Source organism: Corynebacterium alimapuense, assembly GCF_003716585.1.
GTDB lineage: Bacteria > Actinomycetota > Actinomycetes > Mycobacteriales > Mycobacteriaceae > Corynebacterium > Corynebacterium alimapuense.
On the sequence record NZ_PTJO01000004.1, the window covers coordinates 1 to 57,194 of the forward strand.

Annotated in this window: 56 protein-coding genes, 1 tRNA gene and 1 other RNA gene (1 of these 58 running past the window's edge); 17 read left to right on the forward strand and 41 right to left on the reverse strand. The window is 56.2% G+C overall.

Annotated features, from left to right (window positions below; genetic code table 11):
• Window positions 1-269 precede the first annotated feature (269 nt).
• The 4 genes from C5L39_RS05175 to C5L39_RS05190 are packed head-to-tail and all read right to left on the reverse strand — an operon-like array spanning window position 270 to window position 4,176.
• Window positions 270-1,025, reverse strand: coding sequence for an iron ABC transporter ATP-binding protein (locus C5L39_RS05175; RefSeq protein WP_123047844.1), 756 nt, complete (start codon window positions 1,023-1,025; stop codon window positions 270-272).
• Entirely contained in the window at window positions 1,022-2,170 is a 1,149-nt protein-coding gene (locus C5L39_RS05180) for an iron chelate uptake ABC transporter family permease subunit (protein ID WP_123047845.1), read from the reverse strand. Before C5L39_RS05180 ends, C5L39_RS05175 begins: the two co-directional genes overlap by 4 nt.
• Window positions 2,163-3,152, reverse strand: coding sequence for an ABC transporter permease (locus tag C5L39_RS05185; RefSeq protein ID WP_123047846.1), 990 nt, complete (start codon window positions 3,150-3,152; stop codon window positions 2,163-2,165). Before C5L39_RS05185 ends, C5L39_RS05180 begins: the two co-directional genes overlap by 8 nt.
• A gap of 19 nt (window positions 3,153-3,171) precedes the next feature.
• Window positions 3,172-4,176, reverse strand: a complete 1,005-nt coding sequence (locus C5L39_RS05190) for a siderophore ABC transporter substrate-binding protein (RefSeq protein WP_123047847.1) — start codon at window positions 4,174-4,176, stop codon at window positions 3,172-3,174.
• A gap of 450 nt (window positions 4,177-4,626) precedes the next feature.
• Here C5L39_RS05190 and C5L39_RS10705 point away from each other — a divergent pair, with 450 nt between their 5' ends.
• From C5L39_RS10705 to C5L39_RS05200, 3 genes are all read left to right on the forward strand, one after another.
• Window positions 4,627-4,785, forward strand: coding sequence for a hypothetical protein (locus C5L39_RS10705; protein ID WP_165857986.1), 159 nt, complete (start codon window positions 4,627-4,629; stop codon window positions 4,783-4,785).
• A 289-nt stretch (window positions 4,786-5,074) separates the two neighbouring features.
• Window positions 5,075-5,566, forward strand: coding sequence for a hypothetical protein (locus C5L39_RS05195; RefSeq protein ID WP_123047848.1), 492 nt, complete (start codon window positions 5,075-5,077; stop codon window positions 5,564-5,566).
• A 628-nt stretch (window positions 5,567-6,194) separates the two neighbouring features.
• Window positions 6,195-6,980 (forward strand): Rv1352/Rv1906c domain-containing protein, encoded by a 786-nt coding sequence (locus C5L39_RS05200; RefSeq protein WP_126268730.1) that lies wholly within the window; start codon window positions 6,195-6,197, stop codon window positions 6,978-6,980.
• Window positions 6,981-7,277: 297 nt separating this feature from the next.
• Here C5L39_RS05200 and C5L39_RS10980 read toward each other — a convergent pair whose 3' ends face one another.
• From C5L39_RS10980 to prfB, 8 genes are all read right to left on the reverse strand, one after another.
• Window positions 7,278-7,493: a hypothetical protein gene (locus C5L39_RS10980; RefSeq protein WP_484029217.1), complete on the reverse strand. Its 216-nt coding sequence runs from the start codon at window positions 7,491-7,493 to the stop codon at window positions 7,278-7,280.
• A 78-nt stretch (window positions 7,494-7,571) separates the two neighbouring features.
• Window positions 7,572-7,948, reverse strand: a transfer-messenger RNA (tmRNA) gene (gene ssrA / locus C5L39_RS05205).
• Between the two features lie 118 nt (window positions 7,949-8,066).
• Window positions 8,067-8,756 (reverse strand): SDR family oxidoreductase, encoded by a 690-nt coding sequence (locus C5L39_RS05210; RefSeq protein WP_123047850.1) that lies wholly within the window; start codon window positions 8,754-8,756, stop codon window positions 8,067-8,069.
• Between the two features lie 35 nt (window positions 8,757-8,791).
• On the reverse strand, window positions 8,792-9,280 hold the full coding sequence (gene smpB / locus C5L39_RS05215) for an SsrA-binding protein SmpB (RefSeq protein ID WP_123047851.1): 489 nt from the start codon (window positions 9,278-9,280) through the stop codon (window positions 8,792-8,794).
• A gap of 94 nt (window positions 9,281-9,374) precedes the next feature.
• The gene (locus C5L39_RS05220) at window positions 9,375-10,055 is read right to left on the reverse strand and encodes a hypothetical protein (protein ID WP_123047852.1); all 681 of its coding nucleotides are present in this window, start codon (window positions 10,053-10,055) and stop codon (window positions 9,375-9,377) included.
• A gap of 2 nt (window positions 10,056-10,057) precedes the next feature.
• Window positions 10,058-10,960 carry a permease-like cell division protein FtsX gene (gene ftsX, locus C5L39_RS05225; protein WP_123047853.1) on the reverse strand — a complete coding sequence of 301 codons (903 nt, stop codon included), beginning with the start codon at window positions 10,958-10,960 and terminating at the stop codon, window positions 10,058-10,060.
• Between the two features lie 12 nt (window positions 10,961-10,972).
• A complete protein-coding gene (gene ftsE, locus C5L39_RS05230; protein ID WP_123047854.1) occupies window positions 10,973-11,662 on the reverse strand; it encodes a cell division ATP-binding protein FtsE in 690 nt (229 codons plus the stop codon).
• 99 nt (window positions 11,663-11,761) lie between these two features.
• Entirely contained in the window at window positions 11,762-12,865 is a 1,104-nt protein-coding gene (gene prfB / locus C5L39_RS05235) for a peptide chain release factor 2 (protein ID WP_123047855.1), read from the reverse strand.
• A 94-nt stretch (window positions 12,866-12,959) separates the two neighbouring features.
• On the opposite strand from prfB, the gene C5L39_RS05240 reads away from it, so the two are divergent.
• Window positions 12,960-13,823: an inositol monophosphatase family protein gene (locus C5L39_RS05240; RefSeq protein WP_123047856.1), complete on the forward strand. Its 864-nt coding sequence runs from the start codon at window positions 12,960-12,962 to the stop codon at window positions 13,821-13,823.
• Window positions 13,820-14,608, forward strand: coding sequence for a histidinol-phosphatase (gene hisN, locus C5L39_RS05245; RefSeq protein ID WP_123047857.1), 789 nt, complete (start codon window positions 13,820-13,822; stop codon window positions 14,606-14,608). Before C5L39_RS05240 ends, hisN begins: the two co-directional genes overlap by 4 nt.
• An 8-nt stretch (window positions 14,609-14,616) precedes the next feature.
• Here hisN and C5L39_RS05250 read toward each other — a convergent pair whose 3' ends face one another.
• From C5L39_RS05250 to C5L39_RS05265, 6 genes are all read right to left on the reverse strand, one after another.
• The gene (locus C5L39_RS05250) at window positions 14,617-15,693 is read right to left on the reverse strand and encodes a S1 family peptidase (RefSeq protein ID WP_245974901.1); all 1,077 of its coding nucleotides are present in this window, start codon (window positions 15,691-15,693) and stop codon (window positions 14,617-14,619) included.
• Window positions 15,694-16,354: 661 nt separating this feature from the next.
• Window positions 16,355-16,495, reverse strand: coding sequence for a hypothetical protein (locus C5L39_RS10710; RefSeq protein WP_165857987.1), 141 nt, complete (start codon window positions 16,493-16,495; stop codon window positions 16,355-16,357).
• Window positions 16,496-16,615: 120 nt separating this feature from the next.
• Window positions 16,616-16,795, reverse strand: coding sequence for a hypothetical protein (locus C5L39_RS05255; protein WP_123047858.1), 180 nt, complete (start codon window positions 16,793-16,795; stop codon window positions 16,616-16,618).
• Between the two features lie 358 nt (window positions 16,796-17,153).
• A complete protein-coding gene (locus C5L39_RS10650) occupies window positions 17,154-17,333 on the reverse strand; it encodes a hypothetical protein (protein ID WP_126268731.1) in 180 nt (59 codons plus the stop codon).
• A 171-nt stretch (window positions 17,334-17,504) separates the two neighbouring features.
• A tRNA-Met gene (locus C5L39_RS05260) sits at window positions 17,505-17,578 on the reverse strand.
• A gap of 150 nt (window positions 17,579-17,728) precedes the next feature.
• Window positions 17,729-20,689 (reverse strand): UPF0182 family protein, encoded by a 2,961-nt coding sequence (locus C5L39_RS05265; protein WP_123047859.1) that lies wholly within the window; start codon window positions 20,687-20,689, stop codon window positions 17,729-17,731.
• A 91-nt stretch (window positions 20,690-20,780) separates the two neighbouring features.
• Here C5L39_RS05265 and C5L39_RS05270 point away from each other — a divergent pair, with 91 nt between their 5' ends.
• Together C5L39_RS05270 and C5L39_RS05275 are read left to right on the forward strand one after the other, a co-directional pair.
• Window positions 20,781-21,350, forward strand: a complete 570-nt coding sequence (locus C5L39_RS05270; RefSeq protein WP_123047860.1) for a PPA1309 family protein — start codon at window positions 20,781-20,783, stop codon at window positions 21,348-21,350.
• 17 nt (window positions 21,351-21,367) lie between these two features.
• Window positions 21,368-22,039: a hypothetical protein gene (locus tag C5L39_RS05275; protein WP_425453851.1), complete on the forward strand. Its 672-nt coding sequence runs from the start codon at window positions 21,368-21,370 to the stop codon at window positions 22,037-22,039.
• Here the strand turns inward: C5L39_RS05275 and C5L39_RS05280 are convergent.
• Window positions 22,036-23,097 carry a YlbL family protein gene (locus C5L39_RS05280; RefSeq protein WP_245974902.1) on the reverse strand — a complete coding sequence of 354 codons (1,062 nt, stop codon included), beginning with the start codon at window positions 23,095-23,097 and terminating at the stop codon, window positions 22,036-22,038. The genes C5L39_RS05275 and C5L39_RS05280 overlap by 4 nt on opposite strands.
• 81 nt (window positions 23,098-23,178) lie before the next feature.
• On the opposite strand from C5L39_RS05280, the gene C5L39_RS05285 reads away from it, so the two are divergent.
• Entirely contained in the window at window positions 23,179-24,588 is a 1,410-nt protein-coding gene (locus tag C5L39_RS05285) for a zinc-dependent metalloprotease (protein ID WP_123047862.1), read from the forward strand.
• A 36-nt stretch (window positions 24,589-24,624) separates the two neighbouring features.
• Here the strand turns inward: C5L39_RS05285 and C5L39_RS05290 are convergent, their stop codons facing one another.
• Window positions 24,625-25,128, reverse strand: a complete 504-nt coding sequence (locus C5L39_RS05290; RefSeq protein WP_123047863.1) for a M48 family metallopeptidase — start codon at window positions 25,126-25,128, stop codon at window positions 24,625-24,627.
• Between the two features lie 55 nt (window positions 25,129-25,183).
• Here C5L39_RS05290 and C5L39_RS05295 point away from each other — a divergent pair, with 55 nt between their 5' ends.
• Entirely contained in the window at window positions 25,184-26,023 is an 840-nt protein-coding gene (locus tag C5L39_RS05295; protein ID WP_126268732.1) for a hypothetical protein, read from the forward strand.
• A 3-nt stretch (window positions 26,024-26,026) separates the two neighbouring features.
• Here the strand turns inward: C5L39_RS05295 and C5L39_RS05300 are convergent, their stop codons facing one another.
• The 8 genes from C5L39_RS05300 to C5L39_RS05335 form a co-directional block, all read right to left on the reverse strand.
• Complete coding sequence (locus tag C5L39_RS05300; RefSeq protein WP_123047865.1) at window positions 26,027-28,072, reverse strand: ATP-dependent DNA helicase UvrD2; 2,046 nt, start codon at window positions 28,070-28,072, stop codon at window positions 26,027-26,029.
• Entirely contained in the window at window positions 28,069-28,677 is a 609-nt protein-coding gene (locus tag C5L39_RS05305; protein ID WP_245974903.1) for an NAD(+) diphosphatase, read from the reverse strand. The genes C5L39_RS05300 and C5L39_RS05305 overlap by 4 nt, the downstream gene beginning before the upstream one ends.
• A gap of 137 nt (window positions 28,678-28,814) precedes the next feature.
• A complete protein-coding gene (locus C5L39_RS05310; RefSeq protein ID WP_123047867.1) occupies window positions 28,815-29,885 on the reverse strand; it encodes a potassium channel family protein in 1,071 nt (356 codons plus the stop codon).
• 49 nt (window positions 29,886-29,934) lie between these two features.
• On the reverse strand, window positions 29,935-33,159 hold the full coding sequence (locus C5L39_RS05315; RefSeq protein WP_123047868.1) for an ATP-dependent helicase: 3,225 nt from the start codon (window positions 33,157-33,159) through the stop codon (window positions 29,935-29,937).
• On the reverse strand, window positions 33,152-36,196 hold the full coding sequence (locus C5L39_RS05320; RefSeq protein ID WP_123047869.1) for an ATP-dependent DNA helicase: 3,045 nt from the start codon (window positions 36,194-36,196) through the stop codon (window positions 33,152-33,154). The genes C5L39_RS05315 and C5L39_RS05320 overlap by 8 nt, the downstream gene beginning before the upstream one ends.
• A gap of 3 nt (window positions 36,197-36,199) precedes the next feature.
• Window positions 36,200-36,964, reverse strand: coding sequence for a TIGR02569 family protein (locus C5L39_RS05325; protein WP_123048174.1), 765 nt, complete (start codon window positions 36,962-36,964; stop codon window positions 36,200-36,202).
• Window positions 36,961-37,857, reverse strand: coding sequence for a DUF3152 domain-containing protein (locus C5L39_RS05330; RefSeq protein ID WP_123047870.1), 897 nt, complete (start codon window positions 37,855-37,857; stop codon window positions 36,961-36,963). The genes C5L39_RS05325 and C5L39_RS05330 overlap by 4 nt, the downstream gene beginning before the upstream one ends.
• A gap of 5 nt (window positions 37,858-37,862) precedes the next feature.
• The gene (locus C5L39_RS05335) at window positions 37,863-38,090 is read right to left on the reverse strand and encodes a DUF3107 domain-containing protein (RefSeq protein ID WP_123048175.1); all 228 of its coding nucleotides are present in this window, start codon (window positions 38,088-38,090) and stop codon (window positions 37,863-37,865) included.
• Between the two features lie 38 nt (window positions 38,091-38,128).
• On the opposite strand from C5L39_RS05335, the gene C5L39_RS05340 reads away from it, so the two are divergent.
• Window positions 38,129-39,418, forward strand: a complete 1,290-nt coding sequence (locus C5L39_RS05340; protein ID WP_123047871.1) for a DEAD/DEAH box helicase — start codon at window positions 38,129-38,131, stop codon at window positions 39,416-39,418.
• On the forward strand, window positions 39,415-40,644 hold the full coding sequence (locus tag C5L39_RS05345; RefSeq protein WP_123047872.1) for an Rv3212 family protein: 1,230 nt from the start codon (window positions 39,415-39,417) through the stop codon (window positions 40,642-40,644). The genes C5L39_RS05340 and C5L39_RS05345 overlap by 4 nt, the downstream gene beginning before the upstream one ends.
• Here the strand turns inward: C5L39_RS05345 and C5L39_RS05350 are convergent.
• Complete coding sequence (locus C5L39_RS05350; RefSeq protein WP_123047873.1) at window positions 40,641-41,072, reverse strand: hypothetical protein; 432 nt, start codon at window positions 41,070-41,072, stop codon at window positions 40,641-40,643. The two genes, C5L39_RS05345 and C5L39_RS05350, sit on opposite strands and share 4 nt — an antisense overlap.
• Before the next feature lie 452 nt (window positions 41,073-41,524).
• Between C5L39_RS05350 and C5L39_RS05355 the strand changes: the two genes are divergently transcribed.
• Complete coding sequence (locus C5L39_RS05355) at window positions 41,525-41,785, forward strand: WhiB family transcriptional regulator (protein WP_123047874.1); 261 nt, start codon at window positions 41,525-41,527, stop codon at window positions 41,783-41,785.
• A gap of 100 nt (window positions 41,786-41,885) precedes the next feature.
• A complete protein-coding gene (locus tag C5L39_RS10955) occupies window positions 41,886-41,960 on the forward strand; it encodes a 50S ribosomal protein bL37 (protein ID WP_100227335.1) in 75 nt (24 codons plus the stop codon).
• Between the two features lie 93 nt (window positions 41,961-42,053).
• On the opposite strand, the gene rsrA is transcribed toward C5L39_RS10955, so the two are convergent.
• Both rsrA and C5L39_RS05365 read right to left on the reverse strand, forming a co-directional pair.
• Window positions 42,054-42,326, reverse strand: coding sequence for a mycothiol system anti-sigma-R factor (rsrA, locus tag C5L39_RS05360; protein WP_123047875.1), 273 nt, complete (start codon window positions 42,324-42,326; stop codon window positions 42,054-42,056).
• Complete coding sequence (locus C5L39_RS05365; protein WP_123047876.1) at window positions 42,323-42,952, reverse strand: sigma-70 family RNA polymerase sigma factor; 630 nt, start codon at window positions 42,950-42,952, stop codon at window positions 42,323-42,325. Before C5L39_RS05365 ends, rsrA begins: the two co-directional genes overlap by 4 nt.
• 68 nt (window positions 42,953-43,020) lie before the next feature.
• Between C5L39_RS05365 and ybaK the strand changes: the two genes are divergently transcribed.
• The gene (gene ybaK / locus C5L39_RS05370) at window positions 43,021-43,506 is read left to right on the forward strand and encodes a Cys-tRNA(Pro) deacylase (protein WP_123048176.1); all 486 of its coding nucleotides are present in this window, start codon (window positions 43,021-43,023) and stop codon (window positions 43,504-43,506) included.
• Here ybaK and C5L39_RS05375 read toward each other — a convergent pair.
• Window positions 43,495-44,157, reverse strand: a complete 663-nt coding sequence (locus C5L39_RS05375; protein ID WP_123047877.1) for an SOS response-associated peptidase — start codon at window positions 44,155-44,157, stop codon at window positions 43,495-43,497. The genes ybaK and C5L39_RS05375 overlap by 12 nt on opposite strands.
• Before the next feature lie 9 nt (window positions 44,158-44,166).
• On the opposite strand from C5L39_RS05375, the gene aroA reads away from it, so the two are divergent.
• Both aroA and rsgA read left to right on the forward strand, forming a co-directional pair.
• Window positions 44,167-45,453 carry a 3-phosphoshikimate 1-carboxyvinyltransferase gene (gene aroA / locus C5L39_RS05380; RefSeq protein ID WP_197714723.1) on the forward strand — a complete coding sequence of 429 codons (1,287 nt, stop codon included), beginning with the start codon at window positions 44,167-44,169 and terminating at the stop codon, window positions 45,451-45,453.
• Window positions 45,446-46,444, forward strand: coding sequence for a ribosome small subunit-dependent GTPase A (rsgA, locus tag C5L39_RS05385; protein WP_123047878.1), 999 nt, complete (start codon window positions 45,446-45,448; stop codon window positions 46,442-46,444). The genes aroA and rsgA overlap by 8 nt, the downstream gene beginning before the upstream one ends.
• A 30-nt stretch (window positions 46,445-46,474) precedes the next feature.
• Here rsgA and C5L39_RS05390 read toward each other — a convergent pair whose 3' ends face one another.
• The 4 genes from C5L39_RS05390 to C5L39_RS05405 all read right to left on the reverse strand — a co-directional run bounded on the left by C5L39_RS05390 (window position 46,475) and on the right by C5L39_RS05405 (window position 49,842).
• Window positions 46,475-47,785: a fatty acid desaturase family protein gene (locus C5L39_RS05390; RefSeq protein ID WP_123047879.1), complete on the reverse strand. Its 1,311-nt coding sequence runs from the start codon at window positions 47,783-47,785 to the stop codon at window positions 46,475-46,477.
• 15 nt (window positions 47,786-47,800) lie between these two features.
• Entirely contained in the window at window positions 47,801-48,844 is a 1,044-nt protein-coding gene (locus tag C5L39_RS05395) for a ferredoxin reductase (protein WP_123047880.1), read from the reverse strand.
• Between the two features lie 80 nt (window positions 48,845-48,924).
• Window positions 48,925-49,431: a DUF6912 family protein gene (locus tag C5L39_RS05400; protein WP_123047881.1), complete on the reverse strand. Its 507-nt coding sequence runs from the start codon at window positions 49,429-49,431 to the stop codon at window positions 48,925-48,927.
• Window positions 49,432-49,842 (reverse strand): HAD family hydrolase, encoded by a 411-nt coding sequence (locus C5L39_RS05405; RefSeq protein WP_123047882.1) that lies wholly within the window; start codon window positions 49,840-49,842, stop codon window positions 49,432-49,434.
• A gap of 302 nt (window positions 49,843-50,144) precedes the next feature.
• On the opposite strand from C5L39_RS05405, the gene C5L39_RS05410 reads away from it, so the two are divergent.
• Window positions 50,145-50,336 (forward strand): hypothetical protein, encoded by a 192-nt coding sequence (locus tag C5L39_RS05410; RefSeq protein WP_123047883.1) that lies wholly within the window; start codon window positions 50,145-50,147, stop codon window positions 50,334-50,336.
• Here the strand turns inward: C5L39_RS05410 and secA are convergent.
• The 5 genes from secA to mtrB all read right to left on the reverse strand — a co-directional run.
• Entirely contained in the window at window positions 50,333-52,876 is a 2,544-nt protein-coding gene (gene secA, locus C5L39_RS05415) for a preprotein translocase subunit SecA (protein ID WP_123047884.1), read from the reverse strand. The two genes, C5L39_RS05410 and secA, sit on opposite strands and share 4 nt — an antisense overlap.
• Before the next feature lie 131 nt (window positions 52,877-53,007).
• On the reverse strand, window positions 53,008-53,679 hold the full coding sequence (gene hpf / locus C5L39_RS05420; RefSeq protein WP_123047885.1) for a ribosome hibernation-promoting factor, HPF/YfiA family: 672 nt from the start codon (window positions 53,677-53,679) through the stop codon (window positions 53,008-53,010).
• Window positions 53,680-53,762: 83 nt separating this feature from the next.
• Window positions 53,763-54,194 carry a ComF family protein gene (locus C5L39_RS05425; protein WP_245974904.1) on the reverse strand — a complete coding sequence of 144 codons (432 nt, stop codon included), beginning with the start codon at window positions 54,192-54,194 and terminating at the stop codon, window positions 53,763-53,765.
• Between the two features lie 181 nt (window positions 54,195-54,375).
• Window positions 54,376-56,079, reverse strand: a complete 1,704-nt coding sequence (lpqB, locus tag C5L39_RS05430) for an MtrAB system accessory lipoprotein LpqB (protein ID WP_245974905.1) — start codon at window positions 56,077-56,079, stop codon at window positions 54,376-54,378.
• On the reverse strand, window positions 56,076-57,194 hold the 3' portion of the coding sequence (mtrB, locus tag C5L39_RS05435) for an MtrAB system histidine kinase MtrB (protein WP_123047887.1). Its footprint extends 390 nt past the window's final position; the window shows 1,119 of its 1,509 coding nt (coding positions 391-1,509); its start codon lies beyond the right edge, outside the window; it ends in the stop codon at window positions 56,076-56,078. The genes lpqB and mtrB overlap by 4 nt, the downstream gene beginning before the upstream one ends.

A 57,194-nucleotide genomic window follows, 5' to 3' on the forward strand; every position in this document is an offset into this window, starting at 1 on the left:
CTCAAACAACATTCGCACACCTCTTAGCAGCTGATCTTGGAGAAGATCTTGCCTCAAAGCGACTTTATTGAACTTACCTTAGCGACTTGATCGAGTCAAATCGTGGCTGTGAAGTTCTTATTTCGTTCCCTGCCTGGCAACCTTGCGGTAACCGTCTTGGCAACGCTGATTACTATACGAACACCACGACCTAAAAGACAAATCCGCCGGTCACGACCCATAAAACGGGACGGCCGACGGACGTCGATAAGCAAAGATGAACCGCAGGATCAGTGATAAGCAGCGATCAGGCCATTAGGCCCCTGGATCACTTGCACCGGAGTATTGAAAATATCGGTGAGAATCTCATCGCGCATGATTTCTTCTGGAGTGCCAAATTCAACGATCTTGCCGGCCTTAACCGCACAGATATAGTCCGAGTACTGAGCCGCAAAGTTGATGTCATGGAGAACGATGATGATGGTCCGGCCAAATTCTTTGGCTGCCGAGCTCAGATGTTTCATCATCTGCACCGAATGAGCGATGTCCAAGTTATTGAGCGGCTCATCGAGTAGGACGTAGTCCGTCTCCTGACATAGGACCATCGCTACATAGGCACGCTGGCGCTGCCCACCCGAAAGCTGATCGAGATAGCGTTCTTCGAGCTCTGTTAGATGCAAGAAGTCGATGTAGCGAGAAACAATCTGCTCATCCTCTTCAGTCAACCGACCATGGGAGTAAGGGAAACGACCAAAACCGACTAGCTGTCGGACAGTGAGCTTGGTGATGAAGTGATTTTCCTGGCGCAGAATCGATAGCACCTTGGCCAAATCCTTGGACTTGGTTGTCGAAATATCATATTGAGCGACTTGGATGTCTCCGGAGTCCATGCCCAAGAGCCGGCCAATCATGGTTAGCAAGGTCGACTTACCAGCACCATTGGGACCTACCAATGCGGTAATGCCGCCGGCTGGAATCTCTAGATTGACCGGGCCGATGGCGACCTCGCTGTTGTATTCCTTGCGGACGTTGTTCAGCGTAATCACAGTCGACCCTTTCGGAGAATGACGAAGAGGAACACAGAGCCACCGACGAGCTCGATGATGATGGAGACGACACCCTGTGCGTAGAAGATATGGTTCATCACGAAATATGCGCCGGTGAGCACGAAAAACGCGATGGCCATCGACATCGGGATGAGATATCGATGATCATAAGTGTCTGCAAATTGGTAGGCCAAAGTGGCAACGAGGAAGCCGAGGAAGGTCATCGGACCGACCAATGCGGTAGAGACGGCCATCAGAACTGAGACCAGTACCAAAGAAAGAATAGCTAGTTTCTTATGGTGCAGACCAAGGTTGGTAGAGGTGTCTCTTCCTAATGCAAGAACATTAAGTCGCCGGGAATTGGCATAAAGCAGAGCAGCCGCGCCCAAGGCCAACGGAATAGCTATTGGATAGTAATCAGGGTCCGCATTATTAACGGATCCGAAAAGTCGGGCGGTAAGCAGATCAAACTCCGAAGGAGTCAACATACGCTGCATGAAGGTCGATACCGATCCCAAGCCACCACCAATAACGATGCCGACTAGGAGCATGGCGTGCATGTTCGAGTGCTTACCGGTCAACAGCCACGAATAAAGAATCAACGACAAGCCGACCATCAGCAATAGCTGAATCACGAAGGTTTCCAGCGTTCGGGCAGCCAGGAGACCGGCTGCGCCAAAGAAATAGACCGTCGACGTATGGATCGCCACATAGAGCGACTCAAAACCCATGATCGATGGAGTAATGATCCGGTTATTGGTCACTGTCTGGAAAGACAAAGTCGCTACCGACTGGCACAGAGCGACCACCGCCATGGCGATAATCGCATCTCCACGACGCTCAGCGATCAACCAAAATTGCTCTGAGCCCACCGGCATTGGGTTATCCCAGGCCAGCAAACCAAATGCGAAAAGCAATCCGAAGCCGACCATGACGCCCAACAAGATCCAGTACTTGCGAGCAGCTTTAGCGGTCTGGAACGCCCCAGCACTCCTAGTGGACGGTGGCTTGGTGGCATGTTCCGGCCACGTCTGCTCTACATCTGCAAAAGGATCCTGTTCTGTTGGATCCTCGCGGAGGTAGTTTTCCACTCCGTCTGCTGTCGATTCATCGACCATGTTCTCAACGTAGCGGTTTTTATCCATTGCTCTGTCTCACAATCAGCACGACAAACACGATGGCTCCGACGATGCCCAGGATGACAGACACCGGGATTTCGAAGGGAGCGATGATAGTGCGGCCGATGAGGTCACAGACCGTAACGATGCCAATGCCCAGCAACGCCACCCAAGGCAGATTAGAGCGAAGGTCATCGCCTCGGAACATGGAAACAATATTGGGCACGATTAGTCCGAGGAACGGAAGATTTCCAACGACTACCGTCACCACACCTGTCGCCACGGCGATGAGGCCGGTTCCGATCAGGAGCATGCGGTTGTAATTGAGCCCGATATTGGTAGCGATTTCCTCGCCCATGCCGGCCACTGTGAGCCGGTCAGCAAAAATAAACACCGCCACGACGACCAAAGCCACTACCCAGAGAACTTCATATTGTCCGCGGTAGATACTGGTAAAAGATCCAGCGAACCAGACGCCCAGGTTTTGCAGCATGTCGGTTTGAAGCGCAAAGAAGGTGGTAATGGAGCTAACGACGGCACCCAGCATGATGCCGATGATCGGCACGATCAGGCTCGAGCGCAGGGAAACTCGCCGAAGGAAGAGGAAGAACACCATTGTTCCGATAAATGCGAACACGACTGCGCCGAGCATCCGCTCGAGGACCGAGGCGGCTGGGATGAAGTACAAGACAGCCAGCAGACCCAAGGCTGCCCATTCGGTAGTTCCCGTGGTCGTCGGTTCAACGAACCTGTTCTGTGTGAGCAGCTGCATGACCAAGCCGGAGACCGCCATCGCAGCACCAGAAAGTACTAGTGCAATAGTGCGGGGAACGCGGGTGGTAGCAAAAATCTTCCACCCGTCTTCACCGTTGATGACGTCGTACTGGCCAACGAATAACGACACCACCAGTAATCCGAGAACGATCAGGAAACCCAGAAGTAGCTTCCAATCGAAGAGCTTCTTTCTGGTCCGGGCTTCCCGGCGCGCAGCTGCTGTTGATGTCGTCATTTGAGGGCTACCTTACCTGCTACTGCTGAGCAGCTTCAAAGGCGTCTGCCATCTCGTTGAGGATCTCAGTGTAAGTCAGGATGGACTCATTGAGGTAGGTGTCTTCCGGAGCGTAAACGATCTGGCCGTCAACCACTGCGGTCACGTTATCCAGCGCGTCTGCGCCTTCGAGGACGCCAGCGGCAGGCTGGAACTCATCGGCTTCGCGAAGGCTGCTGATGCCGGCATCGCGATCGAGAACCAGCATCCAGTCGGGGTTAGCCGAGGCGATGGCCTCAACGGAGATGTCGTCGCCCTGGTGATCGTCAGAAGCTCCGTCAACCTCAAGTGCGGGAGTCAGATCGAGCATGTCGAAGATCGGTCCGAAGGTGCGACCGACGGATGGAGCGATGTAGCCAATCTCACCACCGGAGACGTTGACAGCCATGACGGTCTGCTCCGGGTCGTAGGCTGCCTGAGCGCGTGCGACCGCAGCATCGAAGTCCTCAATGATCGCTTCGGCTTCCGCTTCCTTTTCGAAGAGGATTCCCAGCTCAGTGACCTGGCGCTTGAGCTCGTCGTCCAGGGGCTCTCCATCACGAGGTTCGAGCTCGACGATAGCGGCATCCGGGTTCAGCGTCGAAATGTCCTCGTAATACTGGGAGAAACGCTGTCCGTTGACAACCAGATCTGGCTCGGCAGCGGTAAGTGCCTCGAGATCGGGCTCGTTGTGGCTACCCAAATCTACGATATCGGGATTGTCCTTATACTCAGTCACGGTGGAGGGCACCAGAGTATTAGGGGCAGCAACTAGATCAATTCCCCAATCAGCGAGAATCTGGAAAGAACGGTTGTCGGTAGCTGCGACCCGTTCGATCGGCAGGGCGACCTCTTGGGTTCCGAAGTTGTCTTCGATGGTCACAGTGCTTGTGCTGTCACTGGCAGCGGAATCGGCGGTAGAAGAGGATTCCTCGCTGCTGCATGCGGTCAGCGCCAAACCAGCGGCGGTAACTGCGGCAACGAGCGAATAGCGAAGCTTGGCCATGATGTCCTTAAATTGAGTGAGTTGATCCAGTACCTAGGATAGTTAGGTAAGGGTACCTTAAGGCAGGACTATACAAGGCAAAGCTAAGTTAGCCAAGCCTTACTTTCCTGATTGGTTTAGAATCCCCCCCCTACCCCAGCAAGCGCAGGTAAGAAGGTTTACCTAACTAAAATCCCCCTCCCCCATTGCCCCCGACAGCTCCCAGCAACCCAACTCACAGCTCCACTGTCTAGGGGACTCGACGCCGATTACTTTTCTTGCTAGCTAATTGGCCCTACTTGGCCATGCCACCGACTCCCCTAGCCACCCAATGGCTGCCCTTGCCCCGAAAAGCTGACTCAATCACGATCTGGTAGCCAAGTAGCCCAAAGCACCCAAACGCGAGACAGACGAAAAACACAGCCTTAAGCTAGAGGACCTAGCCTTATCCAACTAGCCAAGGAGAATCACATGCTCAGCTCAACTAGTGACGTCCAGGCCAGTTCGCTAAAAGGCACCTCAGGGTCAGCTCTTGGTTCCGCCGCCAACTCCATGGCCTCAAAGCCAGGTCTAAGCAGGTGGGATGCCGGACTCATCGGAGCATTCTTCCTCTTATTCGCCTCAGCATGAGGCGCTCAAGGTAGCTAAGAACCACCCCCTATTTGGCAAGCATCCCTGTTGTCTCACGTGTTCAAGCACGGTCTTCGGCTCAGTACTGATCCGGGCGCAGTGGATCTCTCGATACCTCCCTTGAGAAATCTCATGCGAACGGCAGCCCTTAGCCTCAGCGCCACCCAGCCCCCTACGCCGCTTTGCTGATCACCTATCTCCGCACTCTGAGCCAGCAATTTTTGTGGCTATGTTTGGTAGAGCCTGCTTTTAGGCTCAACTAAGACATTCTGCGACCAGAAGAGGCGCCGTGAGACTGAAACTTCGAAGTGCGGACTTCTTCTCCGAATCCGCGGTGTACGGGCTGGTCATGGTCTCCGCGTTTCTGATGGTCACCAACCGCTCCGATGTCACCTCCCGCGACGTATTCATCAAAGTTCTCGTCGCCGTGGTGGTCTTGTGGATTGCGCACATGTTCGCCGCTGGTGTGGCTCACCTGAGCAAAGTAGCCAACAGTGAGGCTCCGTTGCTCGAATCTGCTCGGTATGCCTTTTCGCACTCGCTAGGAATGCTGCTAGCCGCAATACTCCCGTTGGCGATCATCTTTCTCGGCGTGGTGAATCTGATCCGGGACGATATCGCTTTGTGGACGGCCCTCTGGGTAGATGTAGCGCTGCTGGGATTGCTGGGATATCTCTCTACAACGGCGTGGGCCCAAAAGCCCTTTCTGCGGTGGGCGGTCGGCGGCGCCACTGCGCTGCTGGGCGTATCCATCGTCATCCTCAAAACGCTGGCGTACTAGCCCACTTCACAGTGAGCATGCCGCACTTGGAGATACAGCATCCACGTTGAGTATGAAAAAGAAAGAGCCTCTTACCTGCGTTAACAAGTAAGGAGCTTTGGTGGAGCTGCCGGAAAACGAGCCAGTCGATGACTGCTGGAATGACGTGACTGGGAACAACCTACCCAATGGTCAATCCACACCGATGACTAGGAGAGATCTCTGCAAAAGAGTCAGCGCGTGCTGAAATAGCTAGCCATTAACTGTTTAGTCCCTCTTCCGTTCAGGGCTATGTTCCGTATCAAGTTCCTCACTGCTCAGATATCCGACAAACTCCCTGAGAGTTCTCTTAGGCTCACATTTCGAGCCCACCAGGAAAGAAAGCCTAGAAAGCAACTACATCGCTTTAAATCTTACTCAACTCCCGATAAATTCCGTTACAGGCGAGTTTGTATACAAAGACGTATTACGGCATATTCTTCCTGTGAAGGTCGTACTGGAGACAGTCTCCGAGTCTGGCAGTCCCAATGCCCCGGTCGATTAGCATTCGCTATAACGGTTATGAAAGGTCCACCGATCTATGAAGCGATTGATTCCTCTTATCTTTACTATTCCAATGCTCTTGTCAGGGTGTAGCGATTCATCTTCCGTGGACACTGAAGATGAGTTGATAGCAGCTGCTGGCGGCGAAGAGTTGATAGCAGCTGCTGGCGGCGAAGAAGAAATAATCGCAGCAGCAGAGCTGGCCGCGAGCGTCTGCCACAGAAGTACCGCTTACAATGATGTCCCCATCCAGCTTTCCCCCTACATTGCCAATGAGTTTCAAGGTGCTTATATCGAAGAGGGTGGCAGATACATCCGCCACGTCATCGCAGGCACGATCGATGTCCAGGACAGTCACGACAGTGTTATCCCGGTCGGATATTCCTGTGCCTATCTGCAACGGCAAACCACAGATGCACCGGCAGCCCAAGACAATCTAGGCACCATCGTCGAAGAAGAAGCAGTAAGCTTCTCCGCGGGCGGCGATTCCCTAGCTACTCTTAGAGACATCCTCCGGAACTTTCATGGGGTCGGAGAAGGTGAGACGGAAATTGTCCTATCCACTGATTCCTACGAAACGGCTACTGCTAAATGGAGGAATGCCTATGAACAAGAAATAGCCACTCCGACAGCCTCACCAGAATCCTACGATGGCCCGCTGGAAATCATGCTTGATGGAACCTACCTGATCGGCTCAGATGTTGTCCCTGGTACATATAGGGCGGAGGAAGCTGGAACCTCCTGCTACTGGGCTCGACTTTCTGGCCTTTCTGGCGAGACCTCAGACATTATCGCCAATGATTCGCGAGCAGTCTCTCCAGTAGTGATGCTTCTAGAAAGCGACGTCGCATTTCAGTCCAGCAACTGCGGTTTATGGACGATGATTTCCTAGCATCAAAACAATTACGCAAGGCTCCTGAAACCAACATGGTGAAGTATTAGTCTGCCGTGGAAGGAAGAGAGGATTGCGATGAGTTTGTATCCACCATTGACCCCAAGGACACGACGACCGAGGGCAGCCCGGTAGTCCAGCAGAGTGGACGGATTGGGGTCAGAGCACTCCGGGAACGGATACCAACTATTAGGTGAACCACTCACCAACCATGCACGCGCGGTCCTCCTTGCCTAGGTCGCGGGCTGCTGGCGGGCTCCACTCGTTGAACTCGATGAGCTTCTGCCCGCCATGGAGTCAGCTGGAGGCGCCATCTCGGGTGCAGAAGGTGGTTTTCGCTTTGCTGAGGCGACCGTCGGGTCCGCGGTAGCAGGCTCGGTGCTTTCCGGAGGGGAGAGCGTCGGGCTGGCCGAAGCTGCGTTTCGTGCGGGGAGCCATGGAAGATTGAACCCTTCTGAGCGTGGGGGATTCATGGCGTACAAATGTTCTCCCCTGCAAGCTACTGCTCACCATTGCTCACCGCGAGCCCTGCAGTTCAGGGACCAGAAATGAAAGAAACCCCAGGCCAGTTAAGGTCTGGGGCTTCTCTTTCAGTGGAGCTGCCGGGAATTGAACCCGGGTCCTTCGTCACCTCGCCAGGGCTTCTCCGTGCGCAGTTCGTATGCGATCTCTACTCGACCCTCCGGCTCTGACGAACACATTCCCGGATGATGGGCCCAGTCAGCGGTAAAAGTCCCATTCGACCCCGCAGACGCGGACGAACAGCAATCCTCTTAGTCGGTGCCAGGGTCCGGGCCAGAGGCAAGCCCGGTCTGACAGACACGCGGTCGCTACTTAGGCAGCGAGGGCGTAGTCGCGCTGAGTGTTCTCGGCGCTTATAATTTTGCTGCGACGCTCACGGTGGTCCTCAGCCTGCACCGGCACGCTTCCCCTGGCTCAATCTACGAAGTCGAAACCAAATCAGCCCCGTATTCCACCGGCCGGGTACATGCCTTCACCCGGTGGATGTTTGATGATAACTCCCCTACCGGGCAAAGCGCAACCCCTCTGCACTGCAGATTCAGCACGAGACGCAGGGCAGCTGCCTTAGTTTCTTTCCAACCCGCTGGGGCGAATACTCAGTTCTTGCACACTGGCATCATCGCTAGCATCGACGGCTAAGCGGACGGCCGCGGCGACAGATTCCGGACGCAAGTAGAGCGATCCGTCGTAATCAGAGTTACCCATGGAGCTTTGCAACTGCCGCTGCATATCGGTATCGACTCGGCCTGGGTGGATGGAACTGACTCGTATCCGACCGAGTTCTTCCTCCCGCAGTGCATCGGTCAAAGCCCGAAGTGCGAACTTAGTGCCGGAGTAGATAGCGCTGCCGGCACCTGAGTGATAACCAGATCCCGAGTTGATAGAGACCACGGTGCCCTTGGCCGCGCGCAAAGCCGGCAACAGCAATTGGGTGAGCTCAGCAACCGCAAAAACATTGAGTTCGAAGGCATCCAACCACTGCTGGCGAGTGGCATTTTCTACTCGAGCCAATGGCGCTACACCTGCCGAATGCACTAAAACATCAAGTTGCTCGATGTCCTTGGTCGCTGCCGCCAGTGCCGCCGGATCGTTGAGATCGACGACGAAACACGAGGCGTCGGCAAGCGTATCGACGATCGCTTCCGCGCCCGCCTGACTTGTCGCACCCACGATGACGTGGTGATCACGACTGAGATCGCGGGCAATTGCGGCGCCGATTCCTCGGCTGGCGCCGGTAACCAAAGCTGTCTTCATATCTCTATTCTCCTTCTCATCACCTTCGTCAAGGATCAGGCGTGGATGCCTTTCACCCGACGTCCAAGCTCGCGAACGATCTCGCGTTCCTCGGTGCGTCGTTTAATGTCCTGGCGTTTGTCATAGTCCTGCTTACCCTGTGCCAAACCGAGTTCTAGCTTCACTCGCCCATTGCTCAAGTAGAGCTTCAGCGGGATCAGCGTGCGCTGTCCATCGCGGACTTTACCCATAATCGAGTCAATTTCATTTCGGTGAAGCAAGAGCTTGCGCGTGCGTTTAGGCGAGTGATTAGTCCACGACCCCATGGAGTATTCCGGGATATGCAGACTATGCAGCCATACCTCGCCGTTATCGACGGTGGCGAAAGCATCCGCGATGGATACTTTGCCCTCGCGCAGCGACTTGATCTCGGTGCCTAGTAAAACGACACCACACTCGTAGGTGTCGAGGATCTTGTAGTCATGCCGGGCTCGGCGATTAGTCGCCAGAACGCCTCGGCCCTGCGGTTTATTCTTCTTGCCCATAATTTTTCCATGGTAGCAGGGGTTATTAACCCAGCTCGGCCCGATGGATTCTGTGCCAGGGGCCCGAGAAAGTGAGAGCTAAGAACTTGAAAACTTAGAACATGAAAGCAAGGATCACGATAATCGTCAGTGCTACAGCGAGAATGATGACCGGACGGGAGATCTTAAAGCCTGGGGACTGCTCTTGGTTTTCTAAAGCAGTACCGGTAGAACGCGCCACCGGTTGGATGACCGGACCTGTGACCACAGGATATTGCAATGCCAGAGCTGCTACCTCCGGGCGATCCAACAGCATCGGCTCATAATCTTCCAACGCCTCAATCACGCCATCTCGAGTCTCTTCATGTCCGACCACAATGAGCTTCGTCGTCTCCGGAAGCTCCGCGAGCAACGCCCGAACGCGCTCGGCGTCGAAAGGCTCCACGCTGCCAGAGGTGGTCGTGATCTTCTCATGATCAGCATCAATCTGGAGGATGTTCTCACCGAAAGCAGATTGGAAGACCTCAATCTCTAGCCGCTGGTGGATAGCCCCAACCGGGATGCCCGCGATGATGAGCTCACCGACGTACCACTTACGGTCATAGTCCGTGATCCCCGAATGCAGCACCAAGACAGCCGATTCCGGTACCTTCTCCGTTTTAGAAGGAGCGCAGAAACGAAGTGCTCGGTCAACGTCTTGGAAAAAGCCGATGGTGCGCGGAGTCTTTTCCTCCGGAGTAATCACCGCAGCTCCTACACCGGAGGGAATCGCGGCAAGTCCAAGAGACCAAGTCATATCTATTTCCTCACATAACTACGCAGGGCCACCTGGGCGGTGACCGCGGAAAAGGCGACACCGATGAGTGCTACCACTGGCGCAACCAACCAAATATCTTCGGTGGTAACTGGGGCAATCAACTGAGAATCATAGAGACCAACTAGCGCCTTATCAATGACGAACTCTTTGCCCAAGAACAACCCCACAGTAGCCAAAACCGCGCCAATAACCGTGGCAAAGACCGCCTCAAAGACGAAGGGAGCCTGGGTATACCAGCGGGAAGCACCGACCATTCTCATGATCGCGATCTCTTCCCGGCGGCTAAAGGCGGCAATCTGCACCATATTGGCAATCAGGAAGATCGCTGCGAGCGCCTGCACACCAGCAACGAGGAAAGTTGCGTTGCGTACCGCATCCAAGTTGTCCGTAGCTCCCCTGAGGTCATCGACCTGATCGACCACGGTGTCAATCTGTGGCAAATCTCGGACCTGGTCCAGCGCGCTCTGATCCAGTGGGTCAACCAAGCGCACATGCAGTGCGGCGGGAAGTGCGTCTGGGGAGGTCTCCGCGGCCAGCTGCGGGTCAGTTTCTTCGAATACCTCAAGGAAACGCTGGTAGGACTGCTCGCGGGAGCGGAACGTGACCGAATCGACGCCCTCGTCCGCCTCCAGCAGCTCTCGAACCTCAAGGCATTCCTCGGAGGAACAATCCTCATCAGTGGCCGAGACTTCTTCGGTGAACTGCACCATGACTTCCACCCGGTCAAGGTAGATATCTTTGGTGTCCTCAGTCATCTGAGTAACCAGGAATCCCGTGGCCAATAGTGCCAGTGAGATAGCAGTAGTAATCACCAGCGCGATGGTCATAGTGAAGTTGCGGGTAAGGCCGCGTAGTGCCTCGCGGAGGACGAATCCGAGTTTCATGTGTCCAGACTCCTATCGGGATTCGCCGTAGACACCGTGGGCGTCATCGCGAACCAGAGTGCCAAGGTTGAGCTCGATGACTCGACGGCGCATGTCATCGACGGCGCGAGCGTTGTGGGTAGACATAATCACGGTCGTGCCGCCTCGGTTAATCTGGCCCAGCAAGGCCATGATCCCATCGGAAGTTTCCGGGTCGAGGTTACCGGTTGGTTCATCCGCTAGCAGCAGCAGCGGCCGGTTGATCACTGCGCGGGCGACTGCCACACGCTGCTGTTCACCGCCAGAAAGCTCCCCGGGAAGGCGATTAGCTTTGCCTGCTAGGCCGACCATTTCCAAGGCCTCCGGAACAGCCTTATTTATCTGGCTGCGTTTTTTCCCAATAACTTCCAAGGCGAAGGCCACATTGTCGTGCACCGTGAGCTTAGGCAGCAACCGGAAATCTTGGAAAACATAACCGATGCGCTGGCGCAGCTTATTGATCTGAGCGCCGCGCAACTTGTTGACATGCCGGTCTTCAAAATAGATGTCACCAGATGAGACATTTTCCTCACGTAGCAGCAACTGCAAGAAGGTCGACTTGCCGGAGCCCGAGGGACCGATGAGAAAGACAAACTCTCCTTTGTCGATGCTCAGCGTGATGTTATCTAGGGCTGGTCGCGTCGAGGTCCGGTAAACCTTGGTTACGGAGTCAAAGGTGATCACGTCTCACACTGTAGCGACATCTCGGCACACGGTGAAAGATTTCCACGAATCAGAGCCCCTGAGGAAAATCCTCAACCCATTGATCGGGTCAACGCTTTACTAGCCTGCTTGCTGTTCCGACATCCGCCAGCGAATCCCGGCTTCTAGGAAGCCATCAATCTCCCCGTCCAGCACCTTCGAGGGATCATTAACCTCGAAGTTAGTCCGCAGGTCTTTGACCATTTGGTAGGGGTGCAGGACATAGGAACGCATCTGGTTGCCCCAAGAAGCATTACCGCCAGCTCCGAGGGCGTCCATCTCAGCGCGCTCTTCTTGACGCTTTTTCTCCAGCAGTTTCGCTTGCAAGACTCGCATCGCGGAAGCTTTGTTCTGGATCTGAGACTTCTCGTTCTGGCAGGTGACCACGATCCCGGTAGGAATGTGGGTCAAGCGAACTGCCGAGTCAGTGGTGTTGACCGACTGGCCGCCTGGGCCTGAGGAACGGTAGACATCGACACGAACGTCATTGTCCACGATCTCGATAGAGTCAGTCTGTTCAACCACGGGCAGTACTTCGACCTCGGCGAAGGAGGTTTGGCGCCGGCCTTGGTTGTCGAAGGGGCTAATACGGACCAACCGGTGTGCTCCCTGTTCGACCGAAAGCTGACCGTACATATAGTCACCGTGGACCACGAAGGTGGCGGATTTGATGCCGGCTTCCTCCGCATAGGAGATGTCATAAATATCGACCTTGTGGCTGTTTTTCTCCGCCCAGCGGGTGTACATCCGCATGAGCATCTCGGCCCAGTCTGCGGCGTCCACACCACCTGCGCCCGAGCGAATGTTGATCACGGCCTCACGCTGGTCGTATTCACCCGAGAGCATCGTAGTCACCTCGAGGGTTTCAATATCCTCTCGCAGTTCCAAGCGCTCTTGATCTGCCAGATCCTCACCATCGCCTTCTTCTTCCGCCAGCTCATACATAATCGGCAGATCCGATAGACGCTGGCGCAACTCAGTGATCTTGCGCAGCTTTGCCTGCACCGAGGAAAGCTCAGAAGTCACCTGCTGAGCGTGTGATGGGTTGTCCCAGATCGTGGGGTCAGAGGCCTGCTGCTCGAGCTCGCGGATGCGGTCAGACAGCTCCTCAGGGTCCATCACTTTCTCGATGGTGGTCAAGGTGGTGTCTAGGGCATCGAGATCTGCAGAGATATCCGGTCGCATGAGCCGTTATCCTACCCGCCTACTGCCAGCAGGTTGAATGCCTTCCCACCCGGGTACCCGGAACAAACGCAATAGAGGGTGCACAATAGAGGCCATGACAAATCCTTCTGCTTCCACCGCCAGCCTCAGCGAGATGATCGCTGCTATCACCAAAACCTTCGCCATCGCCCATGATCAGGACTCCGATGAGCATCTTGCCCAAGCTTTGGTCTACAACGCTGGCCGACTGGCGTGGCGAATGCGTGAGCAAGGAGTAGCCACCGAATTCAAGACCTCAGTCTCGGATGTAGTCACCGATGCTGATCGTGCCGCAGAAGATTTCGTCTCTGGGGTATTAGAAGTTCTTCGCCCCGAGGATGGCATTCTCGGCGAGGAAGGTGCCGCACGCGAGTCCTCGTCCAATCGCACCTGGGTGATCGACCCGGTAGATGGCACCTATAACTTCACCTCGGGCTCTGATTACTGGTGTTCCGCACTCGCCCTCGTTGAGGGCTCCCCCGCTAATCCGGATGCACTGCTCTTTGGCGCAGTTCACCGACCTGCCATGGGCTATACCTGGTTTGGCGGGCCGGAGATTCCAACGACGCGGGATGGACAGGACGTCGAAAAGCTCGCTGAGGTAGCGGCTTCTCAGCTGAGCGTGGGCACCTACTTGCATCCGACGTGTCTGGCGGATCCGCAACGCCGCGACGCATGGACTGCTGCAGTGGCCGAATTTGCAACTTTGCGCATGCTTGGCGCAGGTTCCGTCGACCTAGGATCAGTGGCCGATGGCAGCCTCGGGGTCTGGTTGCAGCATTCCGTAGCCGATTGGGATTGGCTGCCAGGCAAGGCTCTCGTCGAGGGCGCTGGCGGAATCGGCACCAAGATCGAAGCCGGCGGAGTGACCTGGTGTGTGGCCGGAAATCGGCTCGCAGTAGAGCAGGTCGTCGGCGTCCTAGCTAGTATGTCAGCATGAGTACGTATGCAGATGACCTTGCTTTCGCCCTCGAACTGGCCGACCTCGCTGATGCGTTGACCCTCGATCGCTTCGAAGCTACCGATCTCAGCGTCGAGTCCAAGCCCGATATGACCCCCGTGTCTGACGCAGATCTTGCCTGCGAGGAAATGCTCCGCGAACGCCTGGCAGATGCACGCCCCTCCGATGCCATTCTCGGTGAGGAATTCGGCGGTGACATCTCCCATGAAGGCCGCCAGTGGATCATCGATCCCATCGACGGCACCAAGAACTTCGTCCGCGGAGTACCAGTGTGGGCAACCTTGATTGCACTGCTTGTCGACGGCCGCCCGGTCGTCGGTGTGGTTTCCGCTCCGGCGCTTACCCGCCGTTGGTACGCAGCCGAGGATTCCGGAGCCTGGCGTACCTTCAACGGTGGCTCGCCCAAAAAGCTCGCCGTTTCCGGTGTCACTGAACTGGCAGATGCCTCCGTGTCTTTTTCTTCACTTACAGGTTGGGCAAACCGAGGCCTCAAAGAAAACTTCTTCAACCTCAGTAATCAGACTTGGCGCCTACGCGGCTTCGGAGATTTCTTCTCCTACTGCCTGGTAGCCGAAGGCGCGGTCGATATTGCTGCCGAACCAGAAGTATCCCTCTGGGACCTAGCCCCCTTGGCAGTTCTGGTCTCCGAAGCTGGTGGGCAGTTCACCTCTCTAGCCGGCGAAGCTGGCCCGCACGGTGGCGACGCGGTAGCCACCAACGGATTGCTCCACGAGCTCGCGCTGAATACCCTCACCGCGAGCTGAATCCGGGTTTAATTCGCTAGCGCAAACCCCGCTCCAACGCCCCCTTGGGCGTTCATGTCCGAGACCACAGCATCCATCGATGTCGAAACCGTCGGCATAAATAGTGCGCCTTGGAGCGGGGTCTGGCAAGACAGCTGCTGGTAGGGCAAAACGCCACCGGAAATCATGCCCACGATCCGATCGCCTGCCATGACCGGCCCGCCGGAATCCCCGGTCATGGCACAGACCTGGGAGAACTGGACAAATTCATCGGCCGACCACGTCGTCCCACAGGTCAATCCGGAAGCAACACCTTGTTTGCACAGCTCAGTGCCGGAAGTTACTTGGCCCCCTAGCTCATTGACAGCGACATTATTGTAATTGCCAGTCAGCTCAGCGTTGGAGCCGAACTCGATGACCGAATAGTCATAAACCGAATTTGAGGCCACGACTGTTCCGGTAGGGCCCACCTGCCAAGAATCAGCGGAGGAGACCTGATCTCCCGGTTGGCCACAATGTCCCGCTGTCAGTCCTACTTTGCGCCCCTGAGCATCGGTTCCTACGGCGCCGAGAGTGCACATAGCGCTCTCCCCCAGGTAGATCGGGGTTCCTGCACCATAGAGAGACACTCCGCGCTCCTGCGCCTGCTGAGAGGCCACTGGAATCCGCGGAGCATCAAACCAAGAGCCACCAACCCGATGCAAGACCGCATTCGCAGTGGGTTTAGCTGCCATCATCTTAGAGATCGGGTCGCTTCGCCACTGGTAATTCGGGTCAGTGGCCACCGTTTCGTACTTAGCCGACTCTGAAGATGCGACTTCGGTGAATTCTGTCGCCACAGGATCGGGCATTTCCAAGGTGGCGGATTCCACCGGGCTCACCAGCTCCTGTGGAATGACATCGACGATGGCTTGATCCAACGCATCCGTTAACTGGGCATCTACCGGTGGAGCGGTAATTCCCACTGAAGCCAGATCTGCTCGCACGTGATCTACGAACTCCGCAGAGGCTATCTCGAGCGCCGGGAGCTCAGGAGCAGTGAACTCAGTGGCACCGGCTGTTGGTGCGGCCAGCGTGGCCACTGCTGCCAACCCAAAAGCCATCATAAAATGCCGAGCACGTTTTATCCGTCGCATGAGATTTTGCTTCACTTTCTGGTCACAGCAATGAGTCTCCCGCCAGCATGCCAGTTGTTAGACCAAGCGGGTAGGGGACTTTCGTACAATGCCCGATAGTTCACCCCATCTAGCCCCGCCCTGGCGGCTGGAGAGCCCTTCGGACTGGAGCGTGCTGACTGGTCGGAAGTTTCTAGCAGGGCCGATAGTCACCTTGTGGAAGATGCATATCTCCAGAGTGTTGTAACGATTCCGTTATCTAGACCAGCCGCTGTAGCTGCCTCAGATCCCAGACAGCCCCAGGGCCAAGGAGAGCTCAAAGACTCTCGCTTCAGCCGCATTCGCCATGACGGCTATCGCAAGCCCAAGTCAAGTGCGAGAAGGGCTATTACCTAGTTGATTAATCGATTAATCACGCAATCTGCTCACTTGATGGGCTATTCAAATCACGCTCAATCACTGAGATAGTTGAACCCAAAAAGCCTCAAAGGACTGTTTAGGTTCCAGCAGATCAGCAATTAATGGCCCCTACCTAGACTCAGATGAGTCAATGCTCGGACTCTCGCGGCAGATAACGAAAATAGCCCCCAGCCAAAGCTGAGAGCTATCTTGCTGATCCCGCCCACAAGGCATGATCACTTCTTTCAAACTATTAGTTCGAAGAGGTAGCAGCATCCCACACGCTGGTAACAGCAGAGGAGCCCCAAGTTTGCGCACTTTCAAAAGTCTCGTGCACGAAAATGGCAACGGTCTCGATTGCACCGGTCAGTGTCTCAAAAATTTCAGAAGACATTAAAGATTCCTTTTCATCAGACGTTCGAAAAATCATACTTCCCAACCCTGCCGCGCTACCCGCACGATAGGGGGCCGATCCACCTAGCCCAAGAAGAGCTCAATTACTTCCCTGAGACGACTAGGAAGAGAGGCCATCAAGGAACGCGCTAGAGGTTTGACCAAAATCAACAACGGCGCCCCACATGTTAGGAACGGTGGTAGTTGAGAGTTCCCATAGGCCAGTATCGAAGGCACTGAGGATCGGGTTAACGACACCCTGAAGAAGGTCGGCGACTGCGCCAAAAGCATCAGATGACATGGATATTTGCCTTTCACTATACGAATGAGCAAACCACCTCAGCTTGCCAATGTACTTAAGTTAGCATAATAAAATCCTGTGTCAAACATTAATAAAACCTTTATCCAGGAAACAATCTGATCATGTCAAGATCGGGAGACTGCGCACTTCGTGCCTTCCACCAGCTCATATGCTGTCCTAAAAAAAGACATTTCCGCCCTACTGGTCAATCCGGGCAGAAGTCTTCCTAGGTGCCATCAATCCTCACCGAAGAAGCCGCATTCTTATCTCAAGAGTTCGCCAGGCCATACGCTTCTCATCAGGTTCAAAGGCGAGAGCGGAAGATGCTCCGACAGCACCCTCCTTGTCGGGCAAGTGCTCACCCAATCAACGGTCCGGCATCCATCAGGATGCGGCGCAGGACGGCCGCCATGCCCCGCAGCGCCACGCCAAGACTCATTGCCAGGGCGGCTAAGAGCAGAACCGCTAAGAGGCAAATGGGGCGGTTCGCAGCTACTCCCCCGAAAGAAGTCGAGCATTCCAAGCCCAGCCTGTTCACGGATTACTAGCAACCCCACATACCCCGGGATCGTGAAGCTCCTCGTACAGCAACAATTAAAGCTATGGTCGCTCATTCATCATGAGCCGAGGCTCAAAGGTTAAGGATGAGCATGTTGGAAATAAAAAACTCCCATCAGGACAATGTCCTGATGGGAGTTTTTCTTCTTAGTAGCGGGGGCAGGATTCGAACCTACGACCTCTGGGTTATGAGCCCAGCGAGCTACCGAACTGCTCCACCCCGCGTCGGGTGATATTTAAATTTCACCTCGCCGATACTCTCTGTTTTACCAGTCTCTCTCGGCGACATTTGAAACTATACGCAGACCTGGAGATTAACACAAATCCCCAGGTCATCACCCATATCTAAGCAGTTTCTCTAGCGGCTAGAACGCTTTAGAAACTCTGGAATTCAGCAACTGCAGCGTCGAGCTCATCGAGGGCACGACCGTAGTCTTCAAAGGATCCATCCTTGGCAGTCTCGATGCCTTGAAGTGCCTCACTGATTCGCTCAAGCGCCTCAGCTTCGGTGCCCGAGACCTCATCGACAGTCTCCTCATTCACGTCTTCTTCGGGGATGTCTGCTTCGGTGTCAACCTCAAAATCATCATCACCTGTTGAGGTTTCGGCGATGTCTTGTGCTGCTCGGGGATCAATTCCAACCTGAGACAGTGCCTCCGAGGTAGTCGGCGCATAACCAACTCGACCCTTGTAGGAAACCAACACGCGCAACAGCTTCGGGAATGCTGATTCCTGGTCCTTACGCTGCGAGTAAATCGGCTCGACGTAGAGGATCTCTCCCCCGCCAACCGGAAGAGTCAGCAAGTTGCCGTTTTGCAAATCGTTGGTACCCGACCACAGCGTTCGGTCCGCCGCGACTTGGTCGGAAGACATCATCGCGTCCTGAGCCTGCTTCGGGCCTAGAGTCTGCGTATTGGTCGGCAACACGCGAACAGTGATATCGCCGTAATTGTCAGGGTCGGAACTCGCCGCCATGTGTGCGGAAAGGAACTCACGGTTGAGGCCACGGTAGGGAGTGATCAGCTGGAAGCTGGACTCATTGGTCTCTGGGTTCGCAGCAACGACATAGTACGGAGGCTGAGCGAGCTCTTGGAGCCCCTCAGGTGCCGTGGGATCGCCGGGCACAGACCAGAACGCATCGTTGGTAAAGAACACCGAGGGATCGCTGACATGGTAGCGAGCGAGGAGTTCTCGCTGAACCTTGAACATATCCTCCGGGTAGCGCAAGTGCTCACGCAGCTCATCACTGATCTCGCTTTCCGGATTGACCGTGTCCGGGAAAATGCCCTCCCACACCTTAAGAACGGGATCCTCAGTATCAAACTCGTAGAGTTCAACGGTGCCGTCATAGGCATCGACGGTGGCCTTAACCGAGTTGCGGATATAGCCCACCTCATCAGAAATCAGCCGCTGGGTGGTCCCATCAGGGTTAAGAGCATCCTGGGTGGTAGCAGTCAAAGAGGTTTGTTCCGAATAGGGCAATCCACTCAGTGTGGTGTAACCGTCAACGATCCACTTGATGCTTCCATCGATAACCGCGGGGTAGGTCTTGGAGTCGGTGGTCAACCAAGGAGCGACCTTCTCGACGCGCTCGCGCGGGTCACGGTCGAAGAGGATCTCCGAGTCACCTCCGACGCGGTCGGAGAGAATCAAATTGATCTCTTGGTAACGCAGCGCGAAAGCCATCCGGTTGAAGGCGTTGCCAATGTCCACGCCGCCCGAACCGTCATAGGTAAAGGACGAGGTGTCAGTGTCATATTCCACAGGGCCAGTGCCGTTATCGCCGACGATGGAGTAATCAGCACCATCAGTCGCCGAGGCGATGACCGGTCCAAAGTAGATTCGTGGCTGATCAACCTTGATTCCCAGTTCTTCAGCGTCATCATTCTCAGCGGCAATCGCGTTCGATTGCAGATCCGAGACGGTGAACACGGGGAAACCACCACGAGTGGAACCAGCATCACTAGCAGCCTCATCGACGGTGTTTGCCTGGGCGGCAACGAAACCGTTTCCGTGGGTAAACACCGTGTGGCGGTTGATCCAGTCCTGCTGGTTGTCCTGCAGCGCGTTGGGGTCTAGCTCACGAGCTGCGACGACGAAGTCGCGCAGTTCCCCATCAACCTCGTAGCGGTCTACCGCCAAGGTTTCTGGGAATCCATAGAAGTTGCTCAGCTGCTGCATCTGCGTGAACGTCGGAGAAAGGATCTCTGGATCAAGCAAACGAATATTGGAAATAGTCGCCTCATCAGCGGCTACTTCGTCATCGGTAGCTCCGTCATCGCTCCAATCTTCCAAATAAGTCACGTCATCATCGGTCAGCCCATAAGCCTCACGCGTGGCCTCGATATTGCGAGAGATGAACTCGGATTCTTTAGCCGCACGGTTGGGCTGAACGGAGAAGCGTTCCATCAGCTGTGGCCAAGCAAACCCGATAACGAAGGAGGAAAGCAGCATCAGTACCACGGCCAGAGCGGGGATACGAAGATCCTTGAGCACGATCGCGGAGAAGAATGCCATCGCCACAAATACCGCGATAACCATGAGGATGATCTTGGCCGGAAGGACCGCGTTGATATCTGTGAAACCAGCACCGGTAAAGGTTCCCTGATCCTGATAAAGCAGGTCATAGCGATCAAGCCAGTAAGTTGCCACCTGCAGCAACATCCAGAGTCCAGCGGTCACTGCTAGCTGAATACGCGCAGGAGCTGCGACATAGCCAACAACACCCATCGACTTATTGCCGATCTTGATGCTGCCGAGCAAATAGTGCCCAACCAAGGCGATAAGGAAGGCCAATACCAAGAGCATGGCCAAGGTGTCTATGAATAGACGCAGCGCAGGCAGCTGGAAAGCATAGAAGCCAAGGTCGTTTCCGAAGGTTGCATCATCAATGCCGAAGCTCTCACTATTGAGAAGCATCATCACCGTGCGCCATGTGCTCTGGCCGATAAAGCCGGCAAGCAAAGCAACGACGAAAGGAACTCCTACTAGCAGGACTCGGACAGATTTATCCAGAGCCTGCCGATATTGATGGACCGGAGAGTTGAGATCCATGTGCTCGAGGGTGTCCGGCCGATTTTTCCAAGTAAAATAGCCAGCAAGCCAAATAATCAGACCTGCGACTAGAGCAAAGATGATAAAGAGCAGGATGCGCGCCACAAGAACTTTGGTGAACACGCCTCGGAAATCGACGGCGCCAAACCACAGCCAGTCGGTGTAGAAGCCAACCGCCACTGGAGCAGCGATAAATAGTAGTGCGATAACACCGATTATCCAGGTCAGTGCGCGAGGTGGCCGGTTAACGGATGGCGAGGGTTGCGAAAGGCCGGTGGCCAAGTCCTGCTCCTAATGATGAGTTATTCGAAATTTGCCAGTGTACTGTCCTACCCTAGAGAATTTCCCCCCTGCGTGACCAAAAGGAATACCGATGAGTGCACCCGAGTCCACCTCCCCCGCGTTAAACACTGCGATGCTTGAGGCCGTCGAATTCGTCCATGCGGAAGGCTGGGAAGCCTCGCCCACACTGTTCGCACTAGTTCCCACCAGCCTGTTAGCCGATCAATTGTCTGATCCAGATGATGCAAACCCACTGACCTTGGTGGTCCAGGAACTCCCAGAGCACATTCTTCCCGGCTCCGATGAACTCGGCGATTACCTATCTCGCCTGACATGGCCGCAAGAGATCGAAGGGGTCGTGTTGGCGCAGGAGATCAACTTCCGAGACACTGCTTCGGCTGGAAATGACCAGGACCTTGAAGATGAGGACATCGAGGCTAGTCTTCCTGATTCTCGGCCGGCACGGCTTTTTTCCGGAGTTCTCCGAGCAGAAGGCATCGAAGTGACACTGCTGCAGCTTCGTCCCACCGATGAGGAGTTGGAAGAGCACGGGCCGTTCGCGGAAGACCGGATTGAGCTGCGCGGAGGACCTGGCGTGGCTCCTGGAGTATTGGCAGCCTTGCGTTATGGGCTCGAACAGGACCCAGACTCTCTAGACTAGAATCATTCGAATATCCGATGTCTTCCTCGCTGCCTAGGAGTCCTACCGTCGTGCGTCACTCCCCTGTTAAAAGACTCTCTGCTATCGCGGCGACCCTAGTACTGGGCGCCGGCCTCGTCGCATGCGGTAGCGATGAGGATGACGCTGCCACAGCTACCTCCACGTCGCAGGAGACCTCAACGACCTCGTCTACGACGGAATCCACGGAGCCCACTTCCGAAAGCACCACGACAAGTGCTGAGGAAGACAATCTACCTTCTGATGTCGCTGAGGTATTCGAGGTATTCGGTTCGCTAGCTCCGGAATCTCTGTTCGAGCAATTTGATTCTTGCCATCCCAGCGGCATCGATGATGCTTATGAATGCTCAGGCACTGAGGTTGGCCAGTTCCAATTCTTCGAGTCCATGTCCAAAGCACTCACCAGCACCCAGCTGCTGACGGAGCTTCGCAGCTCTCAGGTCCTCGAGGACACTGGTTCGCGGGTGGTTGGTTGGTCGACACTGGGCACCATGGCGGTCATTACGGTCGTCGACAACGATGAAGGCCTGGTCATGCAGCAATTGGTTTCTGCTGACCAAGTCAGCCCCGAGGAAAAGATCGATGAACTGAGGCTAGTCCAGACTCCTCTGGAGACTCCTACTGAGGAAACCTCCACAGTGGCTTCCACTACCAGTGAGAGCGCTTCTTAGGAGCACACCTCAACGTCGCGGCCAGCGTCGAAATCCGCCATCGCGTCGATAGCATCCTCAAGGGTGGCCACGCGCGCGATGACCATCTCTCCATGTTCGCGGCTGATTGCTTCAGCGCAATTGGCTGCGGGGGCCAAAAACAGCTCTACCCCATCACTATTAGCAGCATTGATTTTATGGACGATGCCTCCGATGGGGCCGACTGTGCCATCTTCATCGATGGTGCCGGTGCCTGCGATATGACGTCCACCGTTGAGCTCACCAGGCGAGAGCTTATCGATGACCGCGAGTGAGAAGATCATGCCAGCACTAGGTCCACCAATATCTTGCAGGTTATAAGAGACCTCTACCCCGTCGGTTGGCTCCGAGGCCATTAAAATCCCCAACATTGGCACTCCAGGTTCGGTGGAGCTCTCCCCTAGCGTGATGGTTTGCTCAATCTCGGCCCCCTCACGATTAAGGGTAAGAGTCAGTTCATCACCAGGTGCCTTGGCACGAACGATGTCCTGAACTTGGCCAGGCGAATCCACATTCTGCCCGTCTGCCTCCACGATGACGTCCTCGGGAAGAATCACCCCCGCGGCCGCAGAGCCTTCGACCGAATCAACAACGATGACCTCGACCGGACGCCCAAGATGGTTCATTGCTGCCACCGTGGCCGCGGCTTCAGATGAGGTGAAGGCCGCCTGGTTGGACACCTGAATTTCCTCTTCGGTCATATCCGGAGGAAATACTTGCTCGATGGGGACCAAGGTGTCATCTGTGGTTAGCCAGCGTCCTAGCGCTTGGGCCAAGGTCATATTGCTCCGGACCGACACCGTGGTCATTTGCAGCTGACCCTGAGCCTCATCGACAGTCTCGCCCTCGATCTCAATAACTGGGACGTCATCGATGTCGCCGAGCGTATTAAACAGCGGCCCGGGCCCCTCCGCAGCAAATGGCACGGTCAGAGAGATCTCTGTACCCGGGATATGGTCCACCGACACTAACGTGGCAAGCGCCACGACTGGGACTGCTCCCCAGGCCAGGGTTTTGATTCGACGATTAGCTCTGGTCACGGACAACCAGGGTACCTGTGTTCGCTGTCAGCGTTGCCATCATCATGGCCTCGATGGCTCGATCACCGGTAGATTGGACACATGAACTCAGGCGGATTCGGATTCAACTTTGGCAATGACGACGACGACGATGATCGCCGCCGCGACCAGAACCCTTTCGGTGCGTTCGGCTTCGGCGGTGCCAATGGCTCTGGTGGGCTCGGCGATATGCTTAACCAATTTGGGCAGATGCTCTCCGGCATGGGCTCTTCCATGAACTCCTCAGATTCTCCCGATCCGGTTAACTACTCCTTGGCTCAGCGGATCGCCCGCCAACAGATCGGGCAATCAGCAGAAGTCACCCAGCAGGAGCTTACTGCCGTCCAAGAGGCCACCAGGCTGGCGGATTTATGGCTGGACGATGCCACTGATCTTTCCACTGCATCCGGCCGCGTTGTGGCATGGAATGCAGAGAATTGGCTAACCGAAACACTGCCTATGTGGCAGCGTCTCGTTACGCCAGTAGCCCAGCATATGAATGAAGCCCAATTGGAATCGCTGCCGGAAGAGGCCCGGGAGATGATGGGCCCGATGTTGCAGATGATGGGCCAAATGTCCGGAATGAACTTCGGCATGCAATTGGGAAATGCACTCGGCGACTTAGCAAAACAAGCTCTAACCGGTTCCGATTTCGGCCTTCCAGTCGCTCCAGCTGAGGTCACCGCACTCTTGCCCGCGAATATCAATCGTGCAGCCTCTGATCTCAATATTCCCCATCAAGACGTCATGGTCTACATCGCTGCGCGAGAGACTGCCCGCCAGCGTCTCTACCGCCATGTGCCATGGCTAGTAGAGCAACTGGTCTCTTCTGTGGAGGAATACGCCGCAGGTCTAGTCATCGATACTTCACATATTGAGGAAGCCACTCGCGAGCTCAACTTGGAGTCCGGCGATCCGGCAGCCATCCAAGATGCGATGTCCCGACTCCAAGGCATGGATCTTTCCCCGCGAATCACCTCCCGCAACGCCAATGCAGTCTCACGTCTGGAAACTCTCTTGGCACTCGTCGAGGGCTGGGTCGAGCATGTGGTCACAGTGGCCATGGCCGAGCGCATCCCCTCCACCGTCGCGATGACTGAGGCGTGGCGTCGTCGGCGCGCTACCGGCGGTTCCGCCGAGCATGCCTTTGCCAAGATCGTCGGCATCGAGTTCTCCGCACCCAAGGTCGCCGAGGCCGCGGAGTTGTGGCGCCGCGTGGACACGGCCGTCGGGCAGCAACGCCGCGACAAGATCTGGGAGCACCCGGACTTCCTGCCCTCCGCTGAGCACCTAGATAATTCTGCTGAATTCATCGACAGCTTGCTCGATGATGGTGGCTCCGATGAATTCGATGAGGAATTCGCCAAGCTCGAAGAGATGCTGCGCGGAGAATCTAGCAGTTCCGACGAGGGCAAAGAAGCCGATGATGATCAAGACTCCAATGATGACCCTGAGGGCGACGCTAACCGCTAACCTGCAGATCTAATACCTTTTGGGCCCGCCTGGCTACTACTGCCCGGCGGGTCCAAAGCGTTGATAGGCCTCAAGGTAGCCTTTGGCTCGCTCAGCGCAAGGCGCCCGATCTGCCCAATCCCAAAAGTCTGCGCCATGGCCAGGGATGAAGGTGTGGGTCAGTTCATGAATAAGCACAGCATCGAGCACATAGTCAGGGACCTGCTGCAATCGATCGGTGATTCGAATATCCCCGGTAGAGATGGTGCATGATCCCCAACGATTGTGTTGATTGCCCACCCACCGAATAGACCCGATCGTGGCACGTCCTTCCAATACGCGTGCGTTAAGTTCGTGTGCACGCGCTATTAATTGATCATCTGAGCTCCTCGTAGAGGAGGCCTTCTTACGCACCTTAGCCACGATCTCAGCTACTGCTGCTTCCTCATCTGTCGCGGACATTCGTGCCGGAATACGGACGACGATCTTGTCTCCGATAATGCGTGCTCCTACGGTGCGGGTTCGACGCGATGAGCGGATGACCTCAATCTCGGATGGCATGACACGGGATTGTATCTGTGGTCTCATACCTGCGGGAGGGGATGTGGGTGAGGGGATGACTGAATTACAACTAGCACGGGGTACACATGTGTTCCTGCGCGGGAGAGACGCCGTCCAATTCGGCCTCGATGCCACTCGTGCGGGCATCATCGAAACGACCCATGCACCAATGATCGTGGCCACTCTACTGTCGGCCAATAGGCCACGTAGCCAGGCAGAACTACTCAGTGGACTATGTACTGCTGGCCTCAGTGCTGAGGCCGCCCGGAGCCTGATCGATGATCTGCTGGCCTATCGGATACTAATTCCTTGCGCGCAGCATTCTGTCATCGTATTAGGCCGCGGACCACTCGCGGAGACCACCTCGACGGTGCTCCGCAACTCTGGAGTGGTGGTCCGCTCCCCGATCCGGGGCGAATCCGAGTTTTCCTATTTGGCCTCTGCGGAGGTCAATGCTCCAGTACTTGTCATCGATCGACTCGCCCATGCCAAAGCAATGGCACCAATGCTGACCCGCTTTGCTCGCACCTGGCTGCCAGGTGCGGTGATCGACCGGCGAGGGCTGGTCGGTCCAGTCCGGATAGCTGATCGTGGCCCCTGCCCGCTGTGTCTTGATCTCCATCGCACTGATACCGATGCTTACTGGCATCGGGTGGTCACCCAGCTACCAGGTGGTCCTAGTACCCCAGATGCGGTGGTAGTTGCTGCTACTGCTGCCCAACTAGCAGTCTGGGCGCTCAATTTATTGCAGATTCCTAGTCCTGCTGGAGTAGCAGACCTCGTGCTAGCTCCCGGGTCCTTGCTTAACGTCGATCCATTTGGCAGCTCCAGCCGAGCCACCTTGACCACTCACCCACGTTGTCCTGTGTGTTTTAGTTTTAACCAAACACGATGAGTACTAGCGAAATGAATCCAGCACACCCAGCAGCTGTTCGCCGTACCTGTCGACTTTGACTGGGCCCACACCGCTGACGTCCAATAGTTCAGCTTCATCTGAAGGCATCGCCTCAGCCACCGCCATGAGTGTGGCATCAGAGAACACGATATAGGCGGGAACTTTTGCCTCCCGAGCTGCATCAGCCCGCCAGCTACGTAAGGTCTCGAATATCTCTGCATCAGCTCCTGCGGGACAGTCCTCGTGTCGGCCAAGAACTTTGTCTGCTGGGGTGGCTAGTCCTTGTCCACAGACCCGGCAACGACGTGAGCGAGCTGAGCGAGCTGGGATGACTTCTGGTTTCTGTACTGGAGCAATTCCATCCAGGAATCGACTCTGAGAACGGGACTTTCGCCCACCTTCTTGTCTGGCCATCGCCCAGGACAGATGCAGGTATTGCCTGGCGCGGGTAACCCCGACATAGAACAGGCGTCTTTCTTCCTCTACCTGGTGATCGCCGGCCTTAATGGCGTGGCTAATCGGGAGAGTGTTTTCTACTAGTCCGACGAGAAATACTGCGTCCCATTCCAGTCCTTTGGCTGCATGGAGGCTGGCGAGAGTAACTCCTTCTACCGTCGGCGGGTGTTTGGAATCAGCACGCTGTTTCAATGCTTGCAATAGCCCTGGCATATCTAGATCTGGGGTCGCTCGAACGAGCTCTTCCACCAACTCCACCAGCGCAACCAAAGACTGCCAGCGTTCGCGTGCCTGAGCGCCCTCAGGTTCAGTGGGGGTCAACCCTAGCGGTGCTAGAGCAGCCTTAGTCACTGCAACTGGTGCATCAGGTAGATCGGTGCGTTGAGCTACTCGAACTAGTTCACTAACTGCCTGACGAATCTCCGCTCGATTAAAGAATCCTTCACCGCCTCGAACTTGGTAAATAATGCCGGCATCTGCCAATGCTTGTTCAAATACTTGAGACTGTGCGTTGATCCGGTAGAGCACAGCTATCTCACTGGCAGGGGTTCCGTTATCAATCAGGCTCAGGATTTTTCCCGCTATCTCGCGGGCCTCTGTGGGTTCGTCGTCATAGGTTTCAAAGACCGGTGGGGGCCCTGCTGGGCGCATGCCTTGTAATTCCAGACGGGTACCAGCCACCCGGCCTGCGGCCTGGGCAATGACGGTGTTGGCCAAATCCGTCACCTGCGGGGTGGAACGGTAGTCACGCTGGAGTTTGGTCACCACTGCGTGGTCGTAGGTTCGTGAGAAATCTAGCAGAAAATTCGGAGTAGCTCCGGTGAAGGAATAGATCGTCTGGTTGGCATCACCAACGACAGTCAGATCGTCTCGATCGCCGAGCCAGGCGTTCAAGACTCGCTGTTGGAGTGGGGTGACGTCCTGGTACTCGTCGACGACAAAGGTGCGGTATTGCTCACGGAATTCTTCTGCCACACCAGGGGCTTTTTCCAAGGCTCCGGCGACGTGCAACAGCAGGTCATCAAAGTCTAGGAGCATGCCGTCCTGGGTAGTCTTAGCTGCTTCATAGCGGCGATAGACCTCTGCGACCTTCTCTGCCGCTACCGGCGGAGTGCGGGCAGAAAGCGCCATCCGTCCGGGGTATTCATCCGGAGAAATCAGACTTGCTTTGGCCCATTCGATCTCACCGAGGAGATCCCGCACATTTTCTTTAGATGATTCGATCCCGATCCCTCGGGCCGCCCTGCCCACTAGGGGAAATTTATTGTCTACCAGCTTCCAGGGCAGGTCACCTGCGACCTGCGGCCAGAAGTAAGCCAACTGGCGTCGCGCCGCAGCGTGGAAAGTCCGAGCCTGCACCCCGCCGACGCCCATGAGCGAAAGCCGATGGCGCATCTCGCCAGCTGCACGGGAAGTGAAAGTTACGGCCAATACCCGGTTGGGGCTGATGAGGCCGCGGTCGATCAGGTGCGCGATCCGGTAGGTAATTGTGCGGGTTTTACCGGTTCCGGCTCCGGCGAGGATGCACACGGGACCACGCGGAGCGGTGGCCGCTGCACGCTGATCATCGTCTAGATCGTTGAGGTTGATCACTGAGCATTCCTCCATTCTGTAATCATCGTATGAGCGATGGAACCGGGTTGAGCAAGAGCAAGATCATCGAGATCGGCCCGGCTTGCCCAACGAGTCTCTGCTAACTCGCCATCTGTTGTGGTTACTGGTTCTCGATCATCGGTGACCGCGGTAAACCCGGCCATCAAAGAACCACTCATAGCCCAAGGTTGACTGCCCCAATAGGTGATGTTCTGGACTCGCCGACCAGTTTCTTCCAGTGCTTCCCTGGTGAATGCTTCTTCCAGGTTCTCCCCTAGCTCCACATAGCCAGCTATTAATGAGAAATAGGCACTGCGATGAGCGTTGCGACCGAGCAAAATTCGTTCCTGGCCACGCAATTCAATCAGCCCGATCACCGCCGGATCGACTCTGGGATAGATTTCTCTGCCACCGCCGCCGCGTGCAGTGACCCCATCGTCATCGAAGGTCAGCGCAGTAGCGTCAACTGGGTCGAAATACATGCCTTCTCGGTGCCTTAACAAGGAAATAGCACGGGAAACGATCCGGTCGTGTCCAAAATACCGAGCGTTGCGAAGACCGCCGGAATGGCTAGCGGCTAGTTTCTCCGCATAGGTGGTGCTCACTCGCACCGCCCATAAATCAGTTAGGACCCGAACAGTCGTACCACTAGGGTCAGGTGGTGCAGCCAGATAGAGAGGATTACCTGCACTATCAACGGGAACAGCACCATGCTGGCCCACTGGCAGGAACCTACTCACGGTCACTTCACTTCTTCCCCGGTCACCCTCCGGATATACAGGAGCCGGTCACCGGGTTCGACGGTCTCAGATTCAGGGGAATCGATGCGATAGAGCTCTCCGGAGCGCACCAATCCCAGAACAATATCGGCTAGGTGCCGGGGGTTTGCTCCGACTTCATCTTCGGCGACGGGCCGCTCAGCTACCGAGAATCCTTCGTCAGGGCTGAGCAGGTCTTCCATCATTTCCACCACCGGTGGGGTTACGGTAGCCAATCCGAGTAGCCGGCCTGCGGTCTCCGAGGAAATGACTACGGAATCTGCGCCAGATTGTTCTAGTAGGTGTTGATTCTCTGATTCGCGCACACTGGCCACGATCATTGCAGACGGTGCGATCTCACGGACTGACAGCGTCACCAGGACAGCCGTATCGTCCTGGCTTGGGGCGATGACCACCGCACGAGCCCTAGTAACTCCGGCGATCTTGAGTACCTCGGCCCGGGTGGCATTGCCATAAACGGTCACCAGTCCTTGGTTTTCCGCTCTGGCTAAGACGGCCTTGTCATTATCCACGATGACGATTTGGTTGGCCGGGACTCCGTCAGCCAACAGGGCGGATACCGCCGAGCGGCCTTTGGTCCCATAACCGATAACAATGGTGTGGTTGCGCACGTTCTTCCTCCAGCGCTGGATCTGCAGTGACTTGCGGGAATCTTCGGTAAGCACCGACAGAGTTGTACCGACCAAGAGGATAACGAAGGCGATCCTGATCGGTGTGATGATGACAATGTTGACTAGTCGAGCAGACTGAGTGACTGGGGTGATATCACCGTAGCCGGTGGTTGACAGCGATACCGCCGAGTAATAGAAGGCGTCAATAAACGTCAGGTCCTCGGAATATCCGCCTTTGTCCACATAGACGATCAACGCCACGATAAACAATAGTGCGAAAGCGTAGAGCACTCGGCGACCAATCAGCGACCAGGGGCTCGATGCCGGCGCGCCGGGAATACTAATAATTCCCAGCAGTGCATGGACAGGCAGGCTGCTGAGCCCGGTATTACCGCGGGCCCCCGCACGATCCTGATCACTCATGGCTCTTTCCTTCTCCGAGATGCGGGGAAAAATTCTTCACGCGCCAACCCTAGCGGTTCGCATGCGTGGAAGACTCCAGCAGCGCTACCAATTCCGCATGATCGGGCAGATCTTTCGGTTCTAGGGTCTCCCCTGCGGCAACATAATGGAAGGCCGCTCGTACTGATTCTCCAGTGCCGATGATCCTTGACCAGGCTTCCCGGTACACCGCTAGCTGGATGATTGCGGCCCGCCGATCCGGTCCAGTGGGAGTGCGTCCGGTCTTCCAATCGACGATGATCCAACCGGTGGGATCATCTGGGTCTCGGAAGATGGCATCCATGCGACCGCGAACTACGACATCGCCCAAGCTCACTTCGAATGGCTCTTCCACAAATGCCGGGGTGCGGCTATGCCATGGGCTGTCCACGAATGCCTTCTTGAGAGTCTCTAGTTCCTCAGAATTGACTACTTCTTCATCAATACCGGGCAATTGGTTCTCGTCCAATAGGGCGCCACCGCCAAAATGCTCCTCCAACCACAGGTGAAACTCCGTGCCCCGCTTGGCATAAGTATTGGGTTTGAAAGGCACCGGGCGCCGCTGGCGTCGAGCGAATTGCGCTGGGTCTGCCCGCAGCGCCACTAGGTCGGTGGCAGTGAGTTCTCCGGGTAATTCAACCTCGACCACAGGTGCGGACAACGCCACGTGTTCCTCGATCAACGCGCTAGTCTCTGCTTCCCAAAACTCAAAGGTCTCACCAGCAGAGGCCGTTGCTGGTTCTACCATCGCCGCACGTACTAGTGCGGCTCCGTCCAAGGCAGCAGGGCTGGCCTGGAGGTTGGGAAAGCGACCACTATCCGGTTGCTGTGCGAGGTCCTCCTCTTCTGCGCCAGCTTCTCCGAGACCTTCCTCCCAGGTGATGACAGACTCTGGTGCCAGCTCTGCTAGCTCCGCAAGATGGACATAGGGTTCTGATTTAGCGTTCAGTCGCGAGCCAGTGACGGTCAAGACTCGCTCGGAACGGGTGATCGCAACATAGAACAAACGGGTGGCTTCTTGTGCTTCAGCCTCTCGTCGCTCACCGAGATAGCCTGGCGTTGCCTCTGCTGATTTACTCGCTTTAGTCCCTTTGGCCAGGTCTTCGAATTCTTTCCGGTCTTCGGCCGCAGTGGCATCAAACTCTGGATCCGGAACTCTGGTCTCATTAGTCAAGAACGTCGAAGCGGTCGCCCGATACGTCCCGGAGTCTGCATGCAGCACGCAGACCACATCCCATTCAAGCCCCTTTGCCTTATGTGCGGTGAGAATCTGCACCCGATCGGAGCGCACTACGACCTCGCCTGGAGCTAATCCGTCCTCGTGTTCTTCAGCCAATTGGAAGAAGTCGAGCAGCCCTTCTAGGCTGTCGCCGAAGTATCCAGCTACGACATCTGCCAAACGATCAAGGTGTACTGCTCCGGCACTATCTCCTCGGGCTAATACCTCGGTGCGCACTCCAAAGGTATTTTCGATATCCGCAAAAAGGTCCGACAGAGACTTGCCCAAGCTGTTGGTCCGCAGTCGACGCAGACGAGCGGAGAGCAGTTCCAGGCGATGGACACCTTCTTCGGAATAGCGAGATCGTTCTCCCAAATCAGCAATCGCATCGGTGAGGCCGACTACCTGATCGGGTGGCCCCGCCGTCAGCTCCGCCAACTGAGATTGCAAACGCTCCAGGGGTTGTTCTGGGTGCTCAATCCGGGCCGAACGTCCGGCGAGATTCCGCGCTCTCGCGCCCAGCGCGATGAGATCTTGTAGGCCTAGACCCACTAATGGCCCGGATAGTATCCGCAGTGCGGCCGGAGTATCTTGGGGACGGATGAGCATGGTGGCCAAGGCGACGATGTCGGCTACTTCCGGGACCTGCAATAGACCGCCCCGACCGACAATCTCGTAGGGGATCTCCCGTTCAGCTAGTGCCTGCGCAATATCGATGGCATGCCGGTTTTTCCGCAGCAGGACCGCACCGGTGAATACTTCACCTTGGTGCTTTTTCGCCTGAAACTCCCGTGCGAGGGTATCGGCAACAAAGGCAATTTCATCAGCTGGATCTGCATAAAATCCCAGGGAGACGGTGCCCGGCGCGGCTTCTGGCTTCGGTTCGAGTTCGGCCACCGCCCGGCCTGATCCTGAGCCTAGGACTTGAGTAGATACTGCATTAGCCAGAGTGAGAATTTCTGGCGGATTACGCCAAGAAATAGTCAGCTCACGTTTGGGCGCTGGAGCTGCGCCTGCCGGAAAATCATCGACGAAAGCGGCCAGGTTTTCCGCGGTAGCTCCACGCCAACCGTAGATCGACTGCATGGGGTCACCCACTGCGGTCACGGTCAGCCCTTCCTCGCTCGTGCCAAACAAACTAGCCAGAAGCACCCGCTGGGAATGAGAGGTGTCTTGATACTCATCGAGCATGACCACGCGGTAGCGCCTGCGTTGGCTAGCTCCAACTTGGGGATGTTCACTGGCGAGCCGGGCAGCCACGGACATCTGCTCATTGAAAGTGATCATCCCCCGACTGCTCAATTCCGCGCGCAGCTGCTCGACGAGCGGAAGATAATCTAAGCGGACTTTCTGTTTATTGATCCATCCCTGCACCGTGCCGGTGTAATCCTGCACCCGCTGCTTGGGTCCCTTCGGCATATCTTCGAGCAAGCGCAAAAAGTCCTGGGTCTCAGAGGCAATCTGCTCAGGAGTCATGACCTGGTTATTCATCTCGTCGATCAGTGAGATGAGATTCTCGGTGACTGAGCCCACCGATTGCCCAGCGGTGAGCACCCCGCGGTAATCAGTGACCACCTGATGGGCAATGGCATAGAGATCGGCCTTAGTAATCAAACGGCCAGCTGGCTCTACCGGCACTAGTAGCCCGTGTTCCCGAATCAGCTGCCCGGCATAGGCATCATAGGTAGAAACCGTCGGCGCGATGGTAGTCAAAGATTCCGCTAGCTTGCCACTGGGATCAATGTCCCGAATAGCTTCGATGCCAGCCAAGGTTTCCAAGCGGTTGCGAATGCGTCGGCCAAGTTCCTGGGCGGCTTTTCGAGTGAATGTCAGTCCCAAGATCTGGTCAGGCTCGGCTAAGCCATTAGCCACCAACCACACCACTCGGGCGGCCATTGTTTCGGTCTTGCCTGCTCCAGCACCCGCTACCACTAACAACGGGCCTGGTTGATCGCCGATAATCGCTGACTGCTGACGAGTGGGACCATGTGCCTGTCCCAGGTACTTCGACAGGAGTTCCGGGGAAGTCTTACGCATGGATAGTGGTCTTTCCTTCGGGTTGAACGGGACAGAGGTTTCTTACTGGGCAGCGATCGCAGCTGTCATTGACGCGGGCGGTCAGGGTCGCACTGCGCAGTTCAGCGGCCAACCCAGGCAAGTGCGTGGCGAACTCAGCGAGCTGTTCAGGACTGCGTCGGGCTTGCTCCCGGGTAGATATCTTCTTGGTCGTACTCCCCGGGTAGACGAGTACTCCGCCACCTACGGTTAGAGGTTCTTGTCCTGGTTTCGGATCGGTGATCTTTTCCCCATTGAATGCGCCGCGACTCAACGCCAACTGATAGGCGGCTAACTGGGCATGCTCATCGGTGGCTTTTTGGCTGATTGCTGTCGCCCCGGTCTTGAGATCAACCACCCAATGTTCCCCGGCTTGATCTTTCTCAAGACGGTCCATTCGGCCGCGGATGCGCACTCCCCCAATCACCTCAACATCAAGGTCCATCTCTACCCCAGCCTGGGTAAAACTCGAGCGAGACTCCTCAACCCACCGGCTCGTTCGCTCGAGCAACGTGGAGAACTTCTCTTGTTCCGCTGCCGCCCGCCACTGCGGATCATTCTGAATGTCTACGAAAGCAGCCATGGTTAGCTCCGCGGCCTGCTGCTTATCGACGCCGCGCCCAATCGCCTCTAAGTAGGCATGTGCCAGGGAGCCACGGGTCAACGCCGCTGGGGTTTGTTCTTCCTCAATCAACCGTTTGAGGACCTCTCTCAGAGGACAAGCCAACAACCCTTCGATCCGGGAGGGCGAGAGCGCTTCAGCGCCCTTAAGCGGCTCCATCACTGAAGGATTAGTGGTAGTCCACCACTGCTCTGGATCCGCACCGGGTACTCCGGCAATGGCGAGACGGGCGAGTTGCCTAGCGGCTTGGTCGCGCTCATCAGAACGAGCCTGGGGATTACACACCGTGGTTCTTAGTTCTGCTAAAAGCGAGGGAACCGAAAGCACTCGTACCCGCAGCGGGGTGTACTCACCCTTCGGTGCTCCTGGATCGGGTGCGTAGTTTTCTTTCTGGACCGAATACTGCCGGCAAAACTCATCCAGAAAACGGGAAGGTTCGGTGACTTCATCGGCGTCTGGGGCATGAACTGCGGTAACCAGGAGAGTATCCGTAGCCCGACTCGTAGCCACGTGGAATAACCGGCGTTCTTCCCGAAGCCGATCGGCAGTATGCGAGACAGGGACGCCCGGAAGGATGCCGTCGTCGATAAGATCGACGAGAGTTTCCTGTTCAAACAGGGAACCAGTTTCTCCCAATGATGGCCATTCACCCTCTTGGACTCCAACGACGATGACAGTCCCCCATTGGCTTCCTACCGTGCCATGAGCGGTGACTAGAGTGACTGCATCCGGGACTGCTGAACGCCGGTCGCGCACGCCCGTTGGCAGCTCCTGATCGGTGATATGACTAAGGAAGCCGTGGATGCTGCCGGTGGGGCGGCGCTCCACGAAGTCACCAGCGGCGTCGAATAGCGACATCATTGCATCCAAGTCACGGTCCGCTTGGGAACCTGTCACGCCACCACGCAGGGAGGCCGCGAGTAGATGGTCCGCTAGCCCGGTAGCTGACCAGACTGCCCAGAGAGTTTCTTCCACACTGCCGCCTGCTGCCAGTGCCTTATGCCCGGATTCTAAGACGCCACGAATGCGCAGTAGGATCTGCTCCTCACGTGCGGTGATTTTCTCACCAAAATCAGGCAGCTGCACCTCTGTGTCCAACAATGTCCGCAGGGTATCGATGCCTCTGGTCTCCGGATCAAACCGGCGCAAACCACGAATCAGTCGACGCAGAGTAACCGGATCAGCTCCACCGATCGGCCCGAGCAAAAGATCATTGAGTTCGCTGGCGGAGAGCTCCTCGGTGAGCGCCCGAATACCCAGCAAAAGGTTGGCCACAATCCGCTGTTCAGAAAGCACCACATCAGTCGGGTTGAGATGAACCGGCACCCCTGCTGCCAATAGTGAACGCCGAACCGCAGCAATCTGACCGACCGAGCGCACCACTACGGCAATATCAGACCAGGCAACACCCTCGAGCAGGTGCGCGCGCCGGGCAGTATCGGCGATCAAGGCAAGCTGGGTGGTACGGGAATCAACCACCACCGCGCGGCGATCTGGCTGCCGGCGGCTGGTGCTCAGTTGAATCTCCTGATCAGCCGGGAACTGGCGAAGAAATGCCGATGAGGCACCGCGGAAGTGGAAAATCGATTGCTCGGGATCTCCCCCGATAACCACCAGCTTGGCACTGGGAATAAGTTCTGAGATCAGTTCAGCTGATTTCGGATCCAAGTGTTGAGCGTCATCAACCACAATGGTGTGCCAGGCAGACTCAATCGGCCGAGACAAGGCCGCAGTGACCAGTTCGGAGGCTGAATAGCTGGTGTAACTTGCTGCCCCCGACAAAGCCATGGTCTGTTCGTATTCACGCAAGAACCCACCGGCGGCGGTCCACACTGGGAGGTTGTACTGGCGGCCAAGACCCTCGAGATCTTCTGGGGACAAACCGCGCTCCACGGAGCGCAGTAAAAAGTCACGCAGTTGCCGGGCGAAGCCGACAAAGTTCAACGCTGGGCGGTGCTCTGCGGACCAGCCACCACGGCCATCGGCAGCTTGCCCGGCCAAGAGCTCTCTAATCACGGCGTCTTGTTCCGCACCAGTAATTAGGCGTACTGGTTCCTCAGAACTGGCACGCAATAGTGCAAAAGCCAGTGAGTGCACCGAGCGCACGAGAGAAGATGCAGAGGCGAATCCGGTCTCGGACAGCCGATCAGTCAGTTCCCGGCGGATGCGTCCACCGGTTTCCTTTGAGCTGGCTACCACGAGGATTCCAGATGGATCAACACCACCTTTGACCTGCTGTACCACCGTATCGATGAGCAGACTGGTCACGCCAGAACCTGCAGGTCCGCGCACCCGCCAAGTGCCGGATTCCGGCAACGGCATCTGCCAATCACGAACGGATAGATCACGACGACGCGGGACAAGCCCGACCTGAGGAGTGGGCAACGCTGAGCTCATGTTCTACAGTCTGTCAGCCAACCTAGACATAAGAAGGTCCTCGACACGCCGGATGTGCGAACGCCCATGCGAAGTAGCTTCTGGATGGAGATCATTGACGTGGCGCCGATAAGAAACCGCTCGCAGCAAGAGCTGGTCAATATCGGGAATATGGCGGAATCTATCGACTATCCCGATGTCAACGGCACCGGCAATCAGTCCATCGACCATGACCAAAGCCGCAGTGTAGCCATGGGGGCGAGGTTCAGCGAAGGGAACCACATCCGTCACCGCCGGGACCTGTGCTCCGTGGTAGATGGTGCTGGCTAATAGATCAGCGTGGCCGACTTGGACGGGTGCCTTAATCTCCCGATATTCGGGAGCAGTTTCTTCCCAAGTCCGACGATCAGCCAGGATAAAGGGATCTGCTGCCTCTGGATCTGGCGGTGCTGGTTGGCTGGCTAAAGCATCAGCCAATCTCAGAGCCACCCCCACGGTCTCATCTACCCGGCGCGAAAGATCACCGACGATTCGACTCGAGGCTTTCCACCCAGCGACGACGAAACGCCCATCGGTGGAACGTACCGGGCGCGCGATCCGTACTCCCTCGACTTTGAGTCCAGTGCGCAATTTGGCGGACCACCCAGTGGACACGCCACCGCTACGGGAATAGATGACCGAACCCACACGCCAGCCATTATCCCAGGCATGACCAGCGGGTTCCGGTATCCCCGCTTCGCCTTGGAAGGCTGCGATGACATGGCCTGGGACGACCTCAGATTCGGTCACGAGGTTGCCGTTCGCGGGAAGGGCCACGGGTTATAAACACAGGTCTTATTGTCATCCGGGTAGATCTCATTCGGGTTGAATGAGTGCAGCTCGGAGTTATTAAGGCTCAGTGTCTGCTGCATCATGACCGGGGCAAGTTCCCCATCGCTAAGGCAAGGTTCATGAGCGGCATAGCCCAAGCCGTGTCCGACCTCATGATTGATCAGATATTGGCGATAGGAACCTAGGTCACCGTTGAAGGGGGTTGCGCCTCGAATCCATCGGGCCTGATTGATTACCACGTGGCTCGTGCCATTGATCTTGATGTGGCAGCTGGTTTCCATGTCCAGCTCTGCCCCGCAGATAGCGTGTGTGGTGCCCACACTGGTTAGCTGAATCCGCATATCCGGTTCCTCATCGTCTGCGACATGTTCGAAGCGGTAGCGAGGATCATCGGTCCATCCCTTGGGATTAGCTAAGGTCGCATCGACCATGGCGGCAAAAGCATCACCGCCACCAAAGCCAGCGGTATCGACGCCGTCTTCAACCTCGACGATATAGCGCATGACCAGTTCTTCGCCTACCCCGGCGCTAGCACCAGTTGCGCCCACCGTGAAGTAGGTCCCTTCACCTTGGTCGGTGAAAGGACCTCCCGGTGGTAAATCCTTGATCCCCAAATCCAGCGCAGGCGAATCTCCCGGGTTAGGTCCAGAGTCGACCGCGATTTCAGTAGTGGGTTCAGTCGACTCATCGGCCGAACTAGCTTCCGGAGAATCACCGCCATCTGCTGTGGCAGTGAACACGTCAATGAGCACCCAGACGGTGATAACCACGAGTACTGGGATGGCATAGGCCCGCCACCCCAGCTCACGGGCGAGACGAACCAAGAGGGATTCGCCGGAGGATTCCGTCATGCGGTTCAGGCGCCGGCGAAGCCGACTGAGCGTTGGGCGACAGTGCCTACCTCCACGTAGGAGATCCGAGAGGAGCGCACGATATAGAGGCGGCCCTTAGTGTCCTGCAGCTGCAGGGTATCCGAGTCGTTGTTGAGGGCGTCCGTGATCTGAGCAACCACCGATTCTTGATCAGAATCGAGGGTGATCACCAGTTCACGCGGGGAATCTGCAAAGCCGATCTTGATGTCCATGGGCACCATCATAGACGCCAGGCCGTACTATCGATCATGTGTCTGCTTCCAACTCCTCCCCGACGTTCGCTGACCTGGGTGTGGCTGTGGAGATCTGTGAGGCGCTAGCCGCCTCTGGGATCACCCGCACCTTTGCAATTCAGGAGCTGACGTTGCCCTTGGCCCTCGATGGCACTGACCTGATTGGCCAGGCCCGCACTGGCATGGGCAAGACGCTCGGGTTCGGTGTGCCTTTACTCGACCGAGTCTTTGATTCCGCAGATGTGGAGGAACTCGATGGAACGCCTCGCGCCCTAGTCATTGTCCCCACCCGTGAACTGGCTGTCCAAGTCGGTGAAGATCTCGAACGCGCCGCGACAAAGATCCCGGTGAGACTGACCACCATTTATGGTGGACGTCCCTATGAGGAACAGATCGCTGCTCTCAAGGAGGGCGTGGATGTGGTGGTGGGAACCCCAGGGCGCCTCATCGACCTCTATAACCGCGGCGAGCTGCAGCTTGATCGAGTCTCCATCTTGGTCCTCGATGAGGCCGATGAGATGCTGGATTTGGGATTTCTTCCTGATATTGAGAAAGTCCTTCGCGCACTATCTCACCAGCATCAGACCATGCTATTTTCCGCGACGATGCCGGGCCCGATCATCACCTTAGCCCGGAGTTTCCTGACGAAGCCGGTGCACATCCGGGCAGAGGAAGTTGACGCTGCCCAGACTCACTCGAGCACCCGTCAGGTCATCTTCCAGGCTCACCGCATGGATAAAGCCGCTGTCACGGCTCGCCTCCTCCAAGCAGAAGGCAGAGGTCGAACAATTGTGTTCACTCGCACCAAGAGAACTGCTGCGGAAGTTGCCAACGAGCTAGCTAGTCGTGGTTTTGCGGTCGCAGCAGTCCACGGCGATATGGGCCAGCCAGCCCGTGAGAAATCGCTGACGGCGTTTCGTCAAGGCACCGTGGACATTCTGGTGGCCACCGATGTGGCAGCTCGCGGCATCGATATCGATGATGTTACGCACGTGATCAATTACCAAACCCCAGATGATCCGATGACTTATGTCCACCGCATCGGCCGCACCGGTAGGGCGGGAAATTCTGGCACGGCGGTGACACTGGTCGGATATGACGAGCTCGCCAAGTGGCAGGCCATCAACGACGAACTAAAGCTCGATCTGCCCGAACCACCCAAGTGGTTTTCCACTTCTCCTGAGTTTTCCGAAGCCCTTGGAATCCCAGATTCTGCGGGACCCAATGTCGGCCCGGCCAAGAAGGCTCTCGGCGGAGTAGCCGTACATGGCACACGTCCTAATAGGGGAAGGCAACAACGTCGATGAGTCGACCGCTGCGACGTACCCGCGGCGATCTGATCGCCACTGGAGTAATTTCTGCTGTCTGTGTGGCGGCGGTAGCCGGCGTCTGGCTAACTGCCCCGATCCGCGATTCTGAGCTGACTCCAGCAGCCGCTGAGTATTCTTCGACCGCTGAACTATCGGCCGTGCCGGAGTCCCTCAGCCAGGAATGGACTCGAAGCGATGAGCAACTACCTGGAGTTTTTCACCCCGTGACTGTCAACGGGGTCATCGCGTCGGTGGAAGGACAGACAGTCACTGCTGTTGACCAGTCCGGGGAGACGCTCTGGTCCTATACTCGCAACCTAGATTTATGCTCTATGGCTGGAGCCTGGGGCAAAATTGTCATCACCTATCGTTCTGCCGCTGGCTGCGGTGATGTGGTCTCCATTGATGCCGGGACTGGCCAATACGATGCCACCCGCAGTTCGATTGCACCGTTAGAGGTCGTGCCGGTGGTCTCAAACGACCGTATTGGTACAGCTGGCAGACAGCGATTGGAGCTGTGGCGCTCGGACTTAGTACGCACCGTCGAGTATGGGGAGGTCGAAGGTATTCAAGAACCGGGGCTCCAACCGCATCAAGACTGCGACATTGAGTCCGCATTGACCCGCACCGAATTGCTAGCGGTCACCGAATCCTGTCCGGATAACCCAGGAACATGGCTTAGGTTGCAAGAAACCTCTCCAGAGGATGCTCGAAAGCCGGAGATCAACCAGGACATCTACCTGCCTACTGGGGGTTCCAGGTTAGTGGCTATCGCTCAGGAGGCAGTGACGGTATTTGTCCCCGGGCTTCAACCAGAGTTGATCTCTTATTCCGATAGTGGTCAGGAGCTTTCTCGAACTCCGGTTGAGTCCGCTGCGCTTATCGACGCCGCCGTTGACTCCGAGCAGTCACCCTTTGCGCCGGTGACAGCCGATCTGCCCCACCACATGAGCTGGTTTGATGGCGAACGGCTCTATTTGTTTTCCCCTACCGAGTTAAGTCCCATCCGCATTTATGAAGATGTCGTAGGCACTGCGGTAGCGGTCGGCGATGACCTATTAGTGCCTACAGTTGAGGGAATCGCTGTTACAAATCCCGATACCGGTGTCGTTGAACGCATCATTCCGGTTGATCGCGCAGGCTACGAGGGGATGGTGACTCTCGCGATTGCGGGAGAGACCATCGTAGAAAAGCGCGGAGATGAACTCTTCGGGTTGGTCTAGCTGCGGTAGTTTTCCGCCGCCCAGTCAACAGACTTGGGGCTAAACAAGAAAATTAACGCGGCCAAGGCGGATGCTGCGGTAGCCAGCGCTGCCCAAAGCGCTCCACCGGAGAACATGTAGTAGGAGATCAGCAGAAGAATCATCTCCATCATCGCTACTGGGCCTCGACCCCACTTTCGTCCCTTCATCATCGACACCGCGCCGGCTAAGACCGCACCGAAGATGATGATGAAGAAGATCGCGGTGCCAAAGCCAACCCAAGCGATGTTGGCGCCTTCACTTACTAACGAAGGATCTTCTTTCCCTTGGAACTCGCGAACGATGAGGATGCCGGCGTAGCCAAGTCCAATCAACGACTGGCAGATGGCAATCACACCTGCCCAGCGGACCTTGGTAGGCGGGAGGGGACGGGAATTTACTGGGGTCACAGTTATTGAGTCTATCGCTCCACCTGCAATGACGCCTTCGGGGCTAGTTGGTGGGATCAGATTTGACCACGTTAGATAAAAAGTGCTTAGCACAGACTACCTATTCCAGCAGGTCAGAATGATTGCCCGATGGTCCACAATCAGTGATTACGGCCACCTTACCTAATGGACGATAGATAATAGGAGGTGAATTGCATCACATTATTTGATTTACCCCTAGCGCACTTTCCGTTTACGTGTCATTATTCTCGGGTAGCAAAAACAGCCGGTTGATTAACCATCCGCAAACTCTGACACACCACAGAGTGAACGCCACGTGAACCGAGGTAGCCCCCTGGGGCCTGACCCAACACCGTGACCGGCACAAGATTTTTCCGATCCGCTCAATGCGGTTCCTCTTGGTGTGCACGCACGTCCCCCACGATCTACCAACTATCTCAAGGAGAATCATCATGGATTGGCGCCACGAAGCAATTTGCCGCGACGAAGACCCGGAGCTGTTCTTCCCCGTCGGCAACTCCGGCCCTGCACTGTCTCAAATCGCCAAGGCCAAGGTTGTGTGCAACCGCTGCCCGGTGACCTCGATGTGCCTGAAGTGGGCACTGGAAACCGGCCAAGACGCTGGCGTCTGGGGCGGAATGTCCGAGGACGAGCGTCGTGCACTCAAGCGTCGCAAGAACCGCGGCCGTGGCCGCGCCCGCATCGCTGCCTAATCTAGTCAGACTTCTCCTGCCCCAATGCTCATAGTGTGCATTCTTAAAGCTAGAGTTGATACTAACAGTTGCACCACTGCAATCACCAAGGAGAATCAATATGAGCAAGCGTGGACGTAAGCGCAAGGATCGCCGCAAGAAGAGCGCTAACCGAGGTAAGCGCCCCAACGCCTGATTATTAGGTTGATCCACTGGGACAAAACCGCCCAGCGAGCATTTTGCTCGCTGGGCGGTTTTTTATTGGCTCAGATTCAACTCCGCCTAGCAACTAGCTCAAGCGAGTAACCCGAATCTGCATGGTGATCCGCTGACGCAGCGTAGCTGGCGCCTCCTGAGCCGAACAGCACTGACGCACGAGAGCTCGGATCTCACGCTCGGACTGCAGACGGTGATGGCAGCCCGGGCATTCGGCGATTTCCCGCAGCAATTCTCGGGCTTGTTCAGGAGTGATCTCCTCATCGAATAAGGAACACAGGCGCGCCTGGATTTCCTCGCAGTCACCACCACAGTCGCCGGATGGCTGCCCCTGATCCGCATTCATTTCGCGCTCGCTTCCTGGTCGTTTCCCGCACCAACGGGCTTAACCGTGACCATGTCGGGATGGTCGAGGCCGATGCCTTGTTCGTGGGCTACTTCCTTCAACGCCTGCCTTAACTGTTTTCTTCCACGATGCAAGCGACTCATCACCGTGCCCAACGGAGTATCCATGATTTCCGCGATCTCTTTATAGGCCAGACCTTCAACGTCTGCGTAGTAAACGACCATGCGATAGTCCTCGGACAACTGGTTCATGGCCTCACCAATTTTTCCATCCGGCATGTTCTTCAATGCCTCAACCTCAGCTGATTCCAACCCAGTCGAGTCATGGGAGCTGGTGGTGTAGAGCTGGTAATCGGACATTTCTTCGGTCGGCGACTGGCTTGGCTGCCGCTGCTTTTTCCGATAGAGGTTGATATAGGTGTTGGTCATGATTCGATAAAGCCAGGCTTTGAGATTAGTACCTGGCTGATAGGAGCCAAAGGCCTTATAGGCCTTTAAAAACGTCTCCTGCACTAAATCCTCAGCGTCAACAGGGTTGCGCGTCATTCGCAGCGCACCGCCATAGAGCTGGTCAAGAAGAGGCAAGGCCTCCTTCTCGAATCGGGTGGCGAGCTCAGTGTCAGGCATCGGCGCCTTCCTTGGGTGCTAAGTGCGGTTAATGGCCCATTGTAGGCTAGGCGCCCATAATGGCTGTCATGGCTAAAAAAAGGAGCTCCGCCGCGCCCACTGCCGCCGTCCGAGTACTAATCGAGGCTGGCATCCCTCATGAGCTTCAGCGCTTCGATGCCGGACACGATCACTTCGGTCAACATGCCGCTGATGCCCTCGAGGCACCTGCCGAGTTAATCCTTAAAACCTTGGTCATCGATCATGGATCAGGATTGGCGGTGTGTTGTATTCCCGTCACTGGACGCTTGTCCTTGAAGAAGGCAGCCGCAGCGCTTGGAGTATCCAAAGCGACCATGGCAGATCCTGCCAAGGCATCGCGTTCCTCCGGTTATATTCCCGGCGGGATTTCCCCAATCGGCCAGCGCACTAGCCTGCCCACGCTTATCGACACCTCCGTCCATGACGCCCCGGCCGTCTATGTCTCTGGTGGGCGCCGCGGTCTCGATATCACCTTGTCCCCGACCGATCTGGCAACAGTGACCGGGGCACATTTTATCGACTTAGTCCAATAACTCGGGATAGTCATTGGCAACATTGCCCACCGCTCGTCCCACCGGGCGGACTACTAGCCTGTCGAGATAATCCGCCGGTGTGGGTGCGAGCAGCTCAGCGGCTTGGCGTGCTGAGCCCTGCGTCCACTGCTCGATCTCATTGTCAGTCAGTAGCCGTGGTAGTCGATTATGTAGCCAACTCAAAGGCTCGGTAGCTGCAGTAGTCACGATGGTCGACGAGAGCCTGCCTAACCCCGTGGCCCAGAGCGCTGCCGCCCACATGATGTTGCCTTCGCCCAAGCTGACGTAGTGCGCGGTTTTTCCTTGACCACCATCGTGCCATTCATAGTAGCCATCCATCGGAATCAATCCCCGTTGGCTGGTGAAGGCATCCCGAAAGCTCGGTTTAGTGGCCACAGTCTCCCCGCGGGCGTTGAACAACGGCGGGCCAGTCTCATCTTTTTTCCAATGCGGGTACAGCCCCCAGCGAGAGGGCTCAACGTTGGCTACGGCGGCGTCGATACGCACGAGAGGAACGACCTGAGTGGGGGCAAGGTTAAACCGAGGCCCCGGAGTACCCGCTGGGGCGTGGACCTCTTTGATGCCTGGGAGCTGTCCGACGCAGCTAAGAAGCGACTCGTCGGTGGTGAAGAGAACGAAACGACCGCACATATATCTATTATGGACTTCATGAACGCCAACTGGCCCGCGCCGACTGCTCCTGGACCGATTCGATGGACCCAGCACATCCCCGGCTCTAAGTCGATTACCAATCGTGCCTATATTCTGGCAGCCCTTGCCGACTACCCCTCGGTCATTGAAGGTGCCCTCCATTCGCGCGATACTGCACTCATGGCCAATGCGCTGCGTTCCATGGGCACCCTCATTCGTGATGATGACGGGGTGGTCCATCTTGACCCGCGGCCGCTCCACGGCGGGTCGATCGATTGCGGGCTAGCCGGCACTGTCATGCGTTTCGTTCCGCCCGTCGCGGCGCTGTCCACCGGCACTGTGGTCTTCGACGGTGACCCACAGGCTAGAACTCGGCCGATGTCCACCATCCTTGAGGCACTGCGTGCCCTTGGCGTCAGCATCGAGGGAGATCTCCTCCCCTTCATGGTGGTAGGAGGCAAGACTCCGGCGGGCGGCACCGTTGAAATTGACGCCTCTGCTTCCTCCCAGTTTGTTTCCGGACTATTGCTGGCTGCCCCGAAATTCGACAAGGGAATCACCGTTCGACATGTTGGTGGAAAACTGCCCAGCATGCCGCACATCGAAATGACCATCGCTATGCTGCGTCAAGCAGGTGTCCGCGTCGATGAATCAGAAAATCAATGGCAGGTACATCCTGGACCTATCCGCGGTCGAACCTGGCGGGTGGAACCAGATCTGTCGAATGCAACCCCGTTCCTCGCCGCCGCGGCAGTTACCGGCGGTACTGTGCGCATCCATGATTGGCCGCTCAATACCACCCAACCGGGAGATGTCATTCGGATGATTCTCGAGAAAATGGGTTGCCGGGTCGAGATTATTGCTGCCGAATCGGGCCCTGGCTACGATTTAGAGGTCACCGGCCCGGAGAATGGTCAGCTCATGGGCATGACCTTGGATATGTCCGATATCGGCGAGCTCACCCCGACAGTGGCGGCTCTCGCAGCCTTGGCTGATACTCCTTCTACGCTCACCGGCATCGCGCATCTGCGCGGCCACGAAACTGATCGGCTGGCTGCACTGAGCGCCGAGATTAATCGCCTCGGCGGCAAGTGCCAAGAGCTTCCCGATGGGTTGGCTTTTACTCCTGCCCCGCTACATGCTGGCCTATGGCATTCCTATTCTGATCACCGAATGGCCACCGCAGGTGCGATCATCGGATTGGTCGTGCCTGGTATCGAGGTAGAAGATATCCAAACCACTGCCAAAACGCTGCCCGGATTCGAGACCATGTGGGGGGATATGGTGCATGTCTAAGCGTCGATGGGATGAGTCAGACGTGCGGGTGCGTCCGCCCAAGGGCACCCGTCCCCGCACCAAGGACCGGCCGACTCACCAAGATGCGCGATACGGCATGGTGGTGACCAAAGACCGCGGGCGTTGGGGAGTGGTTCTTCCAGAACGGACCGAACCTGTGGTGGCGATGCGTGCCCGAGAATTAGGGCGCACACCCATCGAAGTCGGCGATCATGTCGGCCTTGTCGGTGATATTTCAGGCAAGAAGGACACCCTCGCCAGAATCGTCAAATTGGAGGAACGAACCTCCGTTCTGCGGCGCACTGCTGATGACACCGACCCCTATGAGCGGATTGTGGTGGCCAACGCAGATCAGTTGGTGATCGTGACCGCGGTGGCAGATCCCCCACCACGCGCCGGTTTCGTCGAACGCGCCTTGATCGCTGCGTTCGTGGGCAATCTTCATCCGATTCTGTGCCTGACCAAATCTGATTTGGCAGATCCCAGTGAGTTTGCGGCGGAGTTCGCAGACTTGGATGTCACCGTGGTCACCGCGGGAATTGATAACCCGATCGACTCGATCAATGAGCTCATTAACGGCCACGTATCTGCCCTGATCGGCCATTCCGGAGTGGGCAAATCTACTCTCGTCAACCGGCTAGTACCTGATGCCAACCGTGAAACTGGTGTGGTCTCTGGGGTAGGCAAAGGGCGTCACACGTCCACCCAGTCAGTAGCCCTACGGCTGCCCGAGGAAGGCTGGATTATTGATACTCCAGGTATCCGCTCCTTCGGCCTAGCCCATGTAGACGCTGATGCGGTCGTAGGGGTTTTCGGAGACCTCGCAGAAGCCGTCGAGAGTTGCCCACGCGGTTGCACCCATCTCGGCCCCCCGGCCGATCCGGAGTGCTGTCTGGATGACTTCGAGCTCGATAGTGCTAGCGGTCGGAGAGTTGCGGCCGTGCGCAAGCTACTTGCGGCGCTACGCACTAACGATGCGTGGGATATGTAGAAAGCTCAAGGGGAAACCTTGAGCTTTCCCCTACTCTGCTGCAGCAGCTGCAACTTTGCGACGCCACTGCGGAGTACGCCCAGTGAAGTTAAGGATGCCTTCCTTCAGCGTGGGGCGCAGCTTCTTTAGCAGGCCTAGTCCCGTATGCAGACCTGCTCGCTGGCCTTGCTCATTGGGCCCAACCCACACCTTGCCTTCCAGCTCCGGGTACTTAGTAAATGCTGCGTTGGAACGAACCTCAGGTGCGTTATCTCGGTCCGCAGCTAAGTACTTGTTCGGCAGGGTGAGCTTGAGCAGGGTCTTTTGGACCTTCAGCAGTTGGGCAGGGAAAGAATCGGTGTTATAAGGCAGATCGAACTCGCGGCATACTGCTTCGACCTGCGGACCGATTTTCGACAGTCGGTTGGAGGGCATATCCGGGAAGATATGGTGCTCAATCTGGTAATTGAGGTTGCCCGACATGATCGTCAGAATCTTGCCACCGCGGAAGTTTGCCGAACCGAGCATCTGTCGGAGATACCACTCATCGTGGGTCTCGTTTTTCCACTGTTCTTTGGTAAAGGTCTCGGCTTCATCTGGGAAATGGCCACAGAAGATCACTGCATAGGCCCACACAGAACGGGCAAAGTTGGCTGTGGCGTTGGCAGAGACGGTGTGAAAGAAGTTCGGTCCAGACAGCGCGGGGAACAAAACATAGTCGCGCAGCATCTGATTGCCCGCCTTGCGGGTGGTCTCCCAGAACTTCGGCGCGGTCTCCTTCCAGGTAGCTTTACCTGCGGCAACCTTGCCCAACTCCACGTCGTAGTAGCCCACTGCCCATTGGAACAGCGAGGCTAGAGCGAAGTTGATCACCGGCTGGAAACTGTGCATTGCTGCCCATTTCCGGTCTCGGGTCACACGCAGCACACCATAACCGACGTCGGTATCCATACCGAGGATGTTGGTGTATTTATGGTGCACATAATTGTGCGTATGCATCCACTGGGAAGAGGGACAGACGTTGTCCCATTCCCAAGTCGAAGAATGGATCTCTGGATCATTCATCCAGTCCCACTGGCCATGCATGACGTTGTGGCCAATCTCAAGGTTCTCGAGGATTTTCGAGACCGATAGCAGCGCAACTCCGGCTAGCCAGAAGGGACGGCGGCCGGAAAATAGCAAGGCACTACGACCAGCAATCTCCAGATAGCGCTGAGTACGAATCAGGCCCTTAATATAGCGAACATCGTTTTCCCCAAGATCCGACTCGAACTCATCTTTGATCGCGTCTAAGCGGCGGCCGATCTCCTTGATGTCTTCGTCGGTGAGATGTGAATATGACTTAATGTTATCGATTGCCATGAATGTGGACTCCTCTTAGACATCGATGGTGACGTCGCCGGCAGCAACGCACACGCACGTACGGATTCTGGTGCCGGGCTCGTGAATATCGCCGGTACGAAGATCATGAACATGGCCAGCGCTGAGGCCTCGGACGCAGGTCTGGCAGATTCCCATTCGGCAACCGAACGGCATTTGAACTCCAGCCTGTTCACCAGCCTCAAGGATGGTGGTTGCCCCATCGACGCTAGCTTGGACGCCGCGGGTACCGAAGGTAATAGTGCCGCCGGCGGCCTCAGAAACACGGTCAATGGTAAATCGCTCGACGCGGATCTCCACGTCAGATTCTTGTGCCCAGGATTCCAGCTCATCGAGCATGGTGGCGGGCCCACAGGCGTAGATGACTCGCTCCTGAAAATCAGGGACCAGTTCTTCTAGTACCTCAGGCGAGACTCGTCCGGACTCAGAAGTGACTTGAATATGCGCGCCGAAGTCCTCGAGGACTTCTCCGAAGATCACGTCTTCAGATTTCCGAACGGAGTGGACCACCTTGATGTCGCAATCATTCTCGCGGCCCTTGAGGCTGCGCAGCATGGCGATCACTGGGGTCACGCCCGAGCCTGCACTGACAAACAGCACTTTGGCTGGCAGCGGGTCGGTCAGGTGAAAATCACCGGCTGGAGCTGCCAATCGGACATTAATGCCAGACTTGGCAGTACCGACTAGGTGGGTCGAAAGCTTGCCCTTTTCCACAGCGCGGACGGTAATAGAAAATAATCCGTCTCGAGTATCCGGAGCATTGGTCAGCGAATAGCTCCGCCAAGTAAATCGTCCGTCAACCCGCAGTCCGATGCCTATGTACTGCCCCGCTTCAAAGCTGACGGGAACCCCCCAACCGGGCCGGATGACTAAGTGGATAGTGTCATCCGGAAAGCGCTCCACGCTCTCAATCTTGCCGCGCAGCTCACGACTGGACCACAGCGGATTTACCAAGCTGGTGTAGTCGTCGGGCAGTAGCGGTGTGGTGAAACGGCGTAGGACGCCGCGAAAGCCCGCGAGTCCGTCAGGTGTCTCTGACATCGACCCCTCCTATTGGTGGCAAACATTACGTTCGCGTAGCTTACGCGAACGTAGGTTTCCTGTCTACCACCTTGCCCAACTCAGAGCAGTTCAACCAAAAACGGCAGCTCAGTCGGGTCATAGAAGGCCATAAAATTATCTAGAGCATCTCCTACTGCCAGTTCTGCGTCTTCATCTCCAAGATCAGAAGCATCAATAACCTCGATTGCAGACTTGGTCGCAGCCTCAGACTCTTCGATATCAATATGGATCGCAGCCAGATCATCTACCGAGATCTGTGGCGGATTCAGCTTGACGATGCTCTCGCCCTGATCCGGTTGAACCTCTACCACCGCATCCTCAACATCGACGGAGACAACTACCCGGCGATGCGGAAAGTCCTCTTCATCACCGATAGCCAATAGACGAAGCGAAGCCTCTGAGGCGTCAAGGAAAGCCGCGTGCGCGATCTCTTCCTCATCACCTGCAGAATAGAACTCAGTTAATGCAGGGGTGACCGCAAAACCCCAACCTGAACGAGCAGTGAGGACACCGGTCTCTTTGAGACCAGCCAGCATCGCGAAAGTCGCAGGAAGGTAAACGCGCACCTAGAACTCACCCTCGATATCAAAAATGGAGCAAACTTCGATCGAGGCACGATCAAATATTTGGTAGAGAATCCCGACTAAGCCCGCCTCGACGGCTGCCCGAACATTAAGGATCGAATCATCGACTAAGACGCAGTCGTTCATAGATAGATCGATGGCCTCAGCTGCGTGAGCAAAGGCCTCCACTGCTGGCTTTTCCGTACCGATCTCGCCGGAGAGCAACACGGCATCAACGATGCCATTGTATTCCCACTCTCGGATAGGCTCCGCACCTTCTCCACCTGCATCGTTCGACAGGATGGCGGTGGCTACACCATTAGCTTTGGCGGCGGCGAACAGTTCTTTCCATCGACGCTGATCTTCATCCGTGCCGTCAAGCACACCTACATAATCGACAATCAATCCACGCACTCGTTGCTCCCTTTTCGTATCCCAGTCTGGGCCCTGATGTGTCACAATAGTACCCAGCTCGCACCGCGTCTGCCCTGAGTGTCCATCCCCAGGAGCCAACCATGCTGACACCTGTCCCCGGACTTACCCATCTGAAGGTATTAACTGTCCCTCCACCACTCCCTCCAAAGCAACCAGACACGTTCTCACCTGCAGATACTCCGCGATCATCAGTCGCTGAGCACTTGGTACGCACCGCACTCGAGGTCGCTTTTGGAATGAGACCTATCACGCAAATTTCACCAAGAAAGTTCGACCGACCAGTGCGACTGCACCTATCTGCTCGACTGCGCGCGGCACGGGGACAAAGCACAGCTTCCGGCCCGGTGCGCATGGATACCTTGCATCTACGAGCAGACGGTGAGGTATTCGGTACCGCGGTATCTGGAGGGCGAGCCCACGCATTCACAGCGCGGGTCGCCGATAACCGGATGACTAGCTTCCGAGTGCTCTAAACCTCAGCAGTCTCGGGAGCTTCCTTGGGGGCGAACTGCTTGCGCAGCAGGAATAGCTGACGAACAGTCTCCTCCTGGATACCCTCCTTCATACCGCGGAACATATCCCCGCCTTCTTTCTGGTATTCCACCAGCGGGTCACGCTGTGCCATGGCACGCAGGCCGATGCCCTCTTTGAGGTAATCCATTTCATAGAGGTGCTCACGCCACTTGGTATCAATCACCGGCAAGATCACCATGCGTTCGATATTACGGATCTGTGCTTCACCACCAATGGCGGAGACATTCTTTTCTAGCTCATCATACTGAGCTTGAGCATCGGCGACCACAGCCTTACGCAGTTCTTCCGCGGAGATTTCACCTGCAGCACCATATTCGGTGCCTTCGAGGAGATCTTTCCAAGAGATGGTCGGCTCGTACAAGGACTCGAGTGCGTTCCACAGCTCCTCCAGGTCCCAGTCCTCCACATATCCGGTGGCTGTGGCCCCGTCAACATAGGCGCCGACGGTCTCCTCAATCATGCGTCGAATATTGTCAGCGATATCCTTGGACTCAAGAATTTCACGGCGCTCAGCATAGATAACCTTGCGCTGTTCGTTGAGCACCTCATCATATTTGAGCACGTTTTTACGCATCTCAAAGTTCTGGTTCTCAACCTGCGCCTGGGCGCCCTTAATAGAGTTAGTGACCATCTTCGCCTCGATCGGAACATCATCGGGAACGTTGAGGCGGTTCATCATGTTTTCCATGGACTGGCCAACGAAGCGAACCATCAGGTCATCGCGCATAGACAGGTAGAAGTGAGTCGCCCCGGGGTCTCCCTGGCGTCCAGAACGACCACGGAGCTGGTTGTCAATGCGTCGCGATTCATGGCGCTCAGTGCCCAATACATAGAGTCCACCGGCCTCGCGAACCTCATCGCCAAGGCGAGCAGAACGCTCCTTGACCTTGGGAAGCTCTTCATTCCACGCTTCCTGATAGGCCTCTTCGTCCTCGAAGGGATCAAGGCCACGCTCACGAAGCTTGATATCGCAGAGCACGTCAGGGTTGCCGCCGAGCACGATATCGGTGCCTCGTCCAGCCATGTTGGTAGACACGGTCACAGCAGAGGGCATACCCGCCTTGGCGATGATCTCGCCTTCTTCCTCATGGTGCTTAGCATTGAGGACCTTATGCGCGATGCCGCGATTTTGCAGCAACTGGGAAAGGTACTCGGAGCGCTCCACCGAGGTAGTACCGACCAAGACAGGCTGTCCCTTGGCCACACGCTCGGCGATGTCATCGGCCACTGCGGCAAATTTAGCCTCTTGAGTCTTATAAACCCGATCGACGAGATCCTGACGCTGATTGGCGCGGTTGGTCGGAATGATGACCACATCGAGCTTGTAGATCTGGTGTAGCTCAGCAGCCTCAGTATCGGCAGTACCAGTCATACCTGCGAGCTTGGAGTAAAGACGGAAGTAGTTCTGGAGGGTAACGGTAGCCAGAGTCTGGTTCTCGTTTTTAATCTCCACTCCCTCTTTGGCCTCAATTGCTTGGTGCATGCCTTCGTTATAACGGCGCCCACCAAGAACTCGACCGGTGAAGGAATCAACGATCATCACTTCACCATTGCGGACGATGTAGTCCTTGTCCCGGGTAAACAGCTCCTGGGCTTTCAGCGAGTTGTTGAGGTAGCTAACCAACTGCGAATGCTCCGGAGCATAAAGGTTATCGATGCCAAGCTGGTCCTCGACGTATTCCACGCCAGCCTCAAGCACACCAACGGTGCGCTTGCGGTGATCGACCTCGTAGTGAATACCCTCATTCATTCGCGGAGCTAGCTGAGCGAATACGTTGTAGAACTGCGAGGAACCTTCAACGGGTCCAGAGATGATCAACGGAGTACGTGCCTCATCGATGAGAATGGAGTCAACCTCATCAACGATGGCGAAGTTATGACCACGCTGGACTAAATCTCCCAGACTACGAGCCATGTTGTCGCGCAAATAATCGAAGCCGAGCTCGTTGTTCGTGCCATAAGTAATGTCGGCTTCATAAGAAACTCGACGCTGCTCCGGCTTCATTTCAGAAAGAATGACGCCGACCTCGAGTCCGAGGAAACGGTGAACACGTCCCATCATCTCAGCGTCACGGCGTGCCAAGTAGTCGTTCACGGTAACGATGTGAACGCCTTTGCCTTCAAGCGCATTAAGGTAGGCCGCTAATACCGATGTCAGGGTCTTACCTTCACCCGTTTTCATTTCAGCGACATTGCCAAAATGCAGCGCGGCTCCGCCCATGATCTGGACGTGATAATGCTTCTGGCCAAGAACACGCCAGGATGCCTCTCTCGCGGTGGCAAAAGCCTCCAGCAATATCGAGTTGAGGTCTTCGCCATTAGCCAGCCGAGTTCGGAACTCATCGGTCTTGGCTTTAATCTCGGCATCAGTGAGCACGGAATAGTCATCTTCGAGCGCGATGACATCATCGGCGATTTTGCTCAGTCTTTTAACGGTGCGACCTTCGCCGGCCCGGAGCAGCTTGGACAGTCCAAACACGTGCAGTCGTCCTTCATCTGTTGTGGAACTGGAATCTTCAGCGTCATTGTACGCAATAGCAGAAACCGCCGCTCCCGTTGGCTTAAGCCTTAAGGGAACGGCGGTCACGGGCATCTGACCCGAACGGAGATTTAGCTAATTGCTTCGTCTACGAGCGCAATCAAACCATAGTCAAAAGCATGACGACGGTAGACCACAGATGGCTGCTGGGTATCTTCGTTGATGAAGAGGTAGAAGTCATGACCAACCAGCTCCATCTCAGAGAGAGCATCATCCACAGTCATCGGAATGGCAGCATGCTCCTTGGTACGTACGACCTGGCCGGGCTTGATCTCCTCGACCGAATCCGCGTAAGGATCAACGTCATACTTCCCCTGAGCCTCACGTGCCTGCTCGGCTTCCGCTGCCAAACCTGCAGCAACCTCACCGATGGACTGCGGGGTGCGGTGACCGGAACGCGAGATGGATCGGCGTGCCTTTACCTTGCGCAGCGAACGCTCCATCTTCGACAGCGCGGTCTCAAGTGCTGCGTAGAAGCTGTCTTCTTTAGCTTCTGCTCGAGCGATATGGCCCTTACCTGTCGCAGTGATCTGAATTCGATCAGATTCTGATTCCCGGCGAGGATTCGGCTCGTGTTGAAGCTCCACATGGAAGAAGGTCAGGGTCGAATCGAGGCGCTCAATCTTTGCCAACTTAGAGTTGACTCGCTCGGCGAAGTGCTCCGGCACCTCAACATTTCGGCCCGTGATGGTGACCTGGGCTTCGGGGTTCAGGACCTCGGTGTTCTCAGCAGGTGAAGTCATCTGCTTCCTCCCTATAGTAGATGGGACAACTCGTATCTTCAGTCTACATCTGGTCATAACCAATTGGCCATGAACGCAGAATTTTATGCGTGCGCAAGCACTACTGCCCCGACAACTCGACACCCCGCCGCGATGAGCACCTCGGCGCTCGCAGCGAGGGTAGAACCCGTGGTCACGACGTCATCGACCAACAGCACTGGCTCCCTTGGCACCGCAAGCAGCTCCACCTTTCCTGCGAGATTTCGCCGCCGCTGAGTAGGATCCAACCCGACCTGGTCTCGTACCCCGCGACGGTGTCTAAGGGCGGATACGACTGGTAGACCAGATGCCACGCAAAGGTCAGTGACAGGGTCGCCACCTCTGAGCCGAGCGGATACCGCGAGGGTAGGGGCAGGGACGAGAACGGGGGCGTCGATACGCTCCCCTAACTCTCCGCGCACTTGCAAAAACTCGACGGCCGCGGAAACAACTGGGCCGAGCAACCGACGAATCGGAAAGTGATTGCGTTCCTTCATCGATAAAACCACCTGGCGGTGCACCCCGGAGTAGGGCCCCAACGACCAGAGGGGGACGTGAGTATCTACTTGGGTAAACACCCGTTGAGGTGGGCTACGTAGGTGGTACCTGCAAGAAGAACACAAAATCTGCCCATAGTCTCCGCAGCCGGCGCAGCGGCGAGGAATGAGCAGATCCATGTCAGTCAGCGACTACCGGCGCCGAGCGCAGGCCTTGCAGTCCGGTCACCTCTCGCCAAAAGGTGCTGTCACTCCCCGAGATCGGCATCTGCCGAACTGCCAGTGCGTCGGTGAGATAGATAGTGGAAGAGGAAGTCTCTACCGTCACGACTGGGGCACTGATATTCCCAGAGGGCAACGATGTCACGGCAGACCCGTCTTGTTCGACTCGCCAAATGGGAGTTTCCGGCGAAGACGTGCCCACCACCAATGAACCATCAGGCTGCCAGTCCAGCGCCAATGCGGTTCCCTCCAGCTGCGAGGCCAGCTCACGAACATTGACGATGCGCCATTCTGCCGGAGCGGGACGACTAACAACGCCGGCGTAGACCCGACCGTCGATAATCATGGCCACTCGGGCCCCAGTCTGAGAAAGTCGGAGCACGGAAATAGTCCCATCGATGTCTACGAGTGAACTCGTATCAACCTCAGAACTAGCGTATTCACCAGAGGCTTCTGCACGGATAACCCGGACAACTGATTCACCATCAGCAACCACCCATTGCGCAGAGGGATCTAGTTCGAAGGTCGGTTGTGAGAGAGTATCCGCTCGTAGTGACTCAGAAAGATCGGATTCTAGAGTTCCAGTCAGCAACACCGACTCATCATCTTGAGATTGCACCGCTCCGACTTCGCCTTCGGCTGCGATATTTACCGATGTGATATTGCCGATGCTGCCTAGCTCTCCATCTACGGGTTCGACCGTATTGGAGCCCACTCGGTGGACGATGCCATTAGTAAGAGCAAACAGGGTGGACGAGGTAGATGGGTTAATTTGAGGGTTGAAATCAGCAAAATCATCAGTAGTCAGCTCCCCATAACCAGGCAATAATGGGGCCCCGTCTACCTCCACGGCATAGGGCTCAGGAACGTTCGCAGCCGCCAATGTCCACACCAGCTGCGCACCAAATTCAAGCCGCTCGTCAGGATCCAAGTCAGCAAAACCGGTGAATTGATAGACCCCGTCTGTCACCCCTGCGAAAGTAGCTTCCGAGGAGACCACTTCGGTGACCGCTGGCGCGAGCAGGTCCGAGGGGCCATCCATCATCAGGGTGATCAATTCAGCGTCCAATGACTGATGACCCGTATAGATCCATCGCCGGTCTCCAACGAGAACGCTCTTGGTCGAATCAAAGAAAAATACCCGATGCGGTTGAAACTGGTTACGCAACTCGGTCTGCTCTATGACAACGCCGTCAGGCAAGGAAGTAATTCGCCACTCCCCGCCATCGTCTAATTCCATTTCAATGGTGGCCTCGTAGGTCCCATTTTCTGGTTCATAAGCGCCGCCTGTGGCAATGAGGCCGATGACGTTACCCCCAACATCAAGAGAACGCTGCTGAGAGGTGGAACCCGCCTGCGTATTGAGATCGATGCGATCGACCACCAATGTTGATTCCCCTGGATTCCATTGCTCCGCTGCCTCTGGGGACAGATAAGCTCTAGCCTCTTGGAAATCCTGAGTGGGCTGAGAAGATGCAGTGTAGAAATCTCGCAGAAGTAGGTCCGGCTCTCGGCCTGGCTCTGGCCCAGAGGCCGCAGTGTCTGGCACCGATTGTTCAAAGGACCGCAATGCCTGCGGTTCGGTATCTGTCGGTAGAGATGTGCACGAGCCCAAAAGACCCACTACAGCAATGCTCGCGATAAGAGTGCGCATGATTCTCATGTCGTCGGAGCCTCCAAGTCCAATGGGCTACTGAGGTAGATCACTCCAGGCTCACGGGGCAAGGTAAGCCGGAATTGTGAACCCACTCCCAAGCTACCTGCGGCCTCTAATTGACCACCATGCAACTCAACGTCTTCTCGAGCAATAGCCAATCCCAGACCAGTTCCGCCGGAATGTCGCTTACGGGAAGCATCTGCTCTCCAGAACCGGTTGAATACCAACTCTTCCTGGCCTTGGCGCAATCCCACACCATGATCAGTCACCGTGATTGCGACAGCATCCTCGGCTGCCGCCATCTCGATAACAACTGGATTGCCCTCAGAATGATCGATCGCATTGGCTAAGAGATTGCGCAGAACGCGTTCAATGCGCCGAGAATCACCGATCATGTAGACCGGCTCATCAGGGGTGTCGAACCGGATCTCGACGTCGAGTTCCTTAGCTAGATGCTCGACTGCTTGCCAAGAATTTCGGACACAAGAACCCAGATCAATCCGAGTCTCGGAAAGGTCGGCGACGCCAGCATCATGTCGAGAAATCTCCAATAGATCCCCGAGCAGCTCTTCGAAACGGTCCAGCTCTCGGACCATCAATTCGGAAGCTCGCCGAGTATGTGGTGCGAGGCTATCCGGGTCCGCGGCAATCAAATCTGCGGCCATGCGCACGGTGGTCAACGGAGTACGCAACTCATGTGAAACATCAGAGGTAAATTGCCGCTGCAGATCCCCATATTCTTCAAGCTGGTGGATCTGGCTAGAGAGTTTCTCGGCCATGTCATTGAAGCTCAGAGCCAGACGTGCCATTTCGTCTTCGCCGTCGACCACCATGCGTTCTCGTAGGTGCCCTGCGGCCAGCCGTTGGGCGATCCTAGCGGCAGAACGAACTGGTGCGGTGACCTGTTGGGTAGCCAGCCAAGCAATACCAACCAACAAGACAACCACGACTACTCCGGCAGCTGAGAGCAAGCCCCGTACCAAAGCTAGAGTCGATTCCTCGGCCTCCATCGACAACACCAGATAGACCTGCAGATTTGGGATATCAGTATCCGTAGGGGTGCCGATGACCAGAGCATTATATGTGCTTCCATCCGCGCGGTCGATCGTGGCGAATTGATA

Excerpts from the sequence above, each read along its gene's own strand:
- C5L39_RS05180 (WP_123047845.1), bottom strand. The coding sequence starts at position 2,170 with ATGGATAAAAACCGCTACGTTGAGAACATGGTCGATGAATCGACAGCA.
- C5L39_RS05185 (WP_123047846.1), bottom strand. The coding sequence starts at position 3,152 with ATGACGACATCAACAGCAGCTGCGCGCCGGGAAGCCCGGACCAGAAAG.
- C5L39_RS05190 (WP_123047847.1), bottom strand. The coding sequence starts at position 4,176 with ATGGCCAAGCTTCGCTATTCGCTCGTTGCCGCAGTTACCGCCGCTGGT.
- C5L39_RS10705 (WP_165857986.1), top strand. The coding sequence starts at position 4,627 with ATGCTCAGCTCAACTAGTGACGTCCAGGCCAGTTCGCTAAAAGGCACC.
- C5L39_RS10980 (WP_484029217.1), bottom strand. The coding sequence starts at position 7,493 with ATGGTGAGCAGTAGCTTGCAGGGGAGAACATTTGTACGCCATGAATCC.
- C5L39_RS05210 (WP_123047850.1), bottom strand. The coding sequence starts at position 8,756 with ATGAAGACAGCTTTGGTTACCGGCGCCAGCCGAGGAATCGGCGCCGCA.
- smpB (WP_123047851.1), bottom strand. The coding sequence starts at position 9,280 with ATGGGCAAGAAGAATAAACCGCAGGGCCGAGGCGTTCTGGCGACTAAT.
- C5L39_RS05220 (WP_123047852.1), bottom strand. The coding sequence starts at position 10,055 with ATGACTTGGTCTCTTGGACTTGCCGCGATTCCCTCCGGTGTAGGAGCT.
- ftsX (WP_123047853.1), bottom strand. The coding sequence starts at position 10,960 with ATGAAACTCGGATTCGTCCTCCGCGAGGCACTACGCGGCCTTACCCGC.
- prfB (WP_123047855.1), bottom strand. The coding sequence starts at position 12,865 with ATGCGACCGGATATCTCTGCAGATCTCGATGCCCTAGACACCACCTTG.
- C5L39_RS05240 (WP_123047856.1), top strand. The coding sequence starts at position 12,960 with ATGACAAATCCTTCTGCTTCCACCGCCAGCCTCAGCGAGATGATCGCT.
- hisN (WP_123047857.1), top strand. The coding sequence starts at position 13,820 with ATGAGTACGTATGCAGATGACCTTGCTTTCGCCCTCGAACTGGCCGAC.
- C5L39_RS05250 (WP_245974901.1), bottom strand. The coding sequence starts at position 15,693 with ATGATGGCTTTTGGGTTGGCAGCAGTGGCCACGCTGGCCGCACCAACA.
- C5L39_RS10710 (WP_165857987.1), bottom strand. The coding sequence starts at position 16,495 with ATGTCTTCTGAAATTTTTGAGACACTGACCGGTGCAATCGAGACCGTT.
- C5L39_RS05255 (WP_123047858.1), bottom strand. The coding sequence starts at position 16,795 with ATGTCATCTGATGCTTTTGGCGCAGTCGCCGACCTTCTTCAGGGTGTC.
- C5L39_RS05270 (WP_123047860.1), top strand. The coding sequence starts at position 20,781 with ATGAGTGCACCCGAGTCCACCTCCCCCGCGTTAAACACTGCGATGCTT.
- C5L39_RS05275 (WP_425453851.1), top strand. The coding sequence starts at position 21,368 with ATGTCTTCCTCGCTGCCTAGGAGTCCTACCGTCGTGCGTCACTCCCCT.
- C5L39_RS05285 (WP_123047862.1), top strand. The coding sequence starts at position 23,179 with ATGAACTCAGGCGGATTCGGATTCAACTTTGGCAATGACGACGACGAC.
- C5L39_RS05290 (WP_123047863.1), bottom strand. The coding sequence starts at position 25,128 with ATGCCATCCGAGATTGAGGTCATCCGCTCATCGCGTCGAACCCGCACC.
- C5L39_RS05295 (WP_126268732.1), top strand. The coding sequence starts at position 25,184 with ATGACTGAATTACAACTAGCACGGGGTACACATGTGTTCCTGCGCGGG.
- C5L39_RS05310 (WP_123047867.1), bottom strand. The coding sequence starts at position 29,885 with ATGAGTGATCAGGATCGTGCGGGGGCCCGCGGTAATACCGGGCTCAGC.
- C5L39_RS05315 (WP_123047868.1), bottom strand. The coding sequence starts at position 33,159 with ATGCGTAAGACTTCCCCGGAACTCCTGTCGAAGTACCTGGGACAGGCA.
- C5L39_RS05320 (WP_123047869.1), bottom strand. The coding sequence starts at position 36,196 with ATGAGCTCAGCGTTGCCCACTCCTCAGGTCGGGCTTGTCCCGCGTCGT.
- C5L39_RS05330 (WP_123047870.1), bottom strand. The coding sequence starts at position 37,857 with ATGACGGAATCCTCCGGCGAATCCCTCTTGGTTCGTCTCGCCCGTGAG.
- C5L39_RS05335 (WP_123048175.1), bottom strand. The coding sequence starts at position 38,090 with ATGGACATCAAGATCGGCTTTGCAGATTCCCCGCGTGAACTGGTGATC.
- C5L39_RS05345 (WP_123047872.1), top strand. The coding sequence starts at position 39,415 with ATGAGTCGACCGCTGCGACGTACCCGCGGCGATCTGATCGCCACTGGA.
- C5L39_RS05355 (WP_123047874.1), top strand. The coding sequence starts at position 41,525 with ATGGATTGGCGCCACGAAGCAATTTGCCGCGACGAAGACCCGGAGCTG.
- rsrA (WP_123047875.1), bottom strand. The coding sequence starts at position 42,326 with ATGAATGCGGATCAGGGGCAGCCATCCGGCGACTGTGGTGGTGACTGC.
- C5L39_RS05365 (WP_123047876.1), bottom strand. The coding sequence starts at position 42,952 with ATGCCTGACACTGAGCTCGCCACCCGATTCGAGAAGGAGGCCTTGCCT.
- ybaK (WP_123048176.1), top strand. The coding sequence starts at position 43,021 with ATGGCTAAAAAAAGGAGCTCCGCCGCGCCCACTGCCGCCGTCCGAGTA.
- C5L39_RS05375 (WP_123047877.1), bottom strand. The coding sequence starts at position 44,157 with ATGTGCGGTCGTTTCGTTCTCTTCACCACCGACGAGTCGCTTCTTAGC.
- aroA (WP_197714723.1), top strand. The coding sequence starts at position 44,167 with ATGGACTTCATGAACGCCAACTGGCCCGCGCCGACTGCTCCTGGACCG.
- rsgA (WP_123047878.1), top strand. The coding sequence starts at position 45,446 with ATGTCTAAGCGTCGATGGGATGAGTCAGACGTGCGGGTGCGTCCGCCC.
- C5L39_RS05390 (WP_123047879.1), bottom strand. The coding sequence starts at position 47,785 with ATGGCAATCGATAACATTAAGTCATATTCACATCTCACCGACGAAGAC.
- C5L39_RS05395 (WP_123047880.1), bottom strand. The coding sequence starts at position 48,844 with ATGTCAGAGACACCTGACGGACTCGCGGGCTTTCGCGGCGTCCTACGC.
- hpf (WP_123047885.1), bottom strand. The coding sequence starts at position 53,679 with ATGACTTCACCTGCTGAGAACACCGAGGTCCTGAACCCCGAAGCCCAG.
- C5L39_RS05425 (WP_245974904.1), bottom strand. The coding sequence starts at position 54,194 with ATGAAGGAACGCAATCACTTTCCGATTCGTCGGTTGCTCGGCCCAGTT.
- lpqB (WP_245974905.1), bottom strand. The coding sequence starts at position 56,079 with ATGAGAATCATGCGCACTCTTATCGCGAGCATTGCTGTAGTGGGTCTT.